We start from the raw sequence: 57671 nt of genomic DNA on the forward strand, positions 1-57671 counted from the left end.
CTACGTTTGTAACACTGAATCTTATTTTATTCCTTGTACCGTAATAATAATATGACGTGCAGTTGCATGATTGCGGTGTTCACATAGAAAAATCCCTTGCCAACGCCCCAAAGCCATTTTTCCTTTAGTAATGGGAATAATTAGGCTGCTACCTAAATGAGCATTTTTGATATGAGCGGGCATATCATCAGAGCCTTCAATAGTATGGCGATATAACTGCTCATTATCTGGTGCTAAACGATTTAAATGTGTTTCTAAATCAAGCCAAACATCTTCTGAAGCATTTTCAGTAATTAGAAGGGAAGCTGAAGTATGCTGAAGAAATAAATGAACTAAGCCTACATTTACTTCGGGTAATTTATTAATAGCTTCTTGAATTTTATCCGTAATTAAATGGACGCCACGCGATTTTGCATCAAGTGTATATTTAGTCTGGCTATAAAAAGGCTGTTCAACCATGTCTAAATCCACCCCGACAAGCAGGAGATGAAGGCACTTGTTTTTGCTTATTTTCCCACTCTGAAGGAGAATAGAGGTGCAAGCTTAGAGCATGTAAGCCTGTTTTAAGTTCTGTGGCTAAAAGGGCGTTAACTTTGCGGTGCCTATCAATGCGCTCTAAATTTTCAAAGGCGTGAGCAACCACAACTAATTTAAAGTGTGTTTCGCTGCCTGGCGGTACATGATGGTTATGTGATTCGTTTTCTATTTCAAGCAGTGCTGGATCTAAATTACTCACCAGTATATTTTTAATTCGCTCTTTGCGCATCATAAGTTATAAGAATAAAAGATTAATCAATTCATCTTATTTTAGAGGAAATTGAATAATTTGGATATAGCGCCACCCACTAAGCTTTATACTTCGTTGCAGGCTTGCTCGGCTCAGCCATGTACTTAGTTGTACGCTCCTTCGCCTTGCTCACTTGCGCCTTGTCTAAAACTTAGTGGGCAACGCTATACCATGTTAAGCAGCAAAAATGGCGCACGGGAGCAAAAATAAGGTCTAAGGCAATGTATAGGCAAAAAGTGACTAATTTGGTCAGTATGTTAGCTTGTCTGTTAGGAATAATTAGACTCATAGAGCAATTAAAGAGCTTAACTAATTTAAAGAAGGGCAGGGCTTAAAATTTCCTTTAGAATGAAGGCAGTATTTTTCCTATATTAATGTTATGGTGTAATTGCAAGGTCAAATTTAATTGGCAAACTGATTAAAATTAAGCCTATGGCATACAAATTGCAAGTTTGTCATTAGGAATCGTTTTCTAAGTTATAGGAGCAAAAAATGAAACAGCGAGGTTTTACACTTATTGAATTAATGATTGTAGTAGCTATTGTAGGTATTTTAGCGGCTATTGCAATCCCTGCTTATCAAGATTATACGGTTAGAGCACGAGTCACGGAGGGGCTTAATTTAGCTGCACCTGCTAAAGTAGCAGTTGCTGAAACCTTTCAATCTACAGGTGCTATGCCAGCTGATGCTGCAGCCGCAGGCTATACTCCACCCGCACCTACTGACAATGTGTCATCAATAACTATTGCTAATGGAGACATTACTATCAACTATACAGCAAGAGCTGGCGGCGGCTCTTTGGTATTAGATGCCACACCTGATGCAACTTCTCCAGGACATATTAACTGGGTTTGTACCGGTGGAACACTAGTCACAAAATATCGACCAGCTAATTGCCGCGCTGCTGCTGCTGTACCTGCTGCTTAATTAATATAAGAATAAATAAAATTTAATTAAATACCGCGGTTAAGCCGCGGTAATTTTTTATTATTTACTTGATACTAGAGCGTTAATAGATACCCGCTTAGGCGGATATGACAGAGTAGGGGGACATGGTAAATCGGCATGAATGACAAATTTTAAGTATCAGAGATTTATAGGTATAGCAAATAAGCGGAATCATTGTCATGCCCGCACAGGCGGGCATCCATTCTGCAAGTTACATCGATAGTAAATCGAGCTTAGAAGATTATTCACTTAAGTTTGCTGTGCTTTTTATCATTCCCATGGTACTAGAGCATCAATGGATACCCGCCTACGCGGGTATGACAAGTTAGGGGATATGATAAGTTAGGGGTATGCCAAATCAGCGGGTTTGACAGATCAGTGTGCGTGACAGATCGCTAGACTTGGCAGAAGGGTAAAATGATTGTCTTGCCCGCGTAGGCGGGCATCCATTCTGCAAGTTAAACTTATAGTGAATCGAGTTTAGAAGATTATGCACTTAAGTTTGCTATGTTTTTATAATTTCATTGGTGCTAGGGCATCAATAGATACCCGCCTACGCGGGTATGACAAATAATGGGTTGACTATTTAAATTTACTACTATAACTTTTTCTCAACTAACTTATTTTGCAGGCGAATATACAGCGGCAATCCATTCTTATAGGGCGGATAGGCTTCGCCTTCAATTAATGGCGCTAAATAGCGCTTGCATGCGTCTGTTATACCCATGCCGTCTTCGGTAATAAAATCAGCAGGCATTTTTCGCTCTTGATTTGCGACATCTTTTAATTCAACATAATCAATAGTCCAACGATAGGGTGTATCTTGCTCACGTTTCACAATCGGCATAATCGCATTTTTACCTTCTATCGCTAACTCAACAGCCGCTTTACCTAAGGCATAAGCTTGATCTAGATCAACTTGGGAGGCAATATGCCTTGCTGCGCGTTGTAAATAATCAGCGACAGCCCAATGGTACTTATGGCCTAAATTAGTTTTAATAAGTTGCGCAATAATAGGAGCAACACCTCCTAATTGAGCGTGGCCGAAGGCATCCTTGACACCTGCTTCGCTTAAGAATTTACCTTCACTATTCCGAATACCTTCAGAAACAACGACAACACAATAACCAAATTTTTTAACCGACTGATCAATTTTTTCTAAAAATCGGTTTTCATCAAAACTTACTTCAGGTAAAAGGATAATATGGGGTGGCTCGCTTTCTTCTTGCTTAATTAATCCACTTGCAGCGGCAATCCAGCCTGCATGCCGGCCCATGACTTCAAGAATAAATACTTTTGTTGAGGAAGCTGCCATAGAAGCGACATCAAAACCGGCCTCAAGTGTTGAAATTGCAATGTATTTAGCAACTGAGCCAAAACCTGGGCAATTATCAGTAAAGGGTAAATCATTATCAACTGTTTTAGGAATGCCAATGCAGGTAATAGGGTAGCCCATCTTATTACCTAATTGTGAAATTTTATAAGCGGTATCTTGGGAGTCGCCTCCGCCATTATAAAAGAAGTAACCAATATTGTGCGCTTTAAAAACTTCAATTAAACACGCATACTCAGCTTCATTATCCTTTAATTTATAGCGGCAAGAGCCAAATGCACCGGAAGGTGTATGCATAAGACTTGCAATTGCTTCATCAGATTCTAAGGACGTGTCAATTAATTCTTCTTCAAGTGCACCAATAATACCATTTTTTGCTGCATAAACTTTACCGATATGAAGCGGATGAAGACGCGCAGTTTGGATTACGCCACAGGCTGAGGCATTAATCACAGCAGTCACGCCACCTGATTGCGCATAAATCGCATTTTTCACGGACATAGTAACTCCAATTTAAGCTTTAATCTATTTTTAAGTTAAATCTTGCATAAATATTTAATCTATACAGGAAAAAATTTTTGTAATCATTTTAATTCAATGTCTTAGCTTGATAAAAGCTTTCAAATTCTTTAATGACCTCATCAGCACTTTGCATAAATTCAGCAAAGGTTTCTTTTAATTCGTCAATATTTTGTGCTTCTTTTGCTTTTTTCTCTAAGCGAATGACTTGGCTTTGCAGGCGCGGTACACCACAAAAACAACAAGCGCCATTGAGTTTATGAGCAGCACTTTCTAGCCCTTTAATATCTTTGTTTTCAAACAAAGCAAAAAATTCTGGTTGACTTTTAGTCAATTCTTCAACAAAGCGAGTTAAAAATTCTTCCGCTAGAATTTGATTCCCCGATACTTTTTGCACGCAAAGCGACCAGTCAATAGCAAGTGTTTGGGTTTTATTAAGAATACGTAAGAGGTGAGTTAGTAGTTCTTTTTCATCGATTGGTTTTTCTAAACAAAGATCAATACCTGATTTTTTTAGTTTTTCTTGATTCACATCGCTTGTGTTTGCACTGATAACAACAATGGGTGTGCGCCGATTAAGTACAGATTCTTTGCGAATTCGACGTGCCGCTTCAAGCCCATTTAATTTTGGCATCTGCACATCTAAAAGGAGTAGGTTGTAGCGTTTTTCATGGCAGGCTCTTAGCGTTTCTTCACCATCTTCAACAAGTTCTATGGAGGCATGCTCTTGTAATAATGAACTTAAAAGCATGCGATTAACAGGATTATCTTCAGCAATAAGAATCTCAGGATGAATGGTTCTTAGCTGTTTTCTTAAATTTTCTAATTCATAATTATGGTTAACTGTTTGTGAGGCCTCTGTAACAATAAATTCAATCGTGTCATATAGTTTTTGAATACTTATAGGCTTGTAGAGAAAAGCCCTTGCGCCTAAGGCTTGTGGATCGTGAATAAGCCACTTGGAAACTAAAACACAAGGTATAGTTTGCTTGCGAAGTAATTGTGCAACTTGCTTTTCACAACCCTCGTTGACATTAATAAAAGCAATTTCACATTCATTATGTTTTTTAAAAGCCTCTTCTAACTGGCTAAAAGCGCTCACTTGAATGCATTGAATTCCCCAAAAACCGACACCGTTACACATCGCTTCAAGTTGTAAAGGGTTATCATCAAAACAAATTGCCTTTAAATGCCCAAAGCGATGGCTTTGATTTTTTTCAACTTCATAGGCTGCTAATTTTTCAAGCCTAATCTTAACAGTAAAGGTAGAACCTTTATGGAGTTCACTGGTTAGTTGAATACGACCATTCATGGCCTCTGCGAGTTTTTTGCAAATAACCAGTCCTAAGCCTGTACCGCCAAAACGTCTGGTAATTGAAGTGTCAGCTTGATTAAAGGCATTAAATAATTTCGTTTGATCTTCTTTGGATATACCAATACCAGTATCGGTAACTGCAATAGAAACTAAATAATCTTTCTCAGTTTCTTGCTCAATGTGGGTACGAATTAAAATATACCCATGATCGGTAAATTTAATCCCATTACTAATTAAATTAGTTAATATCTGTTTGATACGTAAGGGATCGCCTAAAACAGTTTTAGGAACATCTATACCTGTAGAAGGAATTAAGTCGATTCCTTTTTTATGGGCATTAGGGCCTGCTAGCGCTAAAACCTCATCAATACAACCTCGTAAGTCAAGAGGTATGCAATCTAAGTGCAGTTTTCCTGCATCCATTTTCGAATAATCAAGAATATCATTGATGATATTTAGTAAATCTTGCGCAGACGATTTAATTGTTTTGACATAATCAAGTTGCAACGGGTCAAGTTTGCTTTCTAGTAACACATTAGTAAAGCCAATAACACCATTCATGGGCGTGCGAATTTCATGACTCATGTTGGCTATAAAGTCAGATTGCTGCTTGCTTTTTTCTTCAGTTTTTTTCTTTTCTAAAGAAAGTTGGATATTTTTCTCTTCCAGCAATTCAAGGCTATTTTGTAAGTCTTCAGTGGCTACTTCAATATGGTGGTTAAGGTCATGAATGGTATTTAAATATTGGCGTTGCAGATGAGCACAGCCTTTTTCAATTTCACCTAATTCACTGTCACTGGAGACAGCAATGTGTGTTTCAAATTCATTCTGTAAAATTTGTTTCATACTACGACGCAATCGCGCAATGGGTAAATAAATACGTTTTGACAGAAAATAGTGAATAGTTAGACTTATTAATAAGCCAAAGAGCGTTATAAAAATAGTCACTATATACATTTGATAACGCTTAATCAGCATGGATTTCGTATCAATATCAATTGATAACCAGCCAAGTATATCATCTGCTTGTAATGGGATATAATCAGCTGTTTTTTTAAAGGTGGTATTGGAATAAAGGTTGAATTTAGGAATAGTGATAGGAGCTAAAAAATTGATAACGTAAGGTTCAATTTGCTTACTTTCAATGTAGTCGCCCGTGAATTCAGGGGGTGTAAAGGGCGTATGAATGGAATGCTTACCGCCCCGATAAGCCATTAAATGGCCATCGCCATCATAAAAAGCGAGCGCAATCACTTCAGGGTTAATCGTTGAAGCATTGATAAGGCCTTGTAAGGTTCGTCGGTCATTACGCATGAGCGCCAATTGGGCCGCAGGCAGGAGCTGACGAATATAGGCTTCACCTAAACGAAACATATGCTGATTTAAATCCTTGTTAAACTGACCGTTATAAAAAACAGCAAATAACAGAGCAACAACTAAAACAGGGATTAAAGTAGTGAGGCGAAGCTGATATTTGATACTCAAGCCTTTCATCGGGAATAACCGCCGTTAAATAAAAAAAGTGCTTCTTGCATAGTTTTTATAAATTTGGCAATACATTTGTTGGCTTTTCGTTATATGTAAAGTCCGCTATTATAGCCCGAATATTTTCCTGCTTACAACGGAGCGTCTTTAATGATTGTTAGAACACGTTTTGCCCCAAGTCCCACAGGCTTTTTACATGTTGGTGGCGTCCGAACGGCTTTGTTTTCTTGGTTATATGCTAAAAAGCATCAGGGTCAATTTGTTTTGCGCATTGAGGATACTGATCGTGAGCGCTCTACCAAAGAGTCAGTGCAAGCAATTATTGATGGTCTAGCTTGGTTAGGTATTGATTATGATCTAGGGCCTATTTACCAAACCGAGCGATATAGTAGATATCAAGAAATAGCTAATCGCTTATTATCACTAGGTCAAGCGTATCGCTGTGTCTGTTCTAAAGAACGTTTAGAGCAACTACGTGAAGCTCAATTGGCAGCAAAAGAAAAGCCTCGATATGATGGGCATTGCCGTGATTTAAATTTAAAACCTACGAGTGAGCCTTTTGTTATCCGTTTTAAAAACCCAACTACTGGCACCGTGGCTTTTAAAGATGAAGTCTATGGCGCTATTGAAGTTGAAAACAGTGAGCTTGATGATCTTATTTTGATACGCTCAGATGGCCATCCTACGTATAATTTTGCTGTGGTAATTGATGATTGGGATATGGAAATAACCCATGTTATCCGGGGCGATGATCATATTAATAATACGCCGCGTCAGATTAATTTATTTAAAGCCTTAAAGGCGCCTTTGCCTATTTTTGCTCATTTACCCATGATTTTAGGTGATGATGGTAAACGCTTATCAAAGCGCCATGGCGCTGTTAGTGTCTTACAGTTTAAAGAGCAGGGCATTTTGCCGCATGCATTACTTAATTACTTGGTACGTTTAGGCTGGTCTTATGGTGATCAAGAAATATTTAGTATTGAGGAAATGATTAAATACTTTGACTTAGCTAATGTAAGCCGCGGGGTTGCAAGTTTTAATTATGATAAATTAACGTGGCTAAACCAACATTATTTAAAAGCAGATTCCCCCACAGAAATTGCCGAAGCTTTATTATGGCACTTTGAACGCTTAGGTATTGATCCTAAGAACGGGCCTGAAATGGATAAAGTTGTCATGATTCAAGCCGATCGATTTAAGAATTTAGCTGAAATGGCAGAAAAAAGCCGCTATTTTTATCAGGATGTCATTGAATATGATGAAGAGGCTATTAAAAAGCATTTACGTCCTATTGTTCTTGAGCCGCTCACCCAAGTATATGAACAATTACAGCAATTAAACGTTTGGAGCGCTGAGAATATTCAACACATCATTAATAATGTGAGTGCTGAATTTAACATTAATATGAGTAAAATTGGCCAACCACTACGTGTAGCTGTCACTGGTAACAGTATGTCACCCGCAATTGACGCGACACTCGCCTTAATTGGCAAAACACGCACTCTTTTCCGTCTGCATTATGCTTTAGAACGTATAAAGCAACGTGTTGAAAATAATGCCAGTTGAATTTGAAGAGGCTACTATTTACTAAAGCTTGAACAACGAGCTAAGCTCTTTTGCTACAAGGATTTTATAGTCATATACACAAGTTTATCCACAGTTTTCGTGGATAAACTTGTTAATGAGATTTGCCTAATATAAATAAAAATTCGTTAAAAATCAACTGGATAATCTAAAAAATGCCTGAAAATTGTTTAAGTCGAAAAGAAAAAGGAAAAAGTTATGCACAGCTTATTCTTATTTCATTTATAGGTGCTTAATTCATAACAAAATTTACTTAGAAGGTATTTTTTATTTTAGTTAGATGCCATAGCATGGGTAGGTTGGGCTAAGCATAGCGCAGCCCAACAGTTTAAGGCACAAGGTGTGTAGCATATTCATAATTTGTTGGGCTGTACTGCGTTTAGCCCAACCTACCCATGCTGTAGATCTGTCATACCAGTGATATAAAGATAAATCGCCTGGTCATTCAATTTAATTTTCTTTTTACAATAATTGCATCACTTACATTAGAAAAGCCATGCACATTTAAATGAAAGGAATCTATTTGGGCATATAATTGACTTGAACTGCCACCATCTAAATTAAGCGCATTAATACAATTAAGCGGAGGGGCTTTCATTAACTGAGCCAATTCAGTAGTTGATAGGGGTGCATTTTCCGTAACCAGAATAATGATATGGCCATTAGCGGTAATTCCTAATGCTGAGCGTTCAGCTCGACCTGGCTTTAAAGGAGGTATTTGGCCATGAATTAATAGGCGAGGACCACTTTGAATAGCAAAATCAATTTGTTTATTGCGTTTGAATTGACTGACATTGGTTAAGTAAGCGTTATTATTTTTAATATAAAAAACACCCCACCAACTAATTTGCTTTAATGGGCTTTGTAGTTTTTTATTGTTTATTCTTAATCCAAGTGGATGAAAATTTTGATCAAAAAATCCTCCGTTAAGCGTAATAAGGGCTTTACTATGTTGCGCATATTCTTCAGCTGAGGCATGCTTCATAGCTAATTCTTTGGCCATAACTAAAGCAAGTTCATTCGATTTTAAATCAACTCGAAAGGCATGAATATGAGACCAGGGTGAGAGATAACTAAAGTTTAAATCCTGATAAAATAAACCCGGGCCTAATTTTTGCCAGTTCTTAGCTGCAATCGCATAGTTGAGCAAGATTATAATAAATAAAACAGTAAATGCTGATTTTAAACCTTGCCTCAACCATTTTCTGATCACAATGGTTTGACTGGGCATCGTATTCTTGTATCCTTATTATTATTTTTATACTGGAATGGCTATGCAAAATTCATTAGAAAATCTTACCAAAGTGCAACAAAAATCGGCAAGTGATTTGTCTAATCTTATGCAGGATATATTAGATCGAGCTCGCGCTCAAGGTGCTACAGATGCTGCAGTTTCTGTCAATCATGACAATGGTTTTTCAGTTGATGTACGTATGAACGATGTTGAAACAGTATCATTTAATGAAGATAAAGGTGTAAGTTTAGTCGTTTTTATTGGTCATCGTAAAGGTGCTGCAAGTAGTACAGATACGTCTCCTAAGGCCTTAGACACACTGGTTAAAGCAGCTTATGAAATTGCAAAAGTCAGTGCCGAAGATCCTTGCTTTGGTTTAGCGGATCGTGAATTACTAACCAATGAGTATCCAGAGCTCGATTTATATCATCCTTGGGATATTAATCCAACCCAGGCAATTGAAATGGCTCTCAAATGCGAGGCACATGCGCTTGCTCTTGATCAACGAATAAAAAACTCTGATGGTGTTAATTTAGCTACTTATAGCTTCATACATGGCTATGCAAATACCTATGGCGCGCTAGGTATTATTAGTGGCACAAGGCATAGTATAAGCTGCTCCTTAATTGCCCAAGAAGGTGAGTCAATGCAGCGCGACTATGATTATACTACTGCACGTCTTGCAAGTGATTTAAGTTCTTTACAGCAGCTAGCCGAGAGCACTGTTAAACGTGCAGTGAGCCGTTTAGGTGCTAAACAAGTTAAAACGCAAAAAATTCCTGTTTTATTTTCTCCACGCGTCTCAAGTGGTATTTTATCAAGCTTGATTAATGCAATTAGTGGCTCAAATTTATATCGTAAAAATTCATTTTTACTAAATGCTATGGGTAAACAAATTTTTCCCTCCAACATTAAAATATATGAACAGCCTCATTTATTAAGAGGTTTAGGTAGTGCACCTTTTGATGGTGAAGGGGTTCCCACTCGCAACAATATCTTTGTTCAAGATGGCCGGCTTTGCCAATATGTACTCAGCAGTTATTCTGCTCGCCGCATGGGTTTAAAAACCACAGCCAATAGTAGTGGCGTTCATAATTTAACAATAAATCCGACTGCAGGCGGCTTAGAGGATTTAATAAAGCAAATGAATAGGGGTTTACTTGTTACTGAATTAATGGGACAGGGGGTAAATGTTTTAACAGGTGACTATTCGCGTGGCGCTTCAGGTTTTTGGATAGAAAATGGCGCTATTCAATTTCCAGTAGAAGAAGTAACAATTGCTGGTAATTTAAAAGACATGTTTTTAGGTATTCAGGCTGTAGGAAATGATATAAATCCTAACATTTCAACACGTTGTGGCTCGATTTTAATTGACGGTATGACTGTGGCAGGTCATTAAGAGGTTAATATTTAATAGATAGATCTATTAAAACCCATTCTGTTAACCTAAGAGAATGGGCTTTAATATCTGTCTACATTAAATTTAATTAAATTAACAATAAGATAATTGCAATGAATTGTAAAAAGGCTAGTTTTTGTCGCGGAAAATGATGCGTCCTTTAGTTAAATCATAAGGTGTCAATTCAACTTTAACTTTGTCACCTGTTAGAATACGAATATAGTTTTTGCGCATACGGCCAGAAATATGAGCTGTAACAATATGACCATTTTCTAGCTCAACACGAAACATAGTATTGGGAAGCGTATCCACTACCGTACCAAGCATTTCAATATGATCTTCTTTTGCCATGAGGTCTCTCAAATAAATTAAATAAAAAGGTAGATAGTGCCTTAAAATAAGAAAAATGGCAATCAAGCAATTATTTATTTAAGTAGTTACTCCTGTCGCCATAGTCCTTTTCTAGTTGGATATTGTAAAGTTTGCTTTAATTGTTTTAAAAAGTCTCGGCGGCTTACAATGATAGCACCTAAGCTTTGTAAGTGCGGTGTAGGTAATTGACAATCAATAAAGTCAAAGTTCCAATCAATCAATAATTGACATAAATAAAATAAGGCTATTTTAGATGTGTCTCGCTCCTTATGAAACATAGATTCACCAAAAAAAGCTCTTCCTAAACTTACACCATATAAACCACCAACTAATTTATCTTCGGACCAAATTTCGACAGAATGTGCATAACCTAGTCTATTTAATTCAATATAAGCTTGCTGCATATCGCTAGTAATCCATGTGTCTTTCTTTCGTTTATCAATCGTTGCACAAGCATGAATTACTTGTTTAAAAGCCTTATCAATCGTAAATAAGTAAGGTTTTTTTAATGATTTTTTTAAGCTTCTCGATAATTTAAATTCTTGAGGGATAAGAAGTAAGCGTGGGTTAGGTGACCACCATAAGATGGGATGATCATCATCAAACCATGGAAAAATACCTTGACTATAAGCTGTTAACAATCGGCCAGGCGATAAATCTCCCCCAATAGCCAACAAACCTTGATCGTCTGCTTCTTCAGGATTAGGAAAAGTATAAGGTAAATCAGCAATCGCCATTAAGAGCAATAAAAATAATTAGGTTAGTTTAAGTTTACATCAAGTAATTATATTTCTTAGAGCATTATTAAACATAAATTTCGTAGTTTGAATTAAGTAGACTACGCCATCAATAGCTCTCAAAAAAGTCTATAATGATAAAATAATATTCAACCTGGGCTTTAGTTATGCGTTCTGTAGAGAAACACGCAGATAGAAGCAGGAATACTATTTTACAAGATTTTCCACCATCTGAAATATGGCGTTTGCAAACAGATGGTTGGCAGCACTATCGAGGGCCTGATAACTTCAGAGAAGTATTCTATAAGGGTATGAATCAAGGATTTGATTTTATCCTGTCTAATCTAAATACCCCTTTGTCTGTCGATTTAATTCAAAATATCTATTTCAGCGCCTATCAATTTGAGGAGTCATACGGAAAAGAACAGGACATGAGAGAAGGTATAAGGGATGGAACTCTAGGATTTGAAATCGATATAGGATTGCCTGGTGCTTCAGAAGAGGCAGGGATTTCCGAAGAAGGCCTTGATGAATTTATAAAAAATATGATAGAAGCCTACCATGACCGCCCTTCAGGCGCACCTAGATGGCGATTGAAGATATTTACTGTTGGTGATAAACCGCCACTTTATATTTCTTTTGATCCTAATAAAAGTGAAAATCTAAACTGTGTCTACTTTAATGAGCAGAATACACAACAGTTAAAAGAGTACTTGCTTGAGCAATTTAGAAGTGCTGCTTTATACAAAGCCAATCCCAAAGATTCTAAAAAAACTGAGGGATCAGTAACAAACATTGAAATATCTTGTTCGGCTAAATATTCTAGAGCTGATTTAAGAAGATACATTGAAAAGGAAATTAATTTATACCAAGAGAAAATTAAAACAGCGGGTAGTAAGGATGAGAAAGTAGCTATTATAGTAGAATTTATTAGGAATCTTCATCAAACACATCCTTTACCAGATGGTAATGGGCGCACCCTTGTTTTTTTGTTAAAAAATTTACTTTTATTGCAAAATGGGATGAGTATGTGTATTACTCAAACACCTGCTCATTTTGCAGGGTTCTCCGTTTCTCAGTTAACAAAAGAAACGTTGTTAGGTCTTAGCAAATATGCCGAATACAAAATTACAAATGCTGCGCAAATATTATCAAATTTAACAGAAGAAAATATTCTTGATAATACAGAGCAAATTAAACTTCACTTACGTGAAACTTTATCTAGGGATCCTATGATTGCTATGGCTCAATTAAATGAGTTATTTATACAGATTCAAGATAATAGGATTGTAGTTCCTAAAAATTACTGGGGCGAATCATATAATCTAGGACTTTTAAATAATTTTAATACCGGATTTAAAAAATCTAATGAGAGTCATGCAGCAATTCAGACCATAGTTAAGCAACTCTATTATGAAAACTTTGTTAAATTAACAAAAGAGGTTGATAGCAGTAGTTTAAAAAAATTTTCCTCTTGGATTGATAAACATCAAATATGCAAGGACATAAAATATAACTATAGTACTGGAAAACGAGATATGCGCCTGGAGTTGGAAGAGTATTTTAGTTCTATCTCAAAAACAAGTACCAGCACAATTTAATTCTAATTGAAAAGCTTGTGTTAAATAAATTCTCGCTAAAGCGAGAGTAAGATTTATATTATCTAGCTAAATCATCTAAGTATTTTTCAGCATCAAGCGCTGCCATACAGCCAAAGCCGGCTGAGGTAACGGCTTGCCTATAAACATGATCAGCAACATCGCCACAGGCGAAAACACCTGGTATAGATGTCGCAGTTGCCATGCCTTCAAGGCCTGATCGAATAATTAAATAGCCATCATTAGTCATTGCTAATTGGTTCTTAAATAAACTGGTATTGGGGTCGTGGCCAATGGCAATAAAAACACCATCTACTTTAAGATGGTTTAAACTATCATCTGTTAAATGGCGTAAATTTACACCTGTCACTTTAAGCCCATCGCCTAGAACTTCTTCTAGTGTATGATTCCAAAATAAACGAATGTTGCCAGTGCGGGCTTTTTCAAATAGCTTATCTTGTAGAATTTTCTCAGCTCTTAAGCTATCACGTCGATGGATTAAAGTGACTGAAGAGGCGATGTTAGAAAGGTAAAGTGCTTCTTCAACAGCAGTATTACCACCACCAATCACACATACCTCTTTATTGCGATAGAAAAAACCATCACACGTTGCACAAGCTGAAACACCACGGCCTTGGTAGGCTTCTTCTGAATCAAGACCTAGATAACGCGCTGAGGCGCCAGTGGCAATAATTAAAGCATCGCAGGTATAGGTGTCGCTATCACCTTGCAAAGTAAAGGGTTTTTTACTTAAATCAGCTTCAATAATATGGTCAAAAATTATTTTTGTTTCAAAGCGCTCAGCATGCTTTTGCATCCGTTCCATTAAAGCAGGGCCTAATAAACCTTCAGGATCACCAGGCCAATTATCAACTTCGGTTGTAGTTGTTAGCTGGCCACCTGGTTGCATACCTGTAATCATGACTGGATGAAGATTTGCCCGAGCTGCGTAAACAGCAGCAGTATATCCAGCAGGTCCTGAACCTAATATAATTAGCTGATGATGATAGTTACGGCTTGTCATTGCTTTCTTCTTTATAAAATATGTTATTATGCCAAATAGTATGATAGAAAAACATATTTTAAAATAGTTATGACAAAAAGAGACGCAAGTATTAAAACTAAAAATAATAAAAAAACGCTACCGGCGTTTCTTATAAAACGAATCAGTGAAGGTAGTTTTATTCTTCTTTTAACAGGTGTTTTGTTTATTCTACTTTCTTTATGTACTTATCATGTCACAGATCCTGGTTGGACTCATATTACAAAAAATAATGTTGAGATAGCGAATGCGGGTGGTCATGTCGGTGCCTATATTGCTGATGCCCTCTATTTTACCTTAGGTTATTGTTGTTTTTTTCTATCTATAGGCCTTCTTTATATTGCTTGGCTTGTCTTAAAAGAACAGCGGATTATGCAAACTGTTAATAAGCCTGTACTTTTACTAAGGCTAATTGGTTTTGTTTTTGCAATTATCGGTGGCTGTGGTTTATTAAGCTTAGATTCGGTTATTGTTAATGCAAGCCATATTAGTAATGCAGGTGGTCTTTTAGGTAATTGGATTGCAAAAGGTTTTTATTATGCTTTAAATTTGCAAGGTGCTTCTTTATTGCTTTTAGCTATCGTATTAGTCGGCGTAACATGGCTAACAGGTTTTTCTTGGTTAATGCTTTCAGAATCCATTGGTCTTTATACTGTATATGCTTGTAATTGGATTATTTTGCAATTAAAAGCCGCGATAATTAGCATAGGTCATTATACTAAAGCGCTTATTAAAACTGATAAATCTACTATGCAGCCCGTTAGACAAGACAGACGACCTTCTCTTTCTATAAGAAGAGACCCTGACAAAAAAGAAAGGACAGAAAAACCTATTCCTATTCTTATTCCTTCTGCTTCTCACACTGCACCGACTCCTGTAATTAATACAAGTGACAATTTATCAGCTGCAAATAATAAACCTATTCCTACCAAAGAAAAGAAAACAAAAACACCAGTTGCGGGCGGGTTACCTTCATTAGGTTTGCTTGATAAAGGTCAAGTTGGTAAACCTTTAGGAGGATATACTCATCAAGAATTAGAAAGCTTATCGCGCGAAGTAGAACAGCACCTATTAGATTTTGGTATTCAAGCAGACGTTGTTGCTGTTCATCCCGGGCCTGTCATTACGCGTTTTGAGTTACAGTTAGCAGCAGGCATCAAAGTCAGTAAGTTAACAGCACTGGCTAAAGACTTAGCACGTTCATTATCTGTGACTAGTGTACGCGTTGTTGAGGTGATTCCTGGTAAGACAGTAGTGGGCCTTGAACTACCTAACCAACACCGAGAAGTTGTTCGTCTCTCATCGGTATTATCAGCTGATGTTTATCAACATGCCATGTCACCGCTAACTTTAGCGTTAGGGGTAGATATTGCGGGTCATCCCATGATAGTTGATTTAGCAAAAATGCCTCACCTATTAGTTGCAGGTACCACTGGTTCAGGTAAATCAGTTGGAATTAATGCAATGATATTAAGCTTATTATTTAAATCGAGCCCTGAGCAAGTTCGTTTAATTATGATTGACCCTAAAATGCTTGAATTATCAGTTTATGATGGTATTCCGCATTTATTAACGCCTGTTGTAACGGATATGAAAGAAGCAGCGAGCGCATTACGTTGGTGTGTAGCTGAAATGGAGCGACGTTATCGATTAATGGCTTCCATGGGTGTGCGTAATTTAACGGGTTTTAACAATAAAGTAAATGAAGCTACCGAGAAAGGCGAGCCTTTAACTGATCCATTGTGGAAGCCAAGTGACGGTGTAGACATTAGTGCTCCTTTATTACAGCCACTGCCTTACATTGTCGTTATTGTGGATGAGCTCGCTGACATGATGATGGTTGTCGGTAAAAAAGTTGAGCAGTTAATTGCCCGAATTGCACAAAAGGCGCGTGCAGCAGGTATTCACTTAATTTTAGCTACCCAAAGACCTTCAGTTGATGTATTAACAGGTTTAATTAAGTCAAATATTCCTACCCGTATGTCATTCCAAGTTTCTTCTAAAATTGATTCTCGTACCATTCTTGATCAGCAAGGTGCTGAACAATTATTAGGTCATGGCGACATGCTATACTTAGCACCGGGAACGGGCGCGCCCTTGCGAGTGCATGGTGCTTTTGTTGATGATAAAGAAGTGCATCGAATTGCTGATGATTGGCGTGCACGCGGTGAACCCGATTACATTGAGGAAATTACTCAAACACTTGATAGTTCTGAAGGCGGGTTGGGTGATGATGGGCAGGAGACGGAAGATGCTGATCCTTTATATGATCAAGCGGTAGAATTTATTATTCAAACCCGCAAGGCGAGTATCTCTTCTGTGCAGCGACGTTTTAAAATAGGCTATAACCGTGCAGCTCGTTTGGTAGAAGAAATGGAGCGTACAGGCATTGTTGGACCCTTAGATGGTGGCTATAGAGATGTTCTTGTATCAGCTGTACCTGATGAATAGAGAGGAAAAATATGAAAAGAATAATGATTTTAGCTTTAATCACTTTTTTGACAAATGTTTGGGCACAAACACCTGCTGAAGAAGTACAAACTAAATTAAATGCAATCCGTAGTATGAGTGCAGGTTTTGATCAGATTGTAACTGCTGGTAAGCGTGAAGTTTCTCAATCTTCAGGTAAAATGGCTCTGGTTAGGCCAGGCCGGTTTCGCTGGGAAACCAAAAGCCCCTTAGAACAACTGGTTGTTGCAGACAGTAAGCGTCTATGGGTCTATGATGTTGATTTAGAGCAGGTCACAGTTAAAAAACAGGAACCGGGTTTAGGCGGAACGCCAGGTCTTTTTTTAAGCGGTTATGATAATAGCGTGACTCGTGACTTTGATGTAACAACAAAAGATAAAAAGGGAATAAGAACATATATTTTAAAAGCTAAGTCACCTAAAGAAAATTTTCAAACAGTGCAGTTAACATTTAATGGTGATGCATTAAGTGTCATTGAATTTTTTGATCAGCTTGGGCAACACACTATTGTTAAATTAAAAAATGTACAAACCAATCCGCCTTTAGCAAATAAACTATTCCAATTTAAACCGCCTAAGGGTGTAGATATCGTTGAGCAATAATTAATAATGGATCAACAAGTCATACCATTAGCGGAGCAATTAAGGCCTAAGCACTGGAATGAAGTCATTGGACAGGCGCACTTATTAGGCCCGGGTAAGCCTTTACGTTTAGCTTTCGATTCTGGTAAGCCCTATTCCATGATTTTCTGGGGACCTCCAGGCGTTGGTAAGACGACTTTAGCGCGATTAAGTGCTCAGGCCTTTGATTGCGAGTGGATAGCACTTTCGGCAGTATTAGCAGGAGTTAAAGATATTCGAGCAGCGATTGAACAGGCTCAAATCAATTTAACCAAGCATCGGCAAACCCTACTTTTTATTGATGAAATTCATCGTTTTAATAAATCGCAACAAGATGCCTTATTACCCTATACTGAATCAGGTTTATTAACCTTTATAGGAGCAACCACGGAGAATCCTTCTTTTGAAGTAAATTCTGCATTGCTTTCTAGAGCGCAAGTTTATGTGCTTAAGCCTCTAACTAATGAAGAACTTGGTTTATTAGTGCAAAGAGCACAAGAAAAAGTTTTTCCTTATCTCAAATTTGAAACTAAAGCATTAGATTTTGTTATTCACTATGCTGACGGCGATGCGCGTCGACTTCTTAATCTTTTAGAGCAAATTAATACAGCTGCAAAAATGGAAGGTATTAATGAAGTGACACTTTCCTTTTTACAGAATGTTTTAGCACCTAGTGGCCGACGTTTTGATAAAGGAGGAGAAAATTTTTATGATCAAATTTCTGCTCTGCATAAATCAGTTCGGGGATCAAATCCTGATGCGGCCCTTTATTGGCTAACTCGCATGCTAGATGGCGGCGTTGATGCCCGCTACTTAGCAAGACGAATTATACGAATGGCCTGGGAAGATATTGGACTTGCAGATCCGCGCGCTATGCAATTAGCAAATGATGCAGCGCTAACCTATGAACGATTAGGTTCACCTGAAGGTGAGCTTGCTTTAGCCGAAGCTGTTATCTATCTTGCTTTAGCACCAAAAAGTAACGCTGCTTACATTGCATATAAACAAGCACTTGATTTTGTAAAAAAAGATAAATCGCGAGAAGTTCCTTATCATTTGCGTAATGCGCCTACTGCTTTAATGGATAAGCTAGGATATGGTCACCATTATCGCTATGCACATGATGAGCCCTTTGGCTATGCAGCTGGTGAGACTTATTTACCCGAAGGTCTTACTAATCTTAATTGGTATAAGCCAGTCGATAGAGGCTTAGAAGTAAAACTCAATGAAAAAATGGCTTTTTTAAAATCACTAGACAACGAATATAAACATAAAAATAATAAATCAAAAAAATAAATTCTCTTACCTAGCGCTTCGCTTAAATATCCTATAACTTATTTAGGGTAGTTTTAAAGTTAAGTAGCCGCGTGTGGGAAAAATGAAACTGCTAATAAGGTTTTCTTCACGCCTACGTTCCACGGCTTGTCCGCGGGATCCAGTGATGTGGTTAGATCTTTGATTTTGTGAACAAGTCATGGACGTAAGCAAGTAGAGATCATAGAAACTAGTGAAGGTCAAAATTACAGTAAATTATAAAGGATAATAATAAATTAAGGATGAATAACTTACACCATGAAATATGTCAGCGCTTGCCTTGTGGACTAGTGGTGATAAATGCACAAGGTGTGGTTGTATGGTTTAATCATATGGCAGAAGATTTACTAGGAGATGAATTAGAAGGTGCGATATGGTTAGACGTTATTAAGCGCTCTTTTGCTCCTAAAGAAGATGATGGCTATGAGGTATCTTTAGTTGACGGTCGACGAATTAGCGTGGCTATTTCCTCACTAAATAGCCTACCAGGTGAATTGGTAACGCTAACCGATTTAACAACTACGAGACAATATGAGCAAGAAAAAGCCGAATATAGCCGCTTTTTAGCTCTAGGGAGAATGACGGCTCAACTTGCCCATCAAATTCGCACGCCCTTGTCCTCAGCAATACTTTATACAGAGCATTTATTAAATTCGGCTATAGCACAAGCTCGGATGGCTAAATGGATAATGTCGATTCAAGCTTGCCATGCTAGTATTGAAAAGCAAGTTCAAGACTTATTATCTTTTGCGCGTGGTGAAGCAATTGAACTTGCTAATGTTAATGTTTCTGAATGGGGAAAGGAATTAGAAAAAAGGATTTATTCTTTAGCGCTACCGCCAACTTTAAAGTTAATTATTGACAATCAGCTGGGAACAGGCTCTTATTGTTTACATACTGAATCTCTAATAGGAGCAATTTTAAATCTTATTACGAACGCAATACAAGCTGGTGCAAGTTGTATTGAACTTACACTAAGTTATATTAAAAATAATTTAGAAATCAGTATTAAAGATAATGGCTGTGGGATGACAGAATCAGTAAAAGCACAGGCATTTGCTCCTTTCTTCACAACAAAAGCAGAAGGTACAGGCTTAGGATTAGCGGTAGTAAAAGCGGTAGTTAAGGCCCATCATGGAGATATTAGACTTGAATCCTCTCCAGGACAGGGATGTTGTATACAAATAAGTCTTTCTCAATAGCTCGCTAATGAGCTATTTGCCAACAACATTAGTAAAAGGAATTCCAATGATGAATGGCGTATTAATTGTAGAAGATGATCCTGTATTACGTGAAGCACTTGCTGAAACAATGAATTTAGCAGGACATTCTTATTTGGCCGCTAAAGATGGTAAAGAAGCGTTAGCCATGCTAGAACAATATAGCCCTGCTGTTGTGCTCACAGATATACGCATGGATAAACTCGATGGTCAACAATTACTTAACGAAATTCAGCGTCGCTCACCAGGCATGCCTGTTATTTTAATGACAGCTTATGGATCAGTTGAGGATGCTGTAAAAGCAATGCAACAGGGCGCAGTTGACTATCTAGAGAAACCATTTAGCGCACATAAACTTACCGAGAAAATTAACCTCTATATTGGTGCTACCTCTTTTGATGACGATAAAGAGCCTATTGCCAAAGATCCTAAAAGCCAAGCATTACTTTCTATGGCACTGCGAGTTGCTCAATCTGATGTAGGCGTGATGATTACAGGTGAAAGTGGGACAGGTAAAGAGGTACTTGCTCATTTTATTCATGATCATTCTGCTCGCAGACAGCAGCCTTTTATTGCTATTAATTGCGCTGCTATTCCTGAGCAAATGCTTGAAGCAACTTTATTTGGTTATGAAAAGGGCGCTTTTACAGGTGCTTATAAATCAACACCAGGTAAGTTTGAGCAAGCACAAGGTGGTACAATTTTATTAGATGAAGTCAGTGAGATGAGTTTAAGTCTGCAGGCTAAACTGTTGCGGGTCATTCAAGAAAAAGAAGTCGAACGTATTGGCGCAAACAAGCTCATTGATTTAGATGTTCGAGTACTGGCTACCAGTAATAGACAACTATTAGAAGAAGTAAGATTAGGACGCTTTCGAGAAGATTTATATTACCGTTTAAATATTTTTCCACTACATTGGTTACCCCTAAGAGAGCGAATTTATGATATTATACCTTTGGCGAATTATCTAATCCGTCGTCACTGTAAAGGAAAATCATTAAAAGTTCCTTTATTAAGTGAAGAGGCTATTCAATTGTTTTTAGATTATTCTTGGCCGGGAAATGCCAGAGAATTAGATAATGTAATACAGCGAGCCTTAGTGTTACAAACGAATGGTATAATAAATCCTACTCACTTGCAGTTGTCTACGTTAGGAACAGTTAGGCCTACGTCATTTGATGGTATTAAGATGAAAAATTTACAAGAGCATGAGTTTGAGATCATTGCCGAGACTTTAAAAGCGCACGACGGTAATCGCCAGCAGGCTGCTGCCATTTTAGGAGTCAGTGAGCGTACTCTGCGCTATAAGTTAGCAAAAATGCGGGAAGAAGGGTATGTTGTTTAACAAGAGCCTTATTTTAATAAAATAGTCTAAGCAATAGGATTGCTTAGGCTATATTTCTTTATAATTTATTTTACTATGTTTTCAAGTCTAAAATCGTTTTTATTTAAATTTTTCAAGCGTTGCTGGATAATTTTTGCAGTTTGTATTATTGCTGTAGCTCTAATGTCAAGTATTTTTCGTGCTTTAACGCCTTGGGCTAAACAGTATAAACCTCAGCTTGAGCAGCGTCTAACCACACTTTTAGGTGAACCTGTTACGATTCAACGAATGGAAACAGGCTGGTTTTGGTTTGAACCTGTCATTAAATTAAAAAATATTAATATTCGGAGTGCGCATAGCGTCATTCATTTAAAAAAATTATTAGTTGGTATTAATCTTTTTGAATCACTTTGGCATTGGCAACTCCAGCCAGGAATTTTGTATGTTGAAGATCTCAATTTAACTTTGCGTCAGTTAAACGATCAATGGCAAGTAGAAGGTTTAACCAACATTAATAAAAATAATACAGTGCTTAGTAATGTCGCTCATGCACCTATTTTAGCGTGGATTTTTGAGCAAAAGAAAATTATTATTAAAAATCTTAACCTACAAGTTTATTTACACGATAAAACTCTTATACCCTTAAGGCAGTTTAACTTAACAATTACTAATCAATCAGGTCAATATGCCGTTAAAGGCAATGCCTACCTTGCCCAAAAGCCCCTTACTTCTTTTGAATTACTAGCGAAAATGCAGCTAGATCCTTATAGATTAGATAAAGCACAAGGGCAGGCTTTTTTTGCTGTAAAACACTTACAACTTACGCAATGGGATGCATTTTTACCGCCATCAAGAATGCAGTTACAAAATGGGAAAGCAAATCTTTTATTATGGCTCGATTGGCAAGCAGGTCATTTAAAACAAATTCAAAGTAAGTTTGAACTAAAGAAATTGGATTGGCAGGATAAACAAACGCGAGTTGAACAAAATCTTCCTTATTTTACGGCTAATCTAGCTTGGAATCCTACAAAATCTGGCTGGCAGCTTGCTGGCAATAATATAAAAATGCAATTAGGGGATGTGAAGTGGCCTGATAATGAATTCTTAATCGGTTATAAGCGAAGCGATCAGACCTTTGATGTCTATATTAAAAATCTTATTTTAGAATCCCTATTACCCATAGTTCCTAGTTGGCCTAATCAATTTAGCCCCATTCTCGCTGTTATGCCACAAGGTTTCTTACAAGATACACGTATAACATTAAAAAATCATGATCCTTTACTGTTATTAACTAAATTTAATCATCTAGGTTGGTTAGCACAGAAAGCAATACCGGGCGTACAAAACTTAGCAGGCTATTTGTATTGGACACCGAGCAAGGGTAGCTTAAAGTTTGATAGTCATCAGTTAACTTTAAATTTTCTTTCTAAGCCCTCAATTAAACTTAGTCAATTAAATAGTTCTCTTAATTGGGAAGCGCTAGAAAAAGGTTTGCAGATTAATTTAGAGCATTTCATATTAACAAAGCCAGATTTAAAAGTTAATGCACAAGGAAATATAAGTAATATTACTAGTCAGTCAACGGGACAGGTTGATTTAAATGCTCAAGTTATGGCTAATAATGCGGAGCAATGGCTAAAATACCTGCCTGCAAAATATATGAAACACAAATTAGATCGTTGGCTTAAGCAGGATATTAAACAGATTAAACAAATGATTGCCCAAATTTCTATTCATGGTTTAGCTTCTGATTTCCCTTTTGATGGGAAGCCGGGTGAGTTTACAATCAAAAGCTATCTAGACGGGGTGGATTTACGTTTTGCACCACATTGGCCTTTGTTAAGCGATATTCAGGGTTATTTAAATATAAATAAACGTTTACTAGAGACTAATATTAAACACGCCAAGACAAACAATATCATTATTAAAGATGTTAACTTACAAATTCCAAATATTGGTTTAAATAAAGAAGCATTATTAGTAAGGACGACGATTAATACCGCAGCTGATAAGGCGTTAGCCTATGTTCGTTCATCTCCTTTAAAGAAAAAATTATCAGCTCTGAAAATTTTACAGATGGCAGGCGATGTAGCCTTAGATTTGCAATTAGAAATTCCTTTTTACATCTCACCTGAACATGATCATGTTCTAGTACTAGGCAATTTGGTTTTTAATAAAAACCATGTGGCTGTCAATCATATTATTAATAACATTAGACTGGATAATCTAGTAGGCTCCTTACAATTTGATGAGAAGGGTATTTTAAATAGCAGTCTTAATGCAGTGATTATGAATTATCCTATTAATTTGGCAATTCAATCGGTTCGCTATCCTAATCCCTATACGGAGATAAAAATTGCAGCGACTACAACGAGTGATGTTTTAAGAAAAAAGTTTAAATTACCTTGGCTCTCATTATTAGAAGGTGAAGTAAACTTAGAAGGTATTTTAACGCTGACCAATGATCCTAACGATCTTGATCATTTGCAAATTAAAACCTCGCTTTCAGGCATGGCAATTAATCTTCCACCGCCAGTGGGAAAAGTAGCTTCTGCTTTAGCGCCATTAACAATTGATGTTAACTTTAATCCACAAAAAGCGTTACGTTTGCGAATTGCCTATGACAATAAACTTAATAGTGATTTATGGTTTTCCTGGTTAAATAATAAATTTCTTCTAGAAAGAGGCGAGGTTCGCTTAGGTCAGGGCCAAGCCCTTTGGCAAGAACGTTCAGGGGTACAAATAATAGGTACAATAGATAAGTTTGATCTAGAACAGTGGAAAAATGCCTTGGCAAAGATATCTTTTAATAACGCAAGCTCTAATAGTATTCCTATTAATTCAATTAATCTTTTATTAAAACAAGCAATCTTAGGTAATCACAATTATCCTAATCTAAAAATAGAGGCTACAAAGTTAAGTAATAATGAATGGGCTATAGGCTTAAATCAACAACAAATAGCAGCTAAGTTACGTTATCAGCTAAACAATAACAATCTAAGTGGTACTATTTCTAAATTAAAAATTGATAAAACTTCATCATTTCGAGCGAACCAGTTATCATCTATAAAGATAAAACAAGTTCCAAACTTAGATTTAATTATTGAACAATTACAATTTAATCGCTTAAATTTGGGCAGAGCAGCCATTAAAGCAATAGTCAAAGATGATGTCTTATATCTCGACTCTTTTAATTTAAAAACACCAGAGTATACCTTACAAGCACAAGGGAATTGGTATCAAACAGCAAAAAGCAATCTGACTACTTTACAAGGTTTAATGCAGATTAATAATCTAGCGAAAGCCTTGCATCGTTTGAAAATGAGTCCAGCAGTCGAAGCACGCCAAGGAAAGTTAAATTTTAAGGGGCATTGGCCGGGTGGTTTTCAAGATTTTTCCTTAAAAAACCTGAAAGGTGATTTATCTATTTACCTTAAAAATGGTCGTATTACGAATCTTAGTCCGGAAACAGAGGAAAAATTAGGTGTTGGTAAACTATTAAGCGTTCTAAGTCTGCAAACAATCCCACGGCGCTTAAAATTAGATTTTAGTGATTTAGCGCAAGATGGTTATAGTTTTGATGAATATAGAGGTATATTTGAAATTCATGAGGGCATTATGTCTACCGGGCAAAGTCATATCGATGGGCCCGTAGCCTATGCAAGCATGAAAGGCAGTCTTGATATCATAAATCAGCGCTATAATTTAGATTTAGAAATTGTGCCTCATATCACAGCAAGTTTACCTGTTGTTGCAACAATTGCCGGGGGGCCTGTTATTGGCATAGCTACATGGGTAGCAAGTAAGATTATTAATCATGGTATGCAGAAGATAAGTGGCTATACTTATAAAATTTCCGGATCATGGAAATCACCTGTTGTAGAGCAGATGAGTATTATTAAAAAAGTAAACTTAGCGTATAACAGATTTCTAAGTTAAGAATGAGTATAGGATGAATTAAATTGACTTTTTAAGTGTTGGTATTAATTGTTAAATTTAATGCGCTAATAAAATAGGATAATTCTATGTGGGGTATGCTTTTAAAGCGTTATTGGCAAGTTGCCATTTTTAAAGAAACGCCAGCGAACACACCTTATTCTTTCCTTTTGTTAGGTTTGGTTAGCTTAATTTATCTAATTATTTTACTTATTCAATGGACTATTGCGGATGTAAAAGGCACTTACAGTCTCACAAATTCTATCTTTACCGGAATTGCTCTTTTGCTGTCTTTTGGTATTTATACAAAAATAATTCTTTACTTATACAAAAAGGGCAATCGATTTGTACAAACAGTAATATCCTTATTAATGAGTAACTTAATTATCCATTGCTTGGCTTTTCCTCTTTTACTTACGACTTCTTATTTTTTGCAAGCTGATATCAAGCAAACCAATATGTTATTATTTACATTTATTTATATAATTAGCACGTTAGTATTAAGTATTTGGCAGTTTCTAGCTATAGCACATATTTATCGTTGTGCTTTAGAATTAAGTTTTTTTGCTGCAATGTTAGTTAGTTTTGGTTTGTTGGCAACGAATATTTTAACTGTTTCAATTTGGCGATGAGAAAAATGCATTTACATATTTTAGGAATTAGCGGCACATTTATGAGCGCGTTGGCTTTACTAGCACGTGATGCTGGTCATCAAGTAACAGGGTGTGACGCTAACTGTTATCCGCCTGTAAGTGATTTATTAGAAGCAAAAGGAATTCCATGGTCTGAAGGATATGAAGACTCTACCGAAGCTTTAAAAGCTGATGTTGTTATTGTTGGTAATGCTATTAAAAGAGGCATGCCTGTATTAGAAGCTGTATTAAATGCGGGTAAAAATTATACCTCTGGGCCACAATGGCTTGCAGAAAATATTTTACCTCGTTTTCGTGTTTTAGCAGTTGCAGGAACGCATGGTAAAACAACAACTACATCTATGTTAGCTTATATTTTAGATCAAGCGGGCTTAAATCCTGGTTTCTTAATTGGAGGCGTTGCACCTAACTTTAATACGAGTGCTAATTTAGGCCAAGGTGAATGGTTTGTTATTGAGGCGGATGAATATGATAGTGCTTACTTTGATAAGCGGCCAAAGCTTATGCACTACCGGCCTGAAATTGCCATCCTTAATAATTTAGAATTTGATCACGCTGATATCTATGCAAACTTAGAAGCAATACAGCAGCAATTTCATTATTATTTAAAAACAATTCCTAGCAAAGGTATAATTATCAAACCGAGAGATGATGCAGCTCTAAATACTGTCATTGCACATGGAGTGTTTTCAAATTTAGAAGACACCGCTCTAGATGGAAAAGCAAATTGGCGTGCTGAAATATTAGATGAAAGTGGCTCTGCATTCCGAGTCCTGTATAAGCAAGAAGAAATAGCACAAATCACTTGGCCTTTAATTGGTCGATTCAATGTGGAAAATGGTTTGACAGCAGTGGCTGCAAGCTATCATGCTGGTGTAAAGCCAGAAGTGGCGGCTCGTGCACTTGCTTCATTTAAACCGGTCAAAAGACGACTTGAGGTCAGAGCTAATCAGTATGATGTTACTGTTTATGATGATTTTGCACACCATCCGACAGCTATTTCTAAAACGATTCAAGCTTTACGCCAAAGTAAGCGTCATAAACGTATTTTTGTGGTTTTAGAATTTGCTTCATATACTATGCGTTCAGGCGTCCATGCAGAAAGTATGGCTAAAGCATTAGCGCAGGTGGATAATGCATTTATATTAAGCCCAGAGCAGTTTGATTTATCAAGTTTAGCTAAAGATTGGACTTGTACTTTCAAAATTTTACCTAATACGCAGGCCATTATTGATGCTGTTGTGCAATGTGTTGCGCCAGGTGATGCTGTCGTTGTGATGAGTAATCGTGGTTTTGATAACATTCATCAACAATTAATTACCAATATTGCTAGCCGATTTACTATGGAAGAAAAATTTTCTGTTTAGATAATATTTAGAGCACGTTAACAATTTATCTGCTGCGTCTACGGTACTGCAATTCCTAGGCTTACGTGCTGTGATTTCTATTCCTACGTGTAATTATTAACACACTCTAATTAGGAGGTTAGATTTATAGTTACTTAGCGTCTCCTTGCAAATTATGTTATACATTGTTATAAATAAATAGACAGGTAGATCGAGTAACGATCTACAAACTTTCTTGAATAAGTCTAGTATTCCGCATTTTGTAGCTGCAAAAAGTTCAAGAAAGTAAAAGAATAAATTCTATTTAAGATTTAACCTTAGGCTACATGCTTGCATGTTCTATAGCGTCGCCCACTAAGTTTTAGACAAGGCGCAAGTGAGCGAGGCGAAGGAGTGTACAACTAAGTACATGACTGAGCCGAGCAAGCTTGCAACGAAGTATAAAGCTTAGTAGGTGGCGCTATACTAGTGCAAGTAATGACTTGCGGAGGAAATCTAATATGCTAACCTTTGCTCAGTTGCAGCAGAAAGCGGAGTTTTTACCCCTAAAGCTGTGCAACTCGTATGGTAAGCTAGGTACATTAGGTGGTCTTTTTTGTTCTTGTCTTCCTTTTCTTCCTTCTCAACTCTTTCAAGATGCTTCTCTAATTCAAAATGTAGCTAAAAGTCTAAATTATTATACTGTACTAGAGAAGGAAAAATTAGCAGTACTGCAAGGCGCTTATCTTTATATTTGGGAGCGCTATCAAAATTCACTACAAAAAGTGCTGAATAAGCCACTTTTAGACACCTTAAGGGCTCATTTAGAGATTGATTCAATAGAAAAACTAGATAAAGATATCTATGAAGAGAGCTATCAAGCGCTAGATGATTTTTGTAATTGGGTATATCGTAATCGATCTCATCCTGAACTAGGCGAATTGTATCGAGCTTTTCCTAATGATATGCAAGCAAACATTCAAATGCGCAATTATCAGCCGCAAGAGGATGATACTTCATCATGGGGTTACACCATAACAAGCTTATTGAAGAATATAGGAATTAATAGGTTATTTTAAGGAGAGCATATGCCATATGACGCCCCAGATTACACTTTCTTGAAAAATACAACTGATAAATTACAACAATCGTTTGCGCAATTAACTAAGCGGTATACTTCTCCTGCCTATCCACTTTTAAGAGAGAAATTTCTAAAGTTAGAGGATTTATATAAAAAGAAATTAAAAGAAAAAGAAAAAAAGCGATGGATAAAATGCGCACCTGATAAAATTAGGCTTGAGCAAATTGGTTGTATAACTCAATTAGCTAGTAATATGCCAAATGAGCAAATAGCTCGTAATAAAGAAGAAATTCTTGAAAGGGCGAAGTCTATTTTGATAGGTTCTGGCTTATATCGTTATTCACGTATTACTAACTCTTATAAAATGCTGTTTGGTTTTTTTGGTGAAGCGCAGGAAAATAGTGCATTGAATATGGCTCTTCACGACATATTAGGTTTGTCTGATGATAACAATATGGATCCCTTAACTTGGGCAAGTTGTTGTAGTGATTACCGGGAGTATCTATTAAAAGATGATAATTACACGAGTTACAGCTACATTAATAATGATCCAGATTTTTTTTCTAACTTAGAAAAAATGATTGTAAGAGAACAAATAAAAGCGCAGCCAATGATTAAACAGCTACAATATATTTTATTTATCCAGTCTACACTTAAAATGCTCGATTCTTATCCTCAAAAATTAACGCAACTTGCTAATAAGTTAAAAACATTTTTAATTGGCCAAAAAGCAAAGATTAACTATCCGGTAGATAAGGCAAGGCTCTTAAACTATTTAAAAACCCTTAAAGCTGAAAATGATTTATATAATATATTTAATCAATTTCTGCCTGAGAGTTATCATATTACATTGATAGAGGCTAATTTAGTCGCGGTTGACGATAACGGAGCGAAGGAGTTGGAAGCTGATATATCTGAAAGAATTACTGTTTACTGCCAATATGCTTTGCTTGCAGCTTATATCTTGGTTTTAACCAAAATAAATGAAATGCAAAAATTAGATGGACCATTTGTAAATTCAGCCGAATATAACGAAAAAAAACTTATTGAAGACTTAAAAAAAGCTTTAAAATTTGCTATTTCCGAGCAAGATAATAATCAACTAGATGATGATACTCGTAATCTGGCTTTAACTTCGTTACAGGTTTTTATTGATTTGAATGACCAAGCTGTCATTAATGCTGAAGCTTGGGGCGGGTTTGATTTATTTAAAGGTGAATTACATCGGCAGTTAGTAAATGTAAGGCATCGTTTAAGTGAGCCTAGTGAAACCCATGCACCAGTAGCCTCTGTTATGTAAATAAAATTAGAGCTCTATTAAATCCTAGGGCTGTTTTTTAACCTAATTAGTCAAAATAAAAAGTTCTACGTTATCCACAAAAACTGTGGATAACGTTGTGTGGAATATGTTTAATGGCTGAATATTAAAATATGTAGCGTCGCCTACTAAGCTTTAGACAAGGCGCAAGTGAGCGAGGCGAAGGCGTGTAAAACTAAGTACATGACTGAGCCGAGCAAGCTTACAACGAAGTATAAAGCTTAGTAGGTGGCGCTATAAATAATTAAATCCTTGTTTCAGACAATAAATATATTATAAATCAAAGCCCTATTTAGGAGCCTCTTAAATTTTGTTAAAAATTTATTCATTCTTTCATTAAAAATCTACTCCAAGCGCTATACTATTAATAAAAAAGCAAGGAATATCTATGGATAAATATCAAGACCGACAAGCTGCCGGTAAAGTTCTTGCTAAGCATTTAAAGGAATATGCCAATAAAGCTAATACTATAGTATTAGCACTTCCTCGAGGTGGCGTTCCAGTTGCGTACGAAATAGCAAGTGCTTTAAATTTGCCCCTAGATGTTTTTCTAGTTAGAAAGCTAGGCGTGCCTTGGCACAAAGAATTAGCAATGGGCGCTATCGCCTCTGGTGGCTGTAAGTTTTTTAACCAAGAAGTAATAGAATCATTAGAAATATCGCAAGATGATATCGATAAGACTCTCATTAAAGAAGAAAAAGAACTAAAACGGCGTGAAGTACTTTACCGCGACAATCGAGCATTTCCTAGCTTTTATAATAAGACTATTATTTTGGTTGATGATGGTATTGCTACAGGCTCTACAATGCGAGCAGCAATTAAAGCTTTAAAAAATAGAAAGCCGGCTAATATATTAGTTGCCGTTCCTGTTGCAGCCTTATCAACGTTTAAAGAAATGACAGGTTTAGTCGATCGTGTCATATGCCCCTTAAAGCCTATTCATTTTTATGCAGTTGGAATGTGGTACGCCCACTTCCCACAAATTACAGATACTGAAGTAACAGAATTACTTAGAAAAGCGAACGAAAATTATTTAGCAAATGCTTTATGAGGTAACTTATGGGTTTTCATTCTCTAGATAAAGCGAAGGAAATTACAATACTGACTGCTAATACTACTTTATCCGGCTTTTTATTTGTTCCTAAAGAGGCATTAGGACTTGTTTTATTTGTCCATGGAAGTGGTAGTAGTGCGCATAGTGTTCGTAATCAGTTTGTTGCAAGCTTTTTAAACCAAGCTAATTTAGCTACGTTATTATTTGATTTATTAACACCTCATGAGGAAAAAATTGATAATATTACCCGAGAGTTGCGATTTAATATTTCTTTTTTAGTAAAACGCTTAATTGAAGTTACCCGCTGGAGTATAAAACAGTTCCCTAGCTTAAATTTAGGTTATTTTGGTGCAAGTACGGGGGGTGCTGCAGCGCTTGTTGCAGCAGCAAAAGAGCAAAACCTTATTAAGGCTGTTGTTTCTCGGGGTGGGCGGCCAGATTTAGCAGGTGATTTTTTATCAGAAGTAAAAGCGCCGACCTTACTTATTGTAGGCGGTAAAGACAAAGTAGTTATTGATTTAAATCAATTGGCCCTGGAGCACTTAACTTGCACTAAACAATTAGAAATTGTGCCTGGTGCAACCCATTTATTTGAAGAAAAAGGCGCTTTACCACAAGTCGCTGAGCTCGCAAAAAGTTGGTTTATTACTCATCTATCTACTTAAGCATTACTGGAGGAGACATGGATGCTTATCACAAAGTTATTCAAGCATTAAATGAAGTAATAAAGCCATTGTCAGGTAATAAACAAGATTATTCTGAGCTAATTGAAAGAATTGGTAATAGACGTTTTGTTTTATTAGGGGAAGCAACCCATGGCACTGAAGAATTCTATCAGGCTCGTATAGAAATTACTAAGCGTTTAATCGAAGAAAAAGGATTTATGGCAGTTGCCATTGAGGGTGATTGGCCTGATGCTTATGGCATCCATCGCTATATTCAGGGCAAAGGGGAGATTAAGGACAATGAGAAGTCGTTAAGCCGTTTTCAGCGTTTCCCTACTTGGATGTGGCGAAATACCACAATGCCTCCTTTTATTAAATGGCTGCGTATGTATAACGATAAATTAGCAGCAAATAGGAAAATTGGATTCTATGGACTTGATTTATATAGTTTGAATGCATCAATCACGGCTGTAATTAATTATTTAATGAAAGTCGATCCTAAAGCTGCCAAGCAAGCTATTGAGCGTTATGGTTGCTTTGATTATCAGCGTCTGGACGCGCAATCCTATGGTTATTTGGCTAATTTAGGTATTAAAAAGAAATGTATAAAAGAAGCCTTAGCTGTTTTAGTTGATTTACAGCAAAACGCGTTTGACTATTTACGTCAAGATGGCGTTAATCTTGAAGAGGATTATTTTTTTGCAACTCAAAATGCTCGCATTGTAAAAGATGCTGAAAATTATTATCGCTCCATGTTTGAAGGCTACGCATCATCATGGAATATTCGTGATCAGCATATGGCAGAAACGGTAAATGTTTTAGCTGACTATTTAGAGCGCCGATTTCAAAAACCCGCAAAAATAGTTATATGGGCACATAATTCGCACGTTGGTGATGCACGTGCTACTGAGCGAAATGAGCACGATGAAATTAATATAGGTCAATTAATGAAGGAACAATATGATTTAAGTACTTATTTATTAGGCTTTTCTACCTATGAAGGATTTGTTACTGCAGCTTCAGATTGGGATAAACCTGCAGAATGTAAAAAAATAGTGCCGGGACTTGCAGGTAGCTATGAAGAATTATTTCACCAATTAAATTATAAGGATTTTATTTTATATTTACCAGGGAACGAGCAGTTAAAGCACTTTTTGAAAATTCCTCGCTTACAACGTGCTATTGGCGTGATTTATAGACCAGAAACAGAGCGTTTTAGTCATTACTTTTTTACTCGTCTACCTTATCAATTTGACTGCTTAATTCACTTTGATAAAACGAATGCTTTACAAGAACTTGAAGTAGAGCAAGTAAGTTAATCTAAGTGTAAATACTGAGGCGCTAAAATAAGAGACTATAATTTAAGTACCTTTATTGAAAAATTTACTGAGCAATGCAATGCCATCCATTTATAAACTTGCTTCTATTGTGACAGGCTTTTCAGTGTATATAGGCGTGTAAATGATGGAAAGAAAATTAGGTTATTGGGAAACAATTAAAGTTCTCATGCATGATTTATTTGCTGGAAATGATCTAGTTGTGGTGTCTTTAAAATTAAGAGGAAGCATACAAGCTAACTTACTAAAGCAAGCCTTAAATCTAGGTTTTCAGCGCCATCCATTATTACGCGCTATAATAAGATCCCGGGCGGATGGATATTATTGTTTCAAGTTAGAATTAGATTTTCTGCAAGTTCCTATTCTTATTCTACAGCAAACAAGAGCAAATCAGCCACTTGAAATTATTGAAAGAGAAATGAAAACTCCCTTTCCAGCAGAGCAATGCCTATGGCGTGTTACTTTATTAAAAGCTAAAGAAGATTGTCACTTAATACTATCCTTTCACCATGCCATTTGTGACGGTACTGCTATTTTCGCCTTTATTCATGAACTACTAACTTATTATGACAAGCTAGAGCAGGGGCTAGAGCCTGAATTTAAAGCATTAGAATTATTGAAACCACAGGAAAATTTTCTTCCAAAAAAAATTAACTGGAATAATTACTTAAGGCAAGTAACACGATATCAAGCCACTAATAGAAAAGGTTGGCAATTTGATACACCAGTTTCATTTCAGCAGCGAATACCTAAATTAATTATTAAAAAAATTTCTATAGATTTAATAAATCATTTAGAAAAAGTGTGTAAAAAAAATAAAGTTTCATTAAACTCTTTGTTTAATGCAGCTGCATTAATAACTAAATGTAACTTAGATGGATATCCTTATAATGCAACCTTATGTACATGGGTTAATACTCGAGATTTTTGTGTTCCAACTATAGACCCGCAGAATTTTGGTTATTTCGTGAATTATATTGCTACTAAGCATCGTATTACTAGAAATACTAATATCTGGAATTTAGCAAGAGATTATCATTTAAATCTTAAAAATCGCTTACCCGAATTAGCTGCTTTTCCGGGAACATTTAATTTAAACCAGGCAAAAAAGAACTATAATATGAAATTTTTAGAGAAATCAGATCATTTTCTATACGATTTTACTTTATCCTATCTATCTAAAATACCATTAGCAATGCAGTATGGCTCATTAACTTTGGCGGATCTAACTATAGGTGTAAACATCGTTTCTGGATTTGCCGCTATGGTGCTAGAAATTTTTAATTTTCAGACAGAAGTATCATTCGCTTGCTGTTATGTAGAGCCACTAATTAATAAACAATGGATTGAGGAATATATGTCAAATTTTCAGGATATACTTGTTAGGCAAGAATTCTAAGTATTTTAATAGACTTCTTTCGAAACTCGCTGGAAGGAGTCAAGTTGAGTTGCAGGTTGCGCCAGCGCACAGACAGAACCGGAGTGTACATAGAGTACATGAGGATTCGAGCACTGCCGCGGCCTGCAAATTGGCCATTGCAGTAGAGTTTCCAAAGAAGCCTAATATAGCATTTTCAATGCAGTAGCAATAAAGTTCCTTCCTTAATTCTCATAGTATTAACAAATCCTTTAAGGACTTAAGAAATTAATGAGTAGAGGACATATTTTTAGGTTTTAAAAAGGTCAAATTGGTAATTTTTTGTAAAAAAAGTAAAAAATTAAGAATTTTAATATTGCCTTAATGATAATTTTTTATAATACCATTATTGATAAAAAAATGGGAAATAAAATGTCTGGCTCAGTCAGAAAAAGGTTTAATCAGTTACCCACTATTGACAAGCCTACTTTAAATTCATCAACGCCTCAGATCAAGGTTAGCATTAATAAAGAGCGTCCATTAAGTATACGGTTATTATGGAAAGCAGAGCTTTCGCTAGCAGTAGGCGCCTTTTTTGGCATGCTTGCTGTGATTTGTATTGTCTTTTTACCCATGTCTGCTTTAGTATCTCCTGTCGTTGTTCTATCTACTTTTGTAGCTGCTCTATCAGCTATTACAGCACTAGTTCTTTTAATTATGTCATCTTCTGCAGTCGCTATTAAAGAGGATATGATTATAGAACAAGAACCCCTATCTATATCTCCTCTCGTTGTCGAAGCTAACTATATGGAAGAAGAGGTCGCTTGATTTAAAAATATAGATCTTGCTTAAAAGATAATTCTGTTTTTGTTTCTTTTTGAGGTATTATCGAGTTTATACCAAAGGGAGTGTAGACAGGAGTAAGCTAAGTTGGGTAAATTAAAAAATAAAGTAGCTCTTATTACAGGAAGTACCAGATCTATCGGCTTAGAAATTGCAAAATTATTTACTGCAAAAGGTGCGACAGTTATTATGACTGGGAGAACATCTAAAGAGAAGGGTAAAGAAATTGCTCAATCAGAGGGAATTAACGATTATCTAAATTTAGACGTCTGCTCGGAAAGCGACTGGAAAGATATTGCCCAATATATTGAAAGCAATTACAAGCGTCTAGATATTTTAGTGAATAACGCAGGTATTGATGGGCCTGTTAATGCTAATCGGCCTCAAGATCCAGAGCATTGTACCTTAGAAGATTGGCGTGCTGTCCATGCTGTTAATTTAGATGGAACTTTCCTTGGTTGTAAAATGATGATGCCTTTATTAAAAAGGAGCGAACATGCATCAATTATTAATATGGGCTCTCGTTCAGGTTTGGTTGGTATTCCTTCTAATGCTGCTTATTCATCAAGCAAAGCAGCAATTTTAAATTTTACACGAACTGTAGCAATATATTGTGCAGAAAATGGCTATCCAATCCGCTGTAACACCATTTTACCTGCTGCAATACTAACTGATCTATGGGATTCAGAATTTGGTCATGATGAGTCACGAATGCAGCGTATTCAAAACTATACGCGTACAATTCCTCTAAAAAGGATGGGACAAGCAAGCGAGGTGGCAAAACTTGCTGTTTTCCTAGCTTCTAATGATTCCCTATTTATTACAGGCGCGTATTATACGATTGATGGTGGCATTATGGCAGGTACAGGCTCTTATAATTCAAACCAGATTAATACTGACTCAACACCACTCATTAATTCGCTAACAACACAAAAAAAAGCGGTGAAGCATCAATTAAAAGAGACTACCTCAGAGCAGAGGTTTTTTGAAAGGTCTACTCATAGAGATAAACAATTAAAAGAAGAAAGCCAGTTTCATATCAGCCTTAAATAATAAGGCAAGCTAAATTATGAAATAAGGATGTTGAAAAAGCTTCACTAATTTTATTGTCACTATTAATTAAGTTGGTTAAGTATAATTATACCTATTATTTAAGCAATTATTATTTAAGCCGAAATAATAGATAAGATCTCTTTAATAAACACCATAATTAAGTAATACTCTATTATATTCATTTTAGTTTCTTAACTATTGCTGTATTACGGAACGTATAACCAATTAAATATGAAGAATACGGATAAAAAAAAGGATGTTACTTTAGGCTCAACCATTGCCGCACTAGGCGTTGTCTATGGCGATATAGGTACAAGCCCTTTATACGCACTGCGTGAATCGATAGGTGGCTTGCCTGTCAACGTGGTTGATGTTTTAGGAATCTTATCCTTAATCTTTTGGTCACTTGTTATCATTATTTCAATCAAGTATTTAACAGTTGTTTTCCGGGCGGATAATAATGGTGAAGGGGGAATACTGGCTTTACTTGCCCTCTTAAAACAAAAAAATACTAAACATGAAAAGTTTTTTTATCTATTAGCAATTTTTGGCGCTGGCTTACTTTTAGGTGACGGTATGTTAACGCCCGCTATTTCTGTTACTTCTGCGGTTGAGGGTTTAAAGACATTCGCACCTGAGCTTGATGAGTACATCTTGCCTATTTCACTTTCTATTCTTTTTGTACTATTTATGGTTCAGGAAAAAGGCACAGGTAAGATAGGTGCAATATTTGGCCCTATTATTTTTATCTGGTTTATTACCATTGCTGTCTTAGGTACAGTGCAAATAATTAAAAACCCTAGTGTTTTGCGTGCAGTCAATCCTTATTATGCTTGTCATTTTTTAATGAGCTCAGGTTGGCAAGGTTATTTTTTACTAGGGGGTGTTTTTCTAGTTGTGACGGGAGGAGAGGCTCTCTATGCTGATATTGGCCATTTTGGTAAAAACTCAATTCGTATAAGTTGGTTTAGTGTAGTTTTTCCTAGCCTAATTTTAAATTATTTTGGCCAAGGGGCTAATTTATTGATTAATCCTGATGCCATTAGTAATCCATTTTTTATGATTGCTCCTACCTGGTTTGGAATACCGCTTTTAGTTATTGCAACTCTTGCAACAATCATTGCTTCACAAGCTGTTATTACGGCAACTTTTTCACTTGCTAAGCAAGCGGTGCTGCTTGGCTTTTGCCCACGCATTTCGATTATTCATACCTCTAAGGAATATCAAGGGCAAATTTATGTGCCTCAAATTAACTTTATCTTAGCCGTAGGTACATTTTTTCTGTTATTAACTTTTAGAAGCTCAAGTAATTTAGCACATGCTTATGGTATTGCTGTTAACTTAGATATGTTGCTAATTAGCTTAATGGTTGCTTATACAGCTTTGCATATTTGGAATTGGTCTTGGGTTAAAGTTCTTTCCATTTTTAGTATCTTTGTTTTTATTGATTTAGCTTATTTAGGCGCTAATTTACATAAATTCTTAACAGGTGGCTGGGTTCCAGTCTCATTTGCTTTAGTAGTAGGCTTTATTATGTATACTTGGAGTAATGGTTTAGAGTATTTAAGGAATAACTTTTATCTTAAGAAAGAAGATTTATCTAAGATACTTAAGCAACTAAATTACAAAACCTTACATCAATTAACCGGGGTTACTTCTATTTTTATTACTGATATTTATGACAAGAGCGGTGGAAGTTTCCTGCATTTCTTGAAACTTAGTCGGGCAATGCCTGAGCATGTGCTCATCGTAAGTTATACTGTAGAAAATATCCCTTATGTGCATTACAGTAGGCGCTATGAGGTTGATTGCCTTAACGAAAAAGTTTGTAAATTAATTTTACACTATGGGTTTATGGATACTATATCAATTCCAGCAGCACTGAATCATGCTAACATTAGACGAGCTTTACCCTTTTTAATAAATGTTGATATTGCTACATTTATAGTTGAAGTCCCAAATATTTTCGCTTCTAAAAAGAAACGTTCGTTGATGTTTCACTTTCAAGAGAAGCTTTTTGAATTTCTAATGCGTAATTATTCAGCGAATTTGAATATCGATTTTTATGATGTTCCCCATAATCGGACAATGGCTATTGGTGCATATTATATCGTCTAAGCTGGTTTATACTTTTATCTCGGCATTGCCGAGATAAGTTTCACTCAACGCCAACTGTGACTTTACCTGTTGTATAAGAGTGTGCTCCAATGCCAGCTAGCTTTCCTCCATTAACCACTAAATAGTCATTACGAATAGGTCGGCCAGCAAACCAGCATTCTAATATTTCTCGAGTTCCTGCTGCATAACGGGTTTGTGCTGACAAAGAAGTCCCTGAGATATGCGGTGTCATGCCATGGTTTGGCATAGTACGCCATGGGTGATTAAAAGGAGCCGGCTGTGGAAACCAAACATCACCAGCATAGCCTGCAATGTGCCCCTTGCTAACTGCTTGTTCAATAGCTGTCGCATCACAAATTTTACCACGCGCTGTATTAATTAAATAAACGCCACGCTTCATCTTCTGAATCAAGGTTTCATTAAATAAATGTTCTGTTTCAGCATGTAGCGGAATATTGATAGTAACCACATCACAAAGTGGTAGCATCGTTTGTAGATCAGCATGATAGACAAGGCCTAACTCACGTTCTTTTTCAAGCGGTAAGCGATGTTTATCGGTATAATGCATTTTAACATCAAATCCTTTAAGTCGTTTCATGACTGCGAGTCCAATACGTCCAGCGCCAACCGAGCCAACAACCATGCCTTCAAGATCATAAGAACGAGTTACACAATCAGCAATATTCCACCCACCATTGACGGCCCACTGATAAGAGGGAATATAATTTCGAACTAGCGTTAGAATAACCATAACAACATGTTCAGCCACACTGATACTATTTGAATAAGTTACTTCAGTAACTGTTATGCCTTTAGCCATTGCGGTTTGTAGATCAATATGATCAGACCCAATTCCCGCAGTAATAACTAGCTTAAGATTCTTGGCTTTTTCTAGCCGCTTTGCGTTTAGATAAGCAGGCCAAAAAGGTTGTGAAATAACAATATCAGCATCGGGTAGTTCTTTTTCAAAAGCAGAATTAGGTCCTTCCTTATCGCTAGTGACAATTAGAGTATGACCTTGCTCTTCAAGAAATTGACGCAATCCCAATTCGCCCGAAACACTGCCTAAAAGTGTGCCTGGCTTAAAATCAATATGACTTGGATTAGGCACTAAAGTGCCATCCGGATAGTGCGTTATAAACGGCAAATCATCACGCGGGTAAGTTGTAGGGTAGCCATTAACAGGATCTTCATAAAGGACGCAAAGTACTTTTGCCATATAGTTCTCCGTAATTAGAATACTCTTGAAAGAGAGAGTAATAGGAATGAAAAATCCTAATCCATGCTAAACATCACGCTCATAATGTCAAGGAAAAGTTATAAAGGTTATTAATTTATGACAGTTTAATATAAGAGGACTATTTTAATCCTACCTACGTTCCGCGACTTGTTCGCGGAATCTAGAATCTCACTATGTCGCTGGATCTCGCGGACAAGCCGCGGGAGGTAGGTGCAGAAGTTTAGGACTAGAACCTTAGGGCCTGATCCCAAGTTTTATGTCCTTTACCCAGGCTACTTAATCGTTTTTGGCTATCTCAAATAATTTTTCTTATTAATACAACAACAATGCCCTATGAAAGAAGCGAAGCTCTCTTTCTATAACGTCAAAATATTAAACCATTTAATCAAACAGTTCTAAAATTTTTTCAGGCGGCCGCCCAATCACTGTTTTATCTTTAAATGTAACAATAGGGCGTTGCATTAATATAGGCTCTTTTACCATAGTCTGTAGAATTTTTGCTTCTTCATCCAGTGATAGGCCCAAATCTTTAAAGCGCTTCTCTGTTGTTCGCACAAAATCTTCAAGTTTGAAATGAGAACGCAAACTCCTTAATTGCTCTAAAGTAAGTGGCGTTTTTAAATATTCAATAATTATAGGTTCAAGACCTTCATCCTGTAGTATTTCTAAGGCTTTCCTCGACTTTGAGCAAAGTGGATTATGATAAATAGTAACCTGTTGCATATTATTCATTACTTTTTTAGTTGCGGCTTGTCTAGTATTGATGGATAGTGTTATGAAACAAGCTGCTATTCATCTCCATAGCAGCTTTATATAATAGAGCTCTTGCATAACCAGCATCTTTTACTTTATTGCTGCGTTACAAACGTTTCTGCGGTGCTCATTTACTTCTTGTAAACTTTGCTCCTCGAAACCTTTGCGCCTTGCACTAAAGTAAAATCTACAAGTTATGCAAGAGCTCTAATGAAATTTACTCATCATCCCAGCTTAATGTTCCACCCGCTTGGTACTCAATGACGCGCGTTTCAAAAAAGTTTTTCTCTTTTTTTAAATCCATGATTTCACTCATCCACGGAAATGGATTCTCAGCCCCTGGATATTGCTCAGGTAAACCAATTTGGTTTAAGCGTCGATTGGCTATAAACTGAAGGTACTCTTCAAACATATCGGCATTCATACCTAAAATACCATGGGGCATGGTATCTTTAGCGTAAGTATATTCAAGCTCAACGCCTTCTTTAATTAATTGAATAATCTCTTCTTTAAATTCAGGTGTCCATAAATGAGGATTTTCAATTTTGATTTGATTAATCACATCAATACCAAAATTCATGTGCATGGATTCATCACGTAAAATATATTGGAACTGTTCAGAGGTTCCAACCATCTTATTACGGCGGCCCATTGAAAGAATTTGTGTAAATCCTACATAAAAGAAAATACCCTCAAAAACAACATAAAAAGCAATTAAATCGCGTAATAAGCGTTGATCATTTTCTGGCGTACCTGTATGAAAATTAGGATCACTTAAGCTTTGAGTAAATGGAAGCGCCCATGCTGCTTTTTTAGCAACTGAGGGAATTTCACGATACATATTAAATACAGCGGCTTCATTTAAACCTAGACTCTCAATAATATATTGATAAGCGTGCGTATGAAGTGCTTCTTCAAATGCTTGCCTTAATAAATATTGTCGGCATTCAGGATTGGTAATATGGCGATAAACTGCTAAGACTAAATTGTTTGCAACTAATGAGTCTGCTGTTGAGAAAAATCCTAGGTTACGAAGAATAATTAATCGCTCATCTTCTGTTAAACCATTAGGATCTTTCCATAATGCAACGTCAGGGCTCATGTTAATTTCATTAGGCATCCAATGATTTGCACAAGCTGTTAAGTATTTATCCCAAGCCCAGGTGTATTTAAAAGGGACGAGCTGATTTAAATCAGCTCGGCAGTTGATAATTTGCTTATCATCGACTTGAATACGGCTAGCGCCCATCTCAAGTGGCTCTAGGCCTGTGGCATGTAACACATTTTTGTCAGTAATAGTTTGCTCAATTAACTCTGCCATTTATTTTCCTCCTATTGGCAAGCTTCGCAGTCTGGATCGAGTATTGAACATACTTTAGGTTCTTCGATCTTTACTGCATTTAAAGCGCCATCATGAATAGTTGATTTTTCAGCATTACTAGCCCCTAAACTACGTAAGTAATAAGTTGTTTTTAAGCCACGTAACCATGCTTGTTTATATAGTTGATCAAGCTTTTTACCAGACGGTTTAGCCATATAAATATTTAAAGATTGTGCTTGATCAATCCATTTTTGCCGTCTTGACGCAGCTTCAATTAACCACATTGGATCTACTTCAAAAGCAGTAGCATAGCGTGCTTTAAGCTCTGCTGGAATTCGATTAATTGGCTGCACACTGCCATTGAAGTATTTTAAGTCATTAACCATGACTTCATCCCATAAGTTTAATGCTTTTAATTCAGCAACTAAATAGGGATTAATAACAGTGAACTCGCCTGAAAGGTTAGATTTTACATATAAGTTCTGATAAGTAGGCTCAATAGATTGTGAAACACCGCAAATGTTAGAAATTGTTGCTGTTGGTGCAATAGCCATGACATTTGAGTTACGCATGCCTTGGGTGCGAACTTTAATTCTTAAGCTTTCCCAATCCATGCGTTGCGATCTATCTTGCTCTAAATATTTATCACGCGATTGTTGTAATAAATTAATAGAATCAATAGGTAGAATACCTTTACTCCATAATGAGCCTTCATAACTTGAATAGCTACCTCGTTCTTGAGCGAGTTCACAAGATGCTTCTATCGCGTAATAGCTAATCATTTCCATAGAAACATCAGCAAATTCTACCGCCTCTTGTGAAGTGTAATTAAGTTTCAGTTCATATAGCGCATCTTGAAAACCCATTAACCCTAGGCCGATTGGACGATGTTTTAAGTTAGAATTACGTGCTTGCGGGACAGAATAAAAATTAATGTCAATCACGTTATCTAACATTCGAATTGCTGTTTTAATGGTGCGTTTTAACTTCTCTTCATCAAGTTTGCCATCCGTTAAATGCGCTGGTAAGTTTAAGCTGCCTAAATTGCAAACTGCTATTTCATTGACTGAGGTATTTAGAGTAATCTCTGTACAAAGATTTGAACTATGAACAACACCAGCATGCTGTTGAGGAGAGCGTAAATTACAGGGATCTTTAAAGGTAAGCCATGGGTGGCCAGTTTCAAATAACATCGATAGCATTTTACGCCATAATGTTACAGCGGCAATCGTCTTAGAATTTTTTATTTCACCACGCGCTGTTTTTGCTTCCGCCCTCACATAAGCTGCTTCAAAAGCTTGACCATATACTTCATGTAAATCAGGTACTTCATCAGGTGAGAAAAGTGTCCATTGGCCTTCTTCATGAACACGCTTCATAAATAAGTCAGGAATCCAAACCGCTGTATTCATATCATGAGTACGACGTCTATCATCACCTGTGTTTTTACGTAGCTCAAGAAATTCTTCAACATCACGATGCCAGCATTCAAGATATGCACATACAGCTCCCTTACGCTTGCCGCCTTGATTCACTGCAACAGCTGTGGCATTAACAACATTTAAGAAAGGCACAACACCTTGGGATTTACCATTAGTGCCTTTAATATGAGATCCCATAGCACGCACTGGTGTCCAATCATTACCTAAGCCACCGGCAAATTTAGACAATAAAGCGTTATCTTTAATGGCGCTGTAGATGCCATCTAGATGATCTGGAACAGTCGTTAGATAGCAACTCGATAATTGCGGCCTAACAGTACCTGAATTAAAAAGAGTAGGTGTAGAAGACATATAGTCAAATGAAGATAGCAGTAAATAAAATTCAATTGCTTTTTCTTCTTTGTCTTGCTCACGAATAGCAAGTCCCATGGCCACTCGCATAAAAAAGGCTTGTGGTAATTCATAGCGTATGCCACTTTCATGAATAAAATAACGATCATAGAGTGTTTGTAAACTTAGATAAGTAAACTTCATATCTCGTTGTGGCAATAAAGCCTTGGCCAATTTATCTAAATTAAATTCACCTAATTTGCTATCAAGTATCCCTTGCTTAATCCCTTGTCCAATAAACACTTTGAAATAAGAAGGATAAAGCTTGGCCATTTCATCAAAGGTTGCTTCAGTCTGAATGTTGAGTTTATTTAAAGCTTCGCTGCGTAAACTATCGAGCAGTAAACGCGCTGTAACATAAGTATAGTTTGGCTCTTTTTCTACTAAAGTACGCGCAGCCATAATGAGTGCACGATGTACATCTTCTAGTTTTGCTTGGTTATAAAGATTACGTAGGGCATCTTTAACAACAGGATCAGGATTAACATTTTCGAGATCACGGCAGGCTTCTTGTACAATGGTGTTTACTCTGGTCATGTCTAATGGTCTAGCTTCACCATCAGGCATTATGATTAGTGGAACTTTACTATCTTTGGCTTGTTGTTGTTTTGCAGCTTCGCGCGCTTTTCGATGTTCTTCTCGATAAAGGACATAAGCACGAGCTACTTTATAGTGGTGATTGCGCATCAATGCCAATTCAACTTGATCTTGAATATCTTCAATATGAATTGTCCCGCCTGCAGGTTGGCGGCGTTTAAGCGCTGATGTAATTTGTTGAGTAATTTCCTCAATTTGTTGATGAATACGATTAGATGCTACTGCATTATTGCCTTCTTCAGCAATAAATGCCTTGGTAATAGCTACTTTAATTTTACTGTCATCATAACTAACTACTTTGCCATTGCGTTTAATTACTTTAAGTACGCCTGGCGCATTTGTAGTTAGCTCAATTTGATTGATATAAGGCATAGTATCTACCGTTTGTTCTGACATAGGTTCTCCATTCTATTTAATGAAGAAATCATAACTTAAGTATAGCACAAACACAACATATAGCGTTATGTTTAACTTTTGTTAACTATATATTGTGTTTTTCCTGTAAAAAACTTGTGGATAACTTGTAGATAGATGAGAAATCCTTTTTAAAACAAAGCTTAAAACCACTAGTCTAATTGACTAAAAGAAATTTTTTAGTACTGCAGTAAGTATCACTTTTATAGTTATAGTATTCCACAGTTAAGTCATTAATAGATTAAAACCAAAATAATTTTTTGCATAAAAATAGTCTTTAAATAAAATTAAAATGTCGCAAAGATAAAGCTCTACAAAGAGCTATCTAATTACTTTAGAGAAAATTAGCTATATTTAAAGAAAAGTAAACTATAAAACCTCTTATGATAAAAAAATTACTCTTTGGTGTATTTTTTTATATTTCTACTTTTAGTTCCACTACTTTTGCAGTAGTTAAAATAGGGACCTTAGAGTTTGACCCGCCATTCGTTACAAATGATCAGCATCTTGTTGCTGCAGGGTTTGATATTGAGCTAATGACAAATATTTGTAATAAATTAAATTGGCAATGTAAATTTGTTGCTTTCAAAGATTACAATAATTTATTAACAGCACTTATTAATCGCGATATTGATTATGCAGTAAGTGGAATCGTTATTACGCCTTTAGAAAATCCAAATCTACTTTTTAGCCTGCCTTATTTATTAAGTGCTGGTACGTTTGTAACACTAAAATCAAATACGCAAATAGCTGATTTAACTTCTCTAGTGAATAAAAAAGTTGGCGTTTTAGCTGGCCGTGGATATGGTGAATACTTAAGACAAAATGGGGCTTTAAGTATGACTATTGTAGATTATCATGATCAAATGGATTTATTTGATGCATTGTATAATGGGAAAGTTGACGCAATTTTTATGAATAATTATACGGCCATGTATCTACTGCATCGTTTCCCAAATTATGTAAAACTTATTAATACCTGCATCAATTTTGCTAGTGGAATTGGTATCTTAAGTCGAGTTGATAACAAAGATAATCTCGATAAGATTAATGCACTATTAACCCAATTTGAGTCGGATGGTACTTTTGTAAAATTGTATAATTATCATTTTGCATTCTTTATTAAGCAATAGACTTCTTTCTAAACTCTACTGCAACGGCCAATTTGCAGGCCGCGGCAGTGCTCGAATCCTCATGTACTCTATGTACACTCCGGTTCTGCGCGCTGGCGCAACCTGCAACTTAGCGCGCAGCGAGTTTCGAAAGAAGTCTAATAATGCTAACTTTCACGCCCATGGCAGTTTTTATATTTTTTATTACTTCCACAGGGGCAGGGCTTATTGCGGGAAATAGGAGTTTTTCTTAATTTGCTCGGTTTTAAAGAATCAGTGTAAAACCATTTACCCTGAAATTTACGAAATTCACTTTTTTCATGAATGTATTGTGTCTTCCCGTTTAATTCATAGGAAGCAATAAATTCGACAAACTTGCAGTCATCTTGCTTAACTTCAGGATACGTATTAATGATTTCTAAGCCAATCCATCTAACCTGTTTCGCCCAATTTTGAGCTTCAACTTCATTAAAATTGCTTAAAGGCTTTCCATACATAGTTGCCTTAATATAGTCAATATTTGCTTTAGTGTATGCTGTGTAGCGAGAACGCATAAGTTTTTCTGGAGTAGGCGCTGCCTGGCCTTGTTCAATATAAAGTCCACAGCAGTCTAAATAAGAGTATGATGAGCCACAAGGACAAAAAGAATTCATATTTTATAGTATAACAAGTCGTAAAAGAGCATTTTAATCGAAAGAAATTTTTTTAAATAGGCTTTATTAGAGGATTAAAATTTTAAATATATTAGTATGCTCACTTAAAACCTTCTATTCAGTTAATTGCATAGTTTGCTTTTACTTTTTTATCATTGACTATTGAAAATTTAATCTCATAAGGGTTAATTTTACAATTTGCAATTTCAAAATTTTTTGTTAACATTTTTTAATTTATTAATATCAATTATGGAGAATTAAATATGCCTATTATTGATAAAACCCGTTTACAAAAAAAAGAAAAGATTAAAGTAGAAATTAATAGCGATATCTTTAATAAAATAACTGATTATTGTGAGTGGGCAAATATTAGTGATGTTGGATTTTTTATTGAAGAAGCTGCTAATTTTGTATTTGCAAAAGATAAAGACTGGAAACAATACAATAAAGCTAATAAAAAGAAACGACTTGTTGCAAAATAAATTACGGCTTGATCCAGCACCTCTTCTAAATAGATATTAAAGTAAAGCTAAGCATTGAAATCAGATGAATCATTAGTTTTATGAATTCATACAATTGTAAGTTCAATCTATACCTACTCTAACTAAGCGGTATTATCAATAAGATTTTTCAAAAATTTCTTGACAGTCCGTTAGAGCCTCATTAAACTGCCAATCTCTTTTGGGGCTATAGCTCAGCTGGGAGAGCGCTTGCATGGCATGCAAGAGGTCGGCGGTTCGATCCCGCCTAGCTCCACCACCATTAACGTTAGTTTTTGGTGGGAAAAACTTAGGTCCCCATCGTCTAGAGGCCTAGGACATCGCCCTTTCACGGCGGTAACAGGGGTTCGAATCCCCTTGGGGACGCCATTTTGGCGTAGGTAAGCTTTATATATTTTAATAGTTTTAGGTCCCCATCGTCTAGAGGCCTAGGACATCGCCCTTTCACGGCGGTAACAGGGGTTCGAATCCCCTTGGGGACGCCAACTTTGTTGGAATTATTAATAAAACTCTATAGTTAATATCCTTTATTTTAAATAAATAATACCAAGTATTTTCATCTAAAGTTTATTTTGCCTTTCGTCTATCAATTTATTCTAAAAATCATCCATTTAAGCTTAATAAAACTTTAATGTTATTCTTAACCATTTCCTGAAACTGCTCTTTATATTGATAATTTATAAATAAATTGATAAAATTGATCTAAATTTAATCTAAAAGGGTGATATTATGAAGCGGAAAACAGAACCTACCAATACAAGAAAAAAGCGTAAGATAACAAATACCAAAGCAGGGAAGGGATATAAGAATGATGAAACATTTGCTTATGGCACAGCAGTAAATGAAATTCCAAAAAAAAGACTCTTGGTATTAGACGATTATGCATTTGATATTGAAGAACTTGATCAATTAGAAGAGAAGGATCTATTCACTAACATGCATACACAAAGCGAATTTAGTGAAGAAGCAAAACAAACTCTAGCATCATGCCGTGCGCTAAGAGATAAAGTACAAAGGCTATTATCAAAAACGGTTCTTTCTGAGTCACTTATGAAAAGTGTATATGATCTAGCAATAACCTTACTTAAGTACGGCGATAGTAAGGAGAGTGAAGAGGCCTTATATAATTTTCAATTACTACTTGATTCTCATCCCAAGGAAAAAAATGCATTATTAAATTTTGTTATTCAAATGGCCGTTTATAATCCCAGAGCTCGCACCGATATCCTGTCCAAAATGACTTTCGGAAAAATTTATTCCCAACTAAGCGATGGTGATTTCTGCGTAAGGGCTGCTGGAAATTGGTTTGTACAAGCTGTTAGGATGACTTATCCTGCAATGGTAAATGAAGAAGAGGTTAAGATTCTAAACAAGCAAGGGATACAAGCGCAGATGTTTACTTTTTTCGTGCAGAACAGAGTTACAGCTACGCAATTCAATCCTATTCAAGCACCAGGAACTATGCAAAGAGAGCTAGATGAGATAATGAAAAAAACCAAGGAAAATCAGGAAGAATTACTAAAGATCGTTAATAGTTTATAAGGGCAGTAAGTTGGACCACTTTGGCTCTTTTACATTAAGCCAACGTTGCTTATAACCGCTCAAAAATGATTCGAGTATTAAATCCAAAAAGCCGTTCATGCATACGGTGTGCATATTCGTCTGTCATATTGGCAATATAATCACATACGATACGAAGGGCGGTATTTTCATCCGTTGCGTTTTGATATAATTTTCTATTTTTATGATCTAGGAGAGCACCTGGATTTAAGCTGATTGCTTCAAATAAGCGAAGTACTACTGTCTGACCGCCGTATTCGAAGATACGTGCCTCTTGTGAGTCATAACATGTTGGTAGATACATTGTCTTAAATAATCTAATAAGTTTGCTGCTTCTGGCTGTAATATTTCAATAAAATATTTTCAAAGCCGACATGGGTAACTTTTACCGAAGTGGCAGTAATAAAATAATTAACCATTTCACCAATGGTCTGTTTACGCCGCCTTACAATCTATTAGATTAAAGTTTTTTTAAATAGAGCAGATATAAGGATAAGGAAAGTCTAGGGTATATCCCCATACAGATAAAGGGAGGGTAGGCTATGAATTCTCGCTTAGTCATTTATGTTGGTTTAAGTATGCTAGCCTCTTGTGTACGGATAACAGATACGCCCTATCCAGCAGCTTATACTTATTCCGGATATGATGATATGAGGTATTACTCACAAATATACTCACAAGGTGTAAACTATAAGGAGTATAATGATATTAATGATAATAATATGCTGTCTTCTACCCGTGAGGTAAAAGTACCAGAATCTTATCATGTTGGTGCTTATCATTCACCAACCAGAGCTAAAGACCGTGATAGGAGTTGGGTCAGTAGTCAGAATCCACTAGGATATACCATTGAACTTGCAGATGAAGAAAAGCCAGCTCAAGTTGCCAAGAAATTACATCTAGCGCCTAAGCATGATCGTATGGCAGAAATTAAATATCAGCGTGATGGTAGAGATTATTATAAAGGTTTATACGGTAGTTACTCAAGTAAACAAGAAGCAGAGAATGCTTTAAATAATCTACCTCCAGAGCTAAAGCAAGGAGCAAATATAAAAGATTGGAGCTCAATTCAAAGTTCGGCTAGTGATTAATTAACGTGAGTTCGATATAAAAGAGCTAAAAGCTCTTTTATATCGCTAAACGAACGTTATCAAGAATAAACAGATTCGACATAAAGCTATTTGATAGCTTTTGTATCGGGTTCGAGTTCACATTAATTTAAGCCGCTTTGCTTGCAATAATAACCGTTAGTTTAACCAAGCCAGGCGTGCTTGTTCTTTCAATCATGACTTGTTTTAAGGTTATTGCATAACGGCTATTTAATTGCCATAACCAAACTAAAAAAAGCTTATAGGGAACCGCATCAAAAGATAGTTGAATATCACCCTGGCTTGTTTGCTGCAATTGATAAGGTAATTTTTGGAATTTTTGATTTTGACTAGTTAATTCAGTAGCAATAATGCTCAATAATTTACTACTAGAAACAGCTTGTAAATGTTGACTATTAGGTAATTGTTGCCTGACTTGTTGCATCCAAACTAACGTTTCACGTTTTTCTTTAAGTCGCTTTTCTTTCTCACTCACAGCGGATGTAATGGGTGAATAGATTAATAAATAAAATAGATAAATGATTACACAAGTAAGTCCTAATCCTACTAGCCACCTTTCTCGCTCATTTAAGTTATTCCAATAATTCATCATAGACTTAGCTCCAAAACCCCTACAACCCGGCCATCTTTGGAGGAGGCTTGGGTTTGTCGTACGTTAATTCGTTTGCGTTGCAGGCTAGTTTGTAATCCTTCAAGCGAATTAAAATCATTGCTGATGACAGTTATTTGCATTATTTGATTTTGAAATCTTAATTGTTCAATGGTTGAATTATTACTAGTAAGCGCTTCTGTTAATTCGTTTAGTAAAACCCAAAAATTATTATCAGTGTTACTGTGGCCTTTAAGTAATTGGCTGATACGAAACCGAGGACTAATAACTTGTTGTGCTTGAGGAAAAAATTGGCGATAAATGGTAGAAATTTGACTATCTACGGCAGTTAATTTGGTATTAAGCGAGTGAATCTTAAGGCCTGTAAGCGTCAGTAAACTAATTAACCATAATAGTGTCATAGTAGCAGCGGCATAATACCATTTTTTTACTTTGCTAGTAGTTGGGTTATGACTAAAGGGTCCCTGACACAAATTAAGCAGGTGATGAGTTTGTAGACGTTTAGCAATCCATACTAAAGGGTCTTCATTAATGAATAATGATTGAGGTATGGTTATGGCTGGATTTTCATCAAAAATATAAACAGTTAAGTCTGCTGGTAGTTGTTTTAGATAGACTTTTGCTAATTCTAAATTTAATAAGCCGTTAAAGGCTAAATCATCATGAACTAATAGATTATTATTAATAAGACACGCTTCTTTATTCTCTAAGGCAAACCAGTCAAGGGTAAAAGAGTTAAAGCGAATACCATTATTATCAAGTTGAGAAATAATTTGGGTTAAATAACTCTTTTTACAGACCACTACTAAGTAATGGCCTTGATGGTAATATTGCTTATCGAAACTAAAGTGTAATTCTTCAACATTTTCTGCTAATTTTTCTTCTAAAGCATAAGGAATTGCAGCGCGAGCTTTTTTTTCTGGTAGCCAGGCTAACTCTACCTGATGAAAACTAAAATATTCTGAGGGAGCAACGGCGATTACTTTTGTAGAAGTGGATTGCAACTGTTGAATTTCCATGAAGCTACGTTGAGCCAATGGTGCGTCAAGATTACCCTGTGCATTTAAACTTAAGCTTAGACAGCCTTCATCAGTTAAATATTTTATAAATAGAAAACAGGTAGACACACTCATCCTTGTTCGTTTATCGGTACTGTATCAAAAAAAGTGTACCGAGAAAATTTAAAATGACCAAAATAGCTTTAAAGGTTTAGTATTACGCAGCCATTAGCGCTAAGAGAGTTCCTTCAACTCTTTTAGAGTAGACTTTTTAGAAACTCTACTACAGAGGCGCATTGCTTTGTTGATACGGTGCTCGAATCCTCATGTACTCAGTGTACATTTCGGTTCTGCGCTCCGTGTCTCCTCGCACTGCACTCTCTATAGCGAGTTTCCGAAGAAGTCTATTGAACTAAACATAAGCTGATTTTTTCATCGTTAAATTCACCCATTGATGCTGTAATTCTTGGGCAAGTAAATAAACAGCAAGCGCATATTGCGGGCTACTATTATAACGAGTAATAACATAAAAATTGGGATAAGTAAGCCAGTATTCAGCACCTTTAGCTGTATCGAGAGCAATTAAGCCAACTTTATTAGGTTGAATTTTAATTTTAGCTAATGGCTGAACGCCAGCTGCTAAAAGTTGTTTAGGTGCATAAACAGCATCCTTGTAATTTGTGTTAATTCGCTTAACTAGGTTACTACTAGTAACTCGTGCTGGTAGAGCAACGTCTTGATGTAAATTCCAACCATGTTTGTGAAAATAATTAGCAACACTGGCAATAACAGCCTGATCATCATTCATGAGATCTTTTTTAGTATTTCCTGAAAAGTCTGCTGCATAATAGCGATAACTGCTTGGCATAAATTGAGGTTTACCCATCGCACCTGCGTAAGAACCAAAATATTGAGTAGGTGGTACGTTATGTTCGCGGCAAAGCAATAAATATTCAGAAAGTTCTTTAGTAAAGAAGGCAGAGCGTTTTGGATAATTGAAGGCTAAAGTCGCTAAGGCATCAAGTACACGGTAGTTTCCCTGATGTTTACCATATAAAGTCTCAATACCAATGATAGCAACGATAACACTGGCAGGAACGTGATACTGTTTCTCAGCTTGCATCAAAGTCTGTTGATTTGCCCTCCAGAATTCAATACCGCCCTGAATACGTTGCTGAGTTAAAAAGAGTTGTTTATATATATCCCAAGGTTTTTTCTCATAAGGTTTTTCCATTGACTCAATGATCTGTGGTTGAATTTGTACATCCTTTATCACTTGCATAATATAATGTTTGTTAAAACCATGCGTTTTAACCATAAAATCAACAAATTTTTGTACATCTGGACGTTCAATAAGCGCTTGATCAGCATAACTGTTATAAGAATTAAAAAAAGTAAGTAGGGTAAAACTAAATGCTAAAATTAAACGCATGGTATTCCTTCTATTTAAAAAAGATATTTTATGCAAGAAATTTAGTGACAACAATGGCTCTTATGGACTTTATTTAGTATAAAACTAAATACACTGTAAAACAGTCTTTCTGCAAGCCAATTAATAAGCTAGAATAGGACCATTTTTAATAATAGGTTTTTTCAATTGAGCGACTTAGCGCGAATTCGTAATTTTTCAATTATTGCTCATATTGATCATGGCAAATCCACACTAGCTGATCGATTTATCCAAATTTGTGGTGGCTTAACCGAACGTGAGATGGCTGAGCAGGTTCTTGACTCAATGGATATTGAGCGTGAACGAGGCATCACCATTAAAGCGCAATGCGTTTCTTTAAATTATAAAGCACGGGATGGTAAGACATATTTACTGAATTTTATTGATACCCCTGGCCACGTTGATTTTAGTTATGAAGTATCTCGATCTCTTGCTGCCTGCGAGGGAGCTATTTTAGTGGTTGATGCCGCTCAAGGCGTAGAAGCGCAGACAGTTGCTGTGTGTTACACAGCTATTGAGCAGAATTTGGAAGTTTTACCTGTGCTTAATAAGATTGATTTGCCGCAAGCAGAGCCTGAGCGCGTGATTAATGAAATCGAAGATATTATTGGTCTTGAAGCGCATCATGCAATTCATGCAAGTGCTAAAAGTGGAAGTGGTGTTGAAGAGGTATTAGAAGCGCTGGTCAAATATATTCCCCCACCACAAGGGGATACGGATATACCGCTTCAAGCTTTAATCATTGATTCCTGGTTTGACAGCTATCTTGGTGTGGTCTCTCTTGTTCGTATTGTTAATGGGACTTTACGCAGAGGGGATAAAATCCGGGTTATGTCAACTGGACGAGCCTATGAAACTGATCAAATAGGCATTTTTACACCTAAGCGGACAAAAAAAGATATTTTACAGGCTGGTGAGGTAGGTTATGTTGTTGCTGGAATTAAAGATATTCACGGTGCACCAGTAGGGGATACGCTAACCTTGGAAAAATTTCAAGCAAAAGAGCCGCTTCCCGGATTTAAACGCGTAAAACCGCAAGTTTACGCAGGACTTTTTCCAATTAGCGCCGATGATTTTGAAGCATTTCGTGAGGCGTTAGCTAAATTAAGTTTAAATGACGCATCGCTATTTTATGAACCTGAATCATCAGAGGCGCTAGGTTTCGGTTTTCGCTGTGGGTTTTTAGGCATGCTTCATATGGAGATTGTGCAAGAGCGCTTAGAGCGAGAGTACAATCTTGATTTAATTTCAACTGCACCTACTGTCGTTTATAAAGTCATTACTACAAAGGGTGAAACATTGATGATTGATAACCCATCTCAATTACCGCCCACGCAACAAGTCAAACAAATGTTTGAGCCTATTGTTCGAGCCAATATTTTAGTGCCAAATGATTACTTAGGACAAATAATTACCTTATGTATCGAAAGGCGAGGGGTGCAAGTCAATATGACTTATAGTGGACGTCAGGTCTCTGTTACTTATGATTTACCGATGAGTGAGGTTGTGTCAGACTTTTTTGACCGCTTAAAATCAGTCAGTAGAGGTTATGCTTCATTGGATTATAATTTTTTACGTTTTGATGAGGCAGATTTAGTGAAATTAGATGTGCTTATTAATGGCGAAAAGGTCGATGCGTTGGCGGTAATTGTGCATCGTAGTGCTGCCCAATCTCGAGGTAGAGCACTAACAGATAAAATGCGAGAATTAATACCAAGACAAATGTTTGATGTCGCTATTCAAGCTGCGCTAGGAAGTCATATCATTGCTCGCCAGACTGTCAAAGCCCTACGTAAGAATGTAACTGCAAAGTGCTATGGCGGTGATATAACTCGGAAACGTAAGCTACTTGAAAAGCAAAAAGCAGGTAAAAAGCGCATGAAGCAAGTTGGTCACGTTGAAATACCACAGGAAGCATTTATGGCTGTATTTCAAACAGATAGAAAAAAGTAATCGTTTAAATAACAGTTAATGAACTTTTATGTAAGTTTCCTAGGTTAATTTTTTATTAGGAAAATAAATATGAATTTTGCTCTATTATTAGTTATTCTTTCATTTGTGAGCGGTATTATTTATCTATTAGATATCTTAGTTTGGGAAAAGAAAAGAGCGCCTAATCAGAAACCTAACAAAATTATTGAATATGCACGCTCATTTTTTCCAGTTTTTTTTATTGTTTTACTATTGCGCTCATTTTTAATTGAGCCTTTTAGAATACCATCCGGCTCTTTAGAGCCAACTTTATTAGTAGGTGATTTTTTAGCTGTTAACAAATTTGCTTATGGGCTTCGTCTTCCTGTGATAGAGAAAAAATTTATTCCTATTGCTAACCCTAAGCGTGGAGAAATTGCTGTTTTTCGTTGGCCACCTGATCCAACTTATGATTACATAAAACGTGTAATTGGAGTCCCAGGTGACAAAGTTGCTTATCATAACAAAGTACTAACTATCAATGGTAAAGAGATGAAACAAACTTTTGTTGAACGGACAATCGATGAGAGTTCAGGTAGAGCAGTTAATAAGTATCGTGAAAATCTTAATGGCGTTGAGCATGATATTTATGTTCGCCCTGATGTGGCTGCTTATGATTTTGAAATAGAAGTCCCTAAAGGGCAGTATTTTATGATGGGTGATAATCGTGATGATAGCGCAGATAGTCGTTATTGGGGATTTGTATCGGATGAATACTTACGGGGTAAAGCATTTTTAGTTTGGATGAGTTGGAATGGAAAAACAGATAGTATTAGATGGTCGAAACTAGGACATTTAATTCGATAAGGATGAACAATGAATAAACAAAAAGGGATTACCTTGATTGGCTTTCTGCTTACGGCAATAGCAATTGTACTAATTGGTATTCTAGTTATGCGTATAGTGCCTGTGTACATTCAAAATTATGAAGTTAAGAGTTCGATTAAAGCGTTAGGTAATATAAAAGATGATGAGCCCGTAGATGCTGGTACGTTAAAACAAAAGTTAATGAATCAACTTTATATTAATGGGATCAATGATATTCCTGCTGAGAATATAAGTGTCACACCAACTGATCAGGAAAATCGTTATCTTGTAACGGTCAAATATGATGTTATAAGGCCAGTTATTTCTAATATAAAACTTTTATTTAATTTTAACGAGTCACAAGAGGTTACGGTTGGTTCCCATTGATTTAGCTCGACTTTGTCGAAAAATAGATTATCAGTTTAAAAACATAGCTTACTTAAAGCAAGCTTTAACTCATTGTAGTGCTAGTACGGCAAATAATGAGCGGCTTGAATTTTTAGGAGATTCCATCCTAAGTTTTGTTATTGCTCATGCACTTTTTAATCGCTTTGGCCAAGAGAGCGAAGGTCAGTTAAGTCGGTTACGTGCTTTCTTGGTAAAGGGAGAAACACTTGCTGAAATTGCAGCAGAACTAGGGCTAGGAGATTATTTATTCCTCGGTCAAGGTGAGCTAAAAAGTGGTGGCTTTCGTCGTGCTTCTATCTTGGCTGATGCACTCGAGGCTGTGTTTGCAGCGGTCTACTTAGATGGCGGAATGGAAGCTTGTCAAAGCCTTATTCTTAAATTATATGCTTCTCGTTTAGAAAATAAAGAATTACAGACAAATTTAAAGGATGCTAAAACACAATTACAAGAATTTCTACAAGCTAGGAAAAAACCTTTACCTGAATATACTCTACTTAAAATAGAGGGTGAAGAGCATGAGCAGATTTTTTATATTTCTTGTACAGTAAACGGAATTGCTAAAAGCACAATTGGCTCTGGATCAAACCGGCGTAGGGCGGAGCAGGAAGCAGCTAAAGAGCTATTACATTTTTTGAAGAAATAAATAAGCACAAACTCGCAGAGAAGATAAAACCTAATAAGTATCCCAGGTAAATAGTAAGCTTATTATTTAGTTTATCACTTAGGCCTGTAATCATAGTCACCTATTGATGCATTAGAGGTCGAAGAAATATTTAAATCCAGCGTTTGTTTTAAGAGCGTGTTTAACCCTATTCTTAAGCTATCAGGTGCACTCTCTTGTATTAGATTTAAATTATTCTTTTGATTAACACCTAAAGTAGGCAAAAGTTTCTTTTGGTAAGATCCTTTAATAGAATTATCCTTATATCCCGTATTAGTATTATGTATGGATAAATTCTCTTCTCGAAAGTGCATACTTTGAAAATCTTCAATATAATAAGGTGCATAATGATGATTAAAAAAGGCTAAATAATTTTGCCATCCAAGTTCACGACGTCCAGCAAATTCTGGATCAACTACTGCTTGCTGAGCAAAAAATTGATGATAATTAGGGGGAGGCGCTAAATGTTTAGGTTTAGGGGCTGTAATATTATAGCCAGGCACAAGCTCTAAAGAATCTGCTGCAGGGCCTACTACCTCATGAATACTATGAAATCCACCGCCAACAATATAAGCAACTATTGCTGATAAATAATTCTTTTTTAATTCTTCATTCTCAAAGTTAGCTAACATTTCCATCTGAGCTAAAAGCAGGCTGGCCATACCTGAAGGGCCGGCAACATACACGGCATCGTTTTCTATTAAATCAAGCACATAAGGAGAACTATAATCTGCCGGCTGACTTTTGCAATCAGCTGCCCATGAGGAAGAGTGGGTTGGCAGTCCAACAGCAAATTGCTCTTGATTTTGCAACAAAAGACCTAATTGTTGTGTACGAGTTTTATCAAACTGGCCCGCTCTTCCTCGATCACGGGTTACTGTAAATAATTTAGATTTATAAATATGAATATCTGAGATATAAGCGCGCGTCTGCCAACCTTCTTTTCCCTCTTTAGCTAAACCTTCTGAAAAAAATGTTTTAGGCTCCCCTTGCCAAAATTGTGCGATTATCTCAGCCAATTTTCCTACAGGTTTTCTTGCTGGCGCTTGTCTTAGGGGTATTTCACGTATTAAATTGAGCATAAATTTAAAATGAATACCCATTATCTCAATAAGCTGATTAGGATTATTTTCCTTTAATATTTTTTTTATTTCATCTAAGGACGGTGATTGTTTAAAAGCGCCGAATGCGATAACGTTAGATTGCTCATTAAATTTATCTAATCGTTGTTGCGTAAAGTCACCGCTTTTTTCTAAGTCATCAATTACTTTAAGTAACTCGCCTGAGACTCGTCCTACAGTATACATCATCGCTTGAGTTGGGTTTAACAAAAGAGCAATACTTAATTCTGACTCTAATCGCCGCGCTAACGGATTTTGATATTTTTCTTCTACAGTTTGCTGATAGCTATTTGCTGGTAAATCTACCTGCAGCCTGCTAAATAAATATTGCAATTTTTTATCTATTGATAATAAAGAACCTGTCGCTTCAAGATCCTTAAGATAATTTGCAACCACTATTGGTTCTTGCTCATAATTTTCTAGAGCTATTTTTACTTTTTCAATGCATTCGCTAAGAGCAATCTCATAATTTGAATTTACTCTTTTTTTATTTAAATCCTGCTTAGTTTCT

General features: G+C 36.3%; 47 protein-coding genes, 3 tRNA genes and 1 pseudogene (1 of these 51 running past the window's edge). 33 read left to right on the forward strand and 18 right to left on the reverse strand.

Features of this window, described 5'->3' with window-relative positions; translation table 11 throughout:
• Positions 1 to 21: 21 nt before the first annotated feature.
• Together ACQUW5_RS07795 and ACQUW5_RS07800 are read right to left on the reverse strand one after the other, a co-directional pair.
• Complete coding sequence (locus tag ACQUW5_RS07795) at positions 22 to 459, reverse strand: secondary thiamine-phosphate synthase enzyme YjbQ (RefSeq protein WP_444990672.1); 438 nt, start codon at positions 457 to 459, stop codon at positions 22 to 24.
• Positions 452 to 736, reverse strand: coding sequence for a BolA family protein (locus ACQUW5_RS07800; protein ID WP_444990673.1), 285 nt, complete (start codon positions 734 to 736; stop codon positions 452 to 454). The genes ACQUW5_RS07795 and ACQUW5_RS07800 overlap by 8 nt, the downstream gene beginning before the upstream one ends.
• A 543-nt stretch (positions 737 to 1279) precedes the next feature.
• Here ACQUW5_RS07800 and ACQUW5_RS07805 point away from each other — a divergent pair.
• A complete protein-coding gene (locus tag ACQUW5_RS07805; RefSeq protein WP_444990674.1) occupies positions 1280 to 1714 on the forward strand; it encodes a pilin in 435 nt (144 codons plus the stop codon).
• A 200-nt stretch (positions 1715 to 1914) separates the two neighbouring features.
• Positions 1915 to 2064, forward strand: coding sequence for a hypothetical protein (locus ACQUW5_RS07810; protein WP_444990675.1), 150 nt, complete (start codon positions 1915 to 1917; stop codon positions 2062 to 2064).
• 269 nt (positions 2065 to 2333) lie between these two features.
• On the opposite strand, the gene ACQUW5_RS07815 is transcribed toward ACQUW5_RS07810, so the two are convergent.
• Both ACQUW5_RS07815 and letS read right to left on the reverse strand, forming a co-directional pair.
• A complete protein-coding gene (locus ACQUW5_RS07815) occupies positions 2334 to 3569 on the reverse strand; it encodes a 6-phosphofructokinase (RefSeq protein ID WP_444990676.1) in 1236 nt (411 codons plus the stop codon).
• Positions 3570 to 3657: 88 nt separating this feature from the next.
• Positions 3658 to 6396: a two-component system sensor histidine kinase LetS gene (letS, locus tag ACQUW5_RS07820; RefSeq protein ID WP_444990677.1), complete on the reverse strand. Its 2739-nt coding sequence runs from the start codon at positions 6394 to 6396 to the stop codon at positions 3658 to 3660.
• Positions 6397 to 6537: 141 nt separating this feature from the next.
• Here letS and gltX point away from each other — a divergent pair, with 141 nt between their 5' ends.
• Entirely contained in the window at positions 6538 to 7956 is a 1419-nt protein-coding gene (gltX, locus tag ACQUW5_RS07825; protein WP_444990678.1) for a glutamate--tRNA ligase, read from the forward strand.
• Positions 7957 to 8419: 463 nt separating this feature from the next.
• Here the strand turns inward: gltX and ACQUW5_RS07830 are convergent, their stop codons facing one another.
• Entirely contained in the window at positions 8420 to 9205 is a 786-nt protein-coding gene (locus tag ACQUW5_RS07830) for a phosphodiester glycosidase family protein (RefSeq protein ID WP_444990679.1), read from the reverse strand.
• A gap of 43 nt (positions 9206 to 9248) precedes the next feature.
• Here ACQUW5_RS07830 and pmbA point away from each other — a divergent pair, with 43 nt between their 5' ends.
• Positions 9249 to 10607 (forward strand): metalloprotease PmbA, encoded by a 1359-nt coding sequence (gene pmbA / locus ACQUW5_RS07835; protein ID WP_444990680.1) that lies wholly within the window; start codon positions 9249 to 9251, stop codon positions 10605 to 10607.
• Between the two features lie 129 nt (positions 10608 to 10736).
• Here the strand turns inward: pmbA and infA are convergent, their stop codons facing one another.
• Positions 10737 to 10958, reverse strand: coding sequence for a translation initiation factor IF-1 (gene infA, locus ACQUW5_RS07840; RefSeq protein WP_094090461.1), 222 nt, complete (start codon positions 10956 to 10958; stop codon positions 10737 to 10739).
• 86 nt (positions 10959 to 11044) lie between these two features.
• Complete coding sequence (gene aat / locus ACQUW5_RS07845; RefSeq protein ID WP_444990681.1) at positions 11045 to 11716, reverse strand: leucyl/phenylalanyl-tRNA--protein transferase; 672 nt, start codon at positions 11714 to 11716, stop codon at positions 11045 to 11047.
• A 167-nt stretch (positions 11717 to 11883) separates the two neighbouring features.
• Here aat and ACQUW5_RS07850 point away from each other — a divergent pair, with 167 nt between their 5' ends.
• Positions 11884 to 13317, forward strand: coding sequence for a hypothetical protein (locus tag ACQUW5_RS07850; protein ID WP_444990682.1), 1434 nt, complete (start codon positions 11884 to 11886; stop codon positions 13315 to 13317).
• Between the two features lie 58 nt (positions 13318 to 13375).
• Here ACQUW5_RS07850 and trxB read toward each other — a convergent pair whose 3' ends face one another.
• Positions 13376 to 14338 (reverse strand): thioredoxin-disulfide reductase, encoded by a 963-nt coding sequence (gene trxB, locus ACQUW5_RS07855; RefSeq protein WP_444990683.1) that lies wholly within the window; start codon positions 14336 to 14338, stop codon positions 13376 to 13378.
• 69 nt (positions 14339 to 14407) lie between these two features.
• Here trxB and ACQUW5_RS07860 point away from each other — a divergent pair, with 69 nt between their 5' ends.
• The 17 genes from ACQUW5_RS07860 to ACQUW5_RS07940 all read left to right on the forward strand — a co-directional run bounded on the left by ACQUW5_RS07860 (position 14408) and on the right by ACQUW5_RS07940 (position 38043).
• On the forward strand, positions 14408 to 16807 hold the full coding sequence (locus tag ACQUW5_RS07860) for a DNA translocase FtsK (RefSeq protein WP_444990684.1): 2400 nt from the start codon (positions 14408 to 14410) through the stop codon (positions 16805 to 16807).
• 11 nt (positions 16808 to 16818) lie between these two features.
• Positions 16819 to 17427: an outer membrane lipoprotein periplasmic chaperone LolA gene (gene lolA, locus ACQUW5_RS07865; protein ID WP_444990686.1), complete on the forward strand. Its 609-nt coding sequence runs from the start codon at positions 16819 to 16821 to the stop codon at positions 17425 to 17427.
• Positions 17428 to 17433: 6 nt separating this feature from the next.
• Positions 17434 to 18741 carry a replication-associated recombination protein A gene (locus ACQUW5_RS07870; RefSeq protein ID WP_444990687.1) on the forward strand — a complete coding sequence of 436 codons (1308 nt, stop codon included), beginning with the start codon at positions 17434 to 17436 and terminating at the stop codon, positions 18739 to 18741.
• 260 nt (positions 18742 to 19001) lie between these two features.
• Positions 19002 to 19961, forward strand: coding sequence for a sensor histidine kinase (locus tag ACQUW5_RS07875; RefSeq protein ID WP_444990688.1), 960 nt, complete (start codon positions 19002 to 19004; stop codon positions 19959 to 19961).
• A gap of 46 nt (positions 19962 to 20007) precedes the next feature.
• Complete coding sequence (locus ACQUW5_RS07880; protein WP_444990689.1) at positions 20008 to 21324, forward strand: sigma-54-dependent transcriptional regulator; 1317 nt, start codon at positions 20008 to 20010, stop codon at positions 21322 to 21324.
• Between the two features lie 75 nt (positions 21325 to 21399).
• Positions 21400 to 25242, forward strand: coding sequence for a YhdP family protein (locus tag ACQUW5_RS07885; protein ID WP_444990690.1), 3843 nt, complete (start codon positions 21400 to 21402; stop codon positions 25240 to 25242).
• An 86-nt stretch (positions 25243 to 25328) separates the two neighbouring features.
• Positions 25329 to 25871 carry a hypothetical protein gene (locus tag ACQUW5_RS07890; protein ID WP_444990691.1) on the forward strand — a complete coding sequence of 181 codons (543 nt, stop codon included), beginning with the start codon at positions 25329 to 25331 and terminating at the stop codon, positions 25869 to 25871.
• A 5-nt stretch (positions 25872 to 25876) separates the two neighbouring features.
• Complete coding sequence (mpl, locus tag ACQUW5_RS07895; protein WP_444990692.1) at positions 25877 to 27259, forward strand: UDP-N-acetylmuramate:L-alanyl-gamma-D-glutamyl-meso-diaminopimelate ligase; 1383 nt, start codon at positions 25877 to 25879, stop codon at positions 27257 to 27259.
• A gap of 479 nt (positions 27260 to 27738) precedes the next feature.
• Positions 27739 to 28296: a hypothetical protein gene (locus tag ACQUW5_RS07900; protein ID WP_444990693.1), complete on the forward strand. Its 558-nt coding sequence runs from the start codon at positions 27739 to 27741 to the stop codon at positions 28294 to 28296.
• Positions 28297 to 28305: 9 nt separating this feature from the next.
• Entirely contained in the window at positions 28306 to 29598 is a 1293-nt protein-coding gene (locus tag ACQUW5_RS07905; protein ID WP_444990694.1) for a hypothetical protein, read from the forward strand.
• A 406-nt stretch (positions 29599 to 30004) separates the two neighbouring features.
• Complete coding sequence (locus ACQUW5_RS07910; RefSeq protein WP_444990695.1) at positions 30005 to 30667, forward strand: phosphoribosyltransferase; 663 nt, start codon at positions 30005 to 30007, stop codon at positions 30665 to 30667.
• An 8-nt stretch (positions 30668 to 30675) separates the two neighbouring features.
• Positions 30676 to 31335 (forward strand): dienelactone hydrolase family protein, encoded by a 660-nt coding sequence (locus ACQUW5_RS07915; protein WP_444990696.1) that lies wholly within the window; start codon positions 30676 to 30678, stop codon positions 31333 to 31335.
• Positions 31336 to 31352: 17 nt separating this feature from the next.
• On the forward strand, positions 31353 to 32654 hold the full coding sequence (locus tag ACQUW5_RS07920; protein WP_444990697.1) for an erythromycin esterase family protein: 1302 nt from the start codon (positions 31353 to 31355) through the stop codon (positions 32652 to 32654).
• 142 nt (positions 32655 to 32796) lie between these two features.
• Positions 32797 to 34071, forward strand: a complete 1275-nt coding sequence (locus ACQUW5_RS07925) for a condensation domain-containing protein (protein WP_444990698.1) — start codon at positions 32797 to 32799, stop codon at positions 34069 to 34071.
• Between the two features lie 390 nt (positions 34072 to 34461).
• Positions 34462 to 34857, forward strand: coding sequence for a hypothetical protein (locus ACQUW5_RS07930; RefSeq protein ID WP_444990699.1), 396 nt, complete (start codon positions 34462 to 34464; stop codon positions 34855 to 34857).
• Between the two features lie 102 nt (positions 34858 to 34959).
• On the forward strand, positions 34960 to 35925 hold the full coding sequence (locus tag ACQUW5_RS07935; RefSeq protein ID WP_444990700.1) for an SDR family NAD(P)-dependent oxidoreductase: 966 nt from the start codon (positions 34960 to 34962) through the stop codon (positions 35923 to 35925).
• A 231-nt stretch (positions 35926 to 36156) separates the two neighbouring features.
• On the forward strand, positions 36157 to 38043 hold the full coding sequence (locus ACQUW5_RS07940) for a potassium transporter Kup (protein ID WP_444990701.1): 1887 nt from the start codon (positions 36157 to 36159) through the stop codon (positions 38041 to 38043).
• A 40-nt stretch (positions 38044 to 38083) separates the two neighbouring features.
• Here ACQUW5_RS07940 and ACQUW5_RS07945 read toward each other — a convergent pair whose 3' ends face one another.
• From ACQUW5_RS07945 to ACQUW5_RS07960, 4 genes are all read right to left on the reverse strand, one after another.
• Positions 38084 to 39262 (reverse strand): NAD-dependent formate dehydrogenase, encoded by a 1179-nt coding sequence (locus ACQUW5_RS07945; protein WP_444990702.1) that lies wholly within the window; start codon positions 39260 to 39262, stop codon positions 38084 to 38086.
• Between the two features lie 402 nt (positions 39263 to 39664).
• Positions 39665 to 40006, reverse strand: a complete 342-nt coding sequence (gene arsC, locus ACQUW5_RS07950; RefSeq protein WP_444990703.1) for an arsenate reductase (glutaredoxin) — start codon at positions 40004 to 40006, stop codon at positions 39665 to 39667.
• Between the two features lie 247 nt (positions 40007 to 40253).
• Positions 40254 to 41357: a ribonucleotide-diphosphate reductase subunit beta gene (locus ACQUW5_RS07955; RefSeq protein ID WP_444990704.1), complete on the reverse strand. Its 1104-nt coding sequence runs from the start codon at positions 41355 to 41357 to the stop codon at positions 40254 to 40256.
• Positions 41358 to 41368: 11 nt separating this feature from the next.
• Positions 41369 to 44158, reverse strand: a complete 2790-nt coding sequence (locus tag ACQUW5_RS07960; protein ID WP_444990831.1) for a ribonucleoside-diphosphate reductase subunit alpha — start codon at positions 44156 to 44158, stop codon at positions 41369 to 41371.
• 425 nt (positions 44159 to 44583) lie between these two features.
• Between ACQUW5_RS07960 and ACQUW5_RS07965 the strand changes: the two genes are divergently transcribed.
• Positions 44584 to 45333: a transporter substrate-binding domain-containing protein gene (locus ACQUW5_RS07965; protein WP_444990705.1), complete on the forward strand. Its 750-nt coding sequence runs from the start codon at positions 44584 to 44586 to the stop codon at positions 45331 to 45333.
• Between the two features lie 146 nt (positions 45334 to 45479).
• On the opposite strand, the gene ACQUW5_RS07970 is transcribed toward ACQUW5_RS07965, so the two are convergent.
• Positions 45480 to 45965, reverse strand: a complete 486-nt coding sequence (locus ACQUW5_RS07970) for a YchJ family protein (RefSeq protein WP_444990706.1) — start codon at positions 45963 to 45965, stop codon at positions 45480 to 45482.
• Between the two features lie 263 nt (positions 45966 to 46228).
• Between ACQUW5_RS07970 and ACQUW5_RS07975 the strand changes: the two genes are divergently transcribed.
• The 5 genes from ACQUW5_RS07975 (at position 46229) to ACQUW5_RS07995 (ending at position 48007) form a co-directional block, all read left to right on the forward strand.
• Positions 46229 to 46447 (forward strand): hypothetical protein, encoded by a 219-nt coding sequence (locus tag ACQUW5_RS07975; RefSeq protein ID WP_444990707.1) that lies wholly within the window; start codon positions 46229 to 46231, stop codon positions 46445 to 46447.
• 201 nt (positions 46448 to 46648) lie between these two features.
• Positions 46649 to 46724 (forward strand) — tRNA-Ala (locus tag ACQUW5_RS07980).
• Between the two features lie 34 nt (positions 46725 to 46758).
• A tRNA-Glu gene (locus tag ACQUW5_RS07985) sits at positions 46759 to 46834 on the forward strand.
• Positions 46835 to 46874: 40 nt separating this feature from the next.
• Positions 46875 to 46950: transfer RNA gene (locus tag ACQUW5_RS07990), tRNA-Glu, on the forward strand.
• 244 nt (positions 46951 to 47194) lie between these two features.
• Positions 47195 to 48007, forward strand: coding sequence for a hypothetical protein (locus ACQUW5_RS07995; RefSeq protein ID WP_444990708.1), 813 nt, complete (start codon positions 47195 to 47197; stop codon positions 48005 to 48007).
• Positions 48008 to 48056: 49 nt separating this feature from the next.
• Here the strand turns inward: ACQUW5_RS07995 and ACQUW5_RS08000 are convergent.
• A pseudogene (locus ACQUW5_RS08000) lies at positions 48057 to 48465 on the reverse strand (anti-phage deoxyguanosine triphosphatase); the annotation flags it as partial.
• Between the two features lie 102 nt (positions 48466 to 48567).
• Here ACQUW5_RS08000 and ACQUW5_RS08005 point away from each other — a divergent pair.
• Positions 48568 to 49116 (forward strand): SPOR domain-containing protein, encoded by a 549-nt coding sequence (locus ACQUW5_RS08005; protein WP_444990709.1) that lies wholly within the window; start codon positions 48568 to 48570, stop codon positions 49114 to 49116.
• A gap of 127 nt (positions 49117 to 49243) precedes the next feature.
• On the opposite strand, the gene ACQUW5_RS08010 is transcribed toward ACQUW5_RS08005, so the two are convergent.
• The 3 genes from ACQUW5_RS08010 to mltB form a co-directional block, all read right to left on the reverse strand.
• Positions 49244 to 49726 carry a type II secretion system protein M gene (locus tag ACQUW5_RS08010; protein WP_444990710.1) on the reverse strand — a complete coding sequence of 161 codons (483 nt, stop codon included), beginning with the start codon at positions 49724 to 49726 and terminating at the stop codon, positions 49244 to 49246.
• Complete coding sequence (gene gspL, locus ACQUW5_RS08015; protein WP_444990711.1) at positions 49723 to 50871, reverse strand: type II secretion system protein GspL; 1149 nt, start codon at positions 50869 to 50871, stop codon at positions 49723 to 49725. Before gspL ends, ACQUW5_RS08010 begins: the two co-directional genes overlap by 4 nt.
• A 283-nt stretch (positions 50872 to 51154) precedes the next feature.
• Positions 51155 to 52174, reverse strand: a complete 1020-nt coding sequence (gene mltB, locus ACQUW5_RS08020) for a lytic murein transglycosylase B (protein WP_444990712.1) — start codon at positions 52172 to 52174, stop codon at positions 51155 to 51157.
• Positions 52175 to 52315: 141 nt separating this feature from the next.
• Here mltB and lepA point away from each other — a divergent pair, with 141 nt between their 5' ends.
• From lepA to rnc, 4 genes are all read left to right on the forward strand, one after another.
• The gene (lepA, locus tag ACQUW5_RS08025; RefSeq protein ID WP_444990832.1) at positions 52316 to 54145 is read left to right on the forward strand and encodes a translation elongation factor 4; all 1830 of its coding nucleotides are present in this window, start codon (positions 52316 to 52318) and stop codon (positions 54143 to 54145) included.
• A gap of 69 nt (positions 54146 to 54214) precedes the next feature.
• Entirely contained in the window at positions 54215 to 54970 is a 756-nt protein-coding gene (gene lepB / locus ACQUW5_RS08030) for a signal peptidase I (protein ID WP_444990713.1), read from the forward strand.
• 9 nt (positions 54971 to 54979) lie between these two features.
• A complete protein-coding gene (locus tag ACQUW5_RS08035) occupies positions 54980 to 55357 on the forward strand; it encodes a DUF4845 domain-containing protein (protein ID WP_444990714.1) in 378 nt (125 codons plus the stop codon).
• Positions 55353 to 56021, forward strand: a complete 669-nt coding sequence (gene rnc, locus ACQUW5_RS08040; protein ID WP_444990834.1) for a ribonuclease III — start codon at positions 55353 to 55355, stop codon at positions 56019 to 56021. Before ACQUW5_RS08035 ends, rnc begins: the two co-directional genes overlap by 5 nt.
• A gap of 74 nt (positions 56022 to 56095) precedes the next feature.
• On the opposite strand, the gene ACQUW5_RS08045 is transcribed toward rnc, so the two are convergent.
• Positions 56096 to 57671 carry the 3' portion of a hypothetical protein gene (locus ACQUW5_RS08045; RefSeq protein WP_444990715.1) on the reverse strand. Its footprint extends 53 nt past the window's final position, so the window shows 1576 of its 1629 coding nt (coding positions 54–1629); its start codon lies beyond the right edge, outside the window — the gene reads right to left on this strand; it ends in the stop codon at positions 56096 to 56098.

This window comes from Legionella pelazae, assembly GCF_052527395.1.

Excerpts from the sequence above, each read along its gene's own strand:
- ACQUW5_RS07885 (WP_444990690.1), top strand. The coding sequence starts at position 21,400 with ATGTTTTCAAGTCTAAAATCGTTTTTATTTAAATTTTTCAAGCGTTGC.
- ACQUW5_RS07795 (WP_444990672.1), bottom strand. The coding sequence starts at position 459 with ATGGTTGAACAGCCTTTTTATAGCCAGACTAAATATACACTTGATGCA.
- ACQUW5_RS08035 (WP_444990714.1), top strand. The coding sequence starts at position 54,980 with ATGAATAAACAAAAAGGGATTACCTTGATTGGCTTTCTGCTTACGGCA.
- ACQUW5_RS08010 (WP_444990710.1), bottom strand. The coding sequence starts at position 49,726 with ATGATGAATTATTGGAATAACTTAAATGAGCGAGAAAGGTGGCTAGTA.
- ACQUW5_RS07910 (WP_444990695.1), top strand. The coding sequence starts at position 30,005 with ATGGATAAATATCAAGACCGACAAGCTGCCGGTAAAGTTCTTGCTAAG.
- ACQUW5_RS07960 (WP_444990831.1), bottom strand. The coding sequence starts at position 44,158 with ATGCCTTATATCAATCAAATTGAGCTAACTACAAATGCGCCAGGCGTA.
- ACQUW5_RS07880 (WP_444990689.1), top strand. The coding sequence starts at position 20,008 with ATGATGAATGGCGTATTAATTGTAGAAGATGATCCTGTATTACGTGAA.
- ACQUW5_RS07905 (WP_444990694.1), top strand. The coding sequence starts at position 28,306 with ATGCCATATGACGCCCCAGATTACACTTTCTTGAAAAATACAACTGAT.
- ACQUW5_RS07965 (WP_444990705.1), top strand. The coding sequence starts at position 44,584 with ATGATAAAAAAATTACTCTTTGGTGTATTTTTTTATATTTCTACTTTT.
- ACQUW5_RS07940 (WP_444990701.1), top strand. The coding sequence starts at position 36,157 with ATGAAGAATACGGATAAAAAAAAGGATGTTACTTTAGGCTCAACCATT.
- ACQUW5_RS07930 (WP_444990699.1), top strand. The coding sequence starts at position 34,462 with ATGTCTGGCTCAGTCAGAAAAAGGTTTAATCAGTTACCCACTATTGAC.
- ACQUW5_RS07925 (WP_444990698.1), top strand. The coding sequence starts at position 32,797 with ATGATGGAAAGAAAATTAGGTTATTGGGAAACAATTAAAGTTCTCATG.
- ACQUW5_RS07920 (WP_444990697.1), top strand. The coding sequence starts at position 31,353 with ATGGATGCTTATCACAAAGTTATTCAAGCATTAAATGAAGTAATAAAG.
- mpl (WP_444990692.1), top strand. The coding sequence starts at position 25,877 with ATGCATTTACATATTTTAGGAATTAGCGGCACATTTATGAGCGCGTTG.
- ACQUW5_RS07890 (WP_444990691.1), top strand. The coding sequence starts at position 25,329 with ATGTGGGGTATGCTTTTAAAGCGTTATTGGCAAGTTGCCATTTTTAAA.
- ACQUW5_RS07810 (WP_444990675.1), top strand. The coding sequence starts at position 1,915 with ATGCCCGCACAGGCGGGCATCCATTCTGCAAGTTACATCGATAGTAAA.
- ACQUW5_RS07805 (WP_444990674.1), top strand. The coding sequence starts at position 1,280 with ATGAAACAGCGAGGTTTTACACTTATTGAATTAATGATTGTAGTAGCT.
- infA (WP_094090461.1), bottom strand. The coding sequence starts at position 10,958 with ATGGCAAAAGAAGATCATATTGAAATGCTTGGTACGGTAGTGGATACG.
- ACQUW5_RS08005 (WP_444990709.1), top strand. The coding sequence starts at position 48,568 with ATGAATTCTCGCTTAGTCATTTATGTTGGTTTAAGTATGCTAGCCTCT.
- mltB (WP_444990712.1), bottom strand. The coding sequence starts at position 52,174 with ATGCGTTTAATTTTAGCATTTAGTTTTACCCTACTTACTTTTTTTAAT.
- trxB (WP_444990683.1), bottom strand. The coding sequence starts at position 14,338 with ATGACAAGCCGTAACTATCATCATCAGCTAATTATATTAGGTTCAGGA.
- ACQUW5_RS07955 (WP_444990704.1), bottom strand. The coding sequence starts at position 41,357 with ATGGCAGAGTTAATTGAGCAAACTATTACTGACAAAAATGTGTTACAT.
- ACQUW5_RS07900 (WP_444990693.1), top strand. The coding sequence starts at position 27,739 with ATGCTAACCTTTGCTCAGTTGCAGCAGAAAGCGGAGTTTTTACCCCTA.
- ACQUW5_RS07995 (WP_444990708.1), top strand. The coding sequence starts at position 47,195 with ATGAAGCGGAAAACAGAACCTACCAATACAAGAAAAAAGCGTAAGATA.
- lepB (WP_444990713.1), top strand. The coding sequence starts at position 54,215 with ATGAATTTTGCTCTATTATTAGTTATTCTTTCATTTGTGAGCGGTATT.
- ACQUW5_RS07830 (WP_444990679.1), bottom strand. The coding sequence starts at position 9,205 with ATGCCCAGTCAAACCATTGTGATCAGAAAATGGTTGAGGCAAGGTTTA.
- ACQUW5_RS07970 (WP_444990706.1), bottom strand. The coding sequence starts at position 45,965 with ATGAATTCTTTTTGTCCTTGTGGCTCATCATACTCTTATTTAGACTGC.
- ACQUW5_RS07915 (WP_444990696.1), top strand. The coding sequence starts at position 30,676 with ATGGGTTTTCATTCTCTAGATAAAGCGAAGGAAATTACAATACTGACT.
- ACQUW5_RS07875 (WP_444990688.1), top strand. The coding sequence starts at position 19,002 with ATGAATAACTTACACCATGAAATATGTCAGCGCTTGCCTTGTGGACTA.
- ACQUW5_RS07975 (WP_444990707.1), top strand. The coding sequence starts at position 46,229 with ATGCCTATTATTGATAAAACCCGTTTACAAAAAAAAGAAAAGATTAAA.
- ACQUW5_RS07815 (WP_444990676.1), bottom strand. The coding sequence starts at position 3,569 with ATGTCCGTGAAAAATGCGATTTATGCGCAATCAGGTGGCGTGACTGCT.
- ACQUW5_RS07850 (WP_444990682.1), top strand. The coding sequence starts at position 11,884 with ATGCGTTCTGTAGAGAAACACGCAGATAGAAGCAGGAATACTATTTTA.
- ACQUW5_RS07870 (WP_444990687.1), top strand. The coding sequence starts at position 17,434 with ATGGATCAACAAGTCATACCATTAGCGGAGCAATTAAGGCCTAAGCAC.
- arsC (WP_444990703.1), bottom strand. The coding sequence starts at position 40,006 with ATGCAACAGGTTACTATTTATCATAATCCACTTTGCTCAAAGTCGAGG.
- letS (WP_444990677.1), bottom strand. The coding sequence starts at position 6,396 with ATGAAAGGCTTGAGTATCAAATATCAGCTTCGCCTCACTACTTTAATC.
- gltX (WP_444990678.1), top strand. The coding sequence starts at position 6,538 with ATGATTGTTAGAACACGTTTTGCCCCAAGTCCCACAGGCTTTTTACAT.
- ACQUW5_RS07945 (WP_444990702.1), bottom strand. The coding sequence starts at position 39,262 with ATGGCAAAAGTACTTTGCGTCCTTTATGAAGATCCTGTTAATGGCTAC.
- aat (WP_444990681.1), bottom strand. The coding sequence starts at position 11,716 with ATGGCGATTGCTGATTTACCTTATACTTTTCCTAATCCTGAAGAAGCA.
- ACQUW5_RS07860 (WP_444990684.1), top strand. The coding sequence starts at position 14,408 with ATGACAAAAAGAGACGCAAGTATTAAAACTAAAAATAATAAAAAAACG.
- lolA (WP_444990686.1), top strand. The coding sequence starts at position 16,819 with ATGAAAAGAATAATGATTTTAGCTTTAATCACTTTTTTGACAAATGTT.
- pmbA (WP_444990680.1), top strand. The coding sequence starts at position 9,249 with ATGCAAAATTCATTAGAAAATCTTACCAAAGTGCAACAAAAATCGGCA.